Source organism: Janthinobacterium silvisoli (assembly GCF_014200725.1).
Taxonomy (GTDB): Bacteria; Pseudomonadota; Gammaproteobacteria; order Burkholderiales; family Burkholderiaceae_D; genus Janthinobacterium.
On sequence record NZ_JACHCL010000001.1, the window covers coordinates 57672 to 115342 of the forward strand.

Genomic DNA, 57671 nt, shown 5'->3' on the forward strand with positions numbered 1-57671 from the left:
ATGGCCTGGAACCTGGCGCGCGACCGTTTCCTGGGCGGCGGCTTCGAAGTGTCCGATCCGGGTATCTTTGCCCGTTATGCACCGAACCCGATGGATGTGCACGCGGCGCACAGCATTTATTTCCAGGTATTGGGCGAACACGGTTTTGTGGGCCTTGCAATTTACCTGGCGCTGGGCATCGCCACCTGGCGCGCAGCAAGCCGCATCATCAAGCTCACGCGCAACGCCGCCGAGCTGCGCTGGGCGCTGGGCCTGGCGACGATGATACAGGCAAGCATGATCGGCTTTGCCGTGGGCGGCGCCTTCCTCAGCCTGCTGTATTTCGACATGCCCTATTATTTGATGGCCGTGCTGATCGCCACGCGCATCGTGGTCGAGCGCCAGTTGCTGACCGGGCAAATCCAGTCATGAACACCGCCAGCCTCTCGATCCTGATCTATCACCGCGTGCTGGCCCGGCCCGACCCGCTGTTTCCCGGCGAAGTCGACGCCCGCCTGTTCGAACGGCAATTAAGACTGCTCAAATATTTTTTCACGCCGCTGCCCCTGCCGCAAGCCTTGCAGCGCCTGCAGGATGGCAGCTTGCCGCCACGCGCGGCCTGCATCACCTTCGACGACGGTTACGCGGACAATGCGCAAATAGCCTTGCCGCTGCTGCAAAAACACGGCTTGCACGCAACTTTCTTTATTGCCAGCGGCTATCTGGATGGCGGACGGATGTGGAATGACTGCCTGATCGACGCCGTACGGCGTGCTCCCGCCCCCCGCCTGGACTTGCGCGAGCTGGGCCTCGATTGCTGGCCTATCGGCACGCTGGCACAGCGCTCTGCCGCCATCGCGGCCCTGCTGGCCAAACTCAAATACCTGCCGTGCAGGCAGCGCCAGGCGCTGTCGGAACAGGTCAGCCTGCGGGCGGGCGGCTGGCCCGGCAGGGAAACGGAACCCATGCTGACAGTGGCACAATTGCGGGCGCTACATCAGGCCGGCATGCAGATCGGCGCGCACACGGTGCGCCACCCCATCCTGTCGGCACTGCCGGAGCGGCAGGCATGCCAGGAAATCGTCGATGGCAAGACCCAGCTGGAACAGTGGCTGCAAACTCCGGTGGATCTGTTTGCGTATCCGAACGGCAAGCGGGACCGCGATTACGGTGCGCGCCATGTCGCCATGGTCAGGGAACTGGGCTTTACGGCGGCCGTGGCCACGGACTGGGGCGCCAGCCGGCCAGGTCCGCAGCTGGACCTGTACCAGCTGCCCCGCTTTACGCCGTGGGATCGAGGACGGTTGATGTTTCTGTGGCGGTTGCGGCAGAACCTGCGGCAAACGCCGCCGGATGCAAGCTGAGCCATTGCTCCAGCATCATCAGGATCCACACCATGGTACCGTGATACGCCGGGTGTTCCTGCAGCAAACGTCCTTGCAAGTCGGAAATGAAGGCGGGCCGCACGATGCCGCGCCGGCGCAGCTGGCTCAGATTATCGAAGGCGAAGTCGCGCAAGCCCGCATGACTGTGCAGCCACAGGCCGAACGGCAAGCCGAAACCGTGCTTTTTCTTGTGCAGGATCGCATTTGGCAAGGTGCCGGCCAGCGCGCGCTTGAAAAACGGCCGCAGCTGCCTGCCGTGCAACTTGTCGGCAGGCGCCAGGCTAGCCGCAAAGGCCACCATTTCATCGTCCAGGAAGGGAAAAGCCGCTTCCACGCCGGCCAGCTCACAAGCCTTGCGCACCTTGGGCAAGTCATTGTCAGCCAGGGTAAAACGCATGTCCAGCGCCAGCAATTGATTAATCTGGCTCAACTTCAAGTCTTGCCGTTGCCAATAGGCGCCGTTCAGGCAGGCAGGCGCCACGCCGGGGTCGATGGTCTCGATAAAGCCGTCTTCCAGCACCGTGCGGTAGCCATAGCGCTGCAACAGATTATAGCTTTCCATACGGGCCGGCAAAGGCTGGCTGGCTTGCTCGATATAGCTGCGCAGCTTGTCGGCCAGCTTCCACGGCCTGCTATTGTGCTGGCGGAACAGCAATGGCTCGATGACAGCCTGGCGCAGCATCGCAGGCAAGTTTTCATAGCGCGACAGCAAGGCCTGGTGCGCATAACGCTCATTTCCGCCAAACAGTTCATCGCCGCCATCGCCGCCCAGCAGGCGCGTCACGCCATCCTGGTGCGCCATCTGTGCACAATAAAAGGCGGGAATCGCCGAGGCGTTGCCGAATGGCTGGTCGAATACGGCGGCCAGTTGCGGGATTGCCTCCAGCACGTCTTCGGCCGTGACATAGCGTTCATGGTGGCTGCTGCCCGTATGGCGGGCGGCCAGGCGCGCATACGCCATTTCATCATAGCCGGGCGCATCAAAGCCGATCGAATAGGTGCGCGCGCTCTGGCCCGTCACTTGCGCCATCAGCGCGGCGATGCTGGAACTGTCGGTGCCGCCGCTCAAAAAGGCGCCCGTGGTTTCCGCATCGCCGCCCAGGCAACGTTCCACCGCCTGCCGCAGGATGCGCAGGAATGCCCGTTCCTGCGCCGCGCCGCCGGCATGGGCCGCCTCCTTGAACAGCATATCCCAGTACTTGCCCTTGCACAGCTTGCCCTGCTGTACATGCAGATATTCGCCAGGCAATAATCGCTGCTGGCCCAGGTAAGCCGTGGCCGGGCCCGGCACCATATGAAAGTACAAATAGTTATACAGCGCCTGCGGATCGAGCGCGGTCCGCACGGCAGGATGGGCCAGCATGGCATCGTGCGAAGAAGCAAAAAACAGCCCCTGCGCATGGCTGGCATAGCTGAGCGGGTGCTGGCCCGTGCGGTCCACGGCCAGCAAGGCGGTACCTGAAAATTCATCGAGGATGGCCAGCGCAAATGGCCCGGACAGGGAAATACAGGCGGCCACCCCCTTGCCCAGCCACAACGGCGCCAGACGGCGCGCCACGTCCAGGCTGGAGCCGTCCAGTTCGGGCCGACCCCAGATAGCCACCAGTAAACCTTCTTTTTGATACACGTGGCTGGCGCCTGCACAAGCAGCCACGGCCACGGCGCTGCCATGCCCCGTGCGCAGTTGCACGGGCACCCGGTCGTAGCGGGCCAGCGGTTCCGCCATGGCGGCCAGCACCAGCTCATGCTCTGGCGTACCGTCCCCGCTCAGGGTCAACCAGCCGCACAGGCCGCTCATACCAGCACCTCGGCCGGCAAGGGATGGCTGAGGAAGGCCGTGGGACTGGCCGTCAAACCATACGCGCCCGACTGGAACACCACCACCAGGTCGCCCGCGTCGGCCCGTGCCATCTCCATCTGGTCGGCCAGCAAGTCCAGCGGCGTACACAGGGGTCCGACCACGGATGCCCGCTCGCGTTCGCCGCCATATAAACGGTTGCCGATGGCGACCGGATAATTCTTGCGTATCAGCTGGCCAAAGTTGCCGGACGCGGCCAGATGATGGTGCAGTCCGCCATCGGTAATAAGAAACACTTGCCCATGCGACAGCTTGCGTTCGATCACCTTGCACACATAAATACCCGCTTCGGCCACCAGATAGCGGCCCAGCTCGATATTCAGGCGCGTATCGGGCGAGACCGCCTGTAAGCGGTCCAGCTGCCGCTGCAAGCCGTCGGCCAGCGGCGTCAGGTCCAGCGCCTGGTCGCCAGGAAAATACGGCACGCCAAAGCCGCCGCCAATATTGAGCACGCGCATCGGGCCAGGCGCATGATCGGCCAGGCGCAAGGCCAGTTCCACGCTTTGTCCCTGCGCTTCGGCCAGGGCCGTGGCCCACAGGTTTTGCGAGCCCGAATAAATATGAAAGCCTTCAAATACCAGTCCCATCTCCGGAATGCGCGCCAGCAAGGCCGGCACCAGCTCCACATCGACACCAAACGGCTGCGCGCCGCCGCCCATGCGCATGCCGGCGCGGCGCAGGGAAAAATCGGGATTCACGCGTACTGCCACCCTGCCAGCCAGACCCAGCCGTTCACTGGCCAGCGCCACTCTTTCCAGTTGAGCCATCGACTCAATATTGATCAGCACGCCGGCAGCCACCGCGCAAGCGAGCTCGCCATCGCCCTTGCCCGGCCCTGCAAAGCTGATGCGCTGCGGTGGCATGGTGGTATCGAGGGCGATGGCCAGTTCACCGCCCGAAGCCACATCGATGCCATCGACCAGGCCCGCCAGGCATTGCACCACGGCCGGCATGGGATTGGCCTTCATCGCATAGTGCAGGTGCACAGCAGCCGGCAGCGTGGCCCGCAGAGCGGCCACGCGGCGCGCGATATGCTGGCGTTCATACGCATAAAACGGCGTGCGGCCCACCCGCTGGGCCAAACGCGTCAGCGCCATGCCGCCCAGCTCCAGCATGTCGGCATCCACCGCGAACTGCGCCTGCCGTGCATGCGCGATCATGGGTGGTCTCCATAGGCGGCCGCCAGTTCGGCCGCCAGCAGCGGCCGGTCGATCTTGCCGTTCGGGTTGCGCGGCAAGCAATCGCCGCGGATCACGATGTAGACGGGCACCATGTAGGCAGGCAAGCGCAGGCGGCAGGCAGCCAGCAGCGCATCGCGGCTCAGTTCTACGCCGGGCGCGGCGGTCACCAGCAAGGCGATGGCCGAGCCCAGCACCGGGTGCGGCACACCGAGCGCCGCCGCTTCGCCCACCAGGCCGCTGGCATACGCTACCTCTTCAACCTCGGCCGGGCTGACGCGATAGCCCGACGTTTTGATCATGTCGTCGCTACGGCCGACAAAATATAGGTAGCCGTCCGCATCGCGGCGCACCGTGTCGCCCGACCACACGGCCAGTTCCGGCACCACCAGGCCCGTGGCTTGCGGCGGCAAGGGCTTGAAACGCTCTGCCGTACGGACCGCATCGTTCCAGTAACCAAGCGCTACCAGCGCGCCGCGATGCACCAGTTCACCGGGTTCGTCCGCCTCGCACTCGCTGCCGTCGGGGCGCAGCACCAGTACTTCAGCGTTCGGGATGGCCTTGCCGATGGAATCGGGCCGCCGTTCCAGCTGTTCCGGCGCCAGGTACGTCGAACGGAACGCTTCGGTCAAGCCATACATCAGGAAAATCTGCGTGCGCGGCAGGGATAAACGCAAACGCTCGACGCTAGAGCGCTGCATCACGCCACCCGAATTGGTGATGTAGCGCAGCGGTGAAGACAATGGCCAGCTCAGCTGCGACAACTGTATCCACAAGGGCGGCACGGCGGCCAGGCCCGTGATCGCTTCCTGTTCCACCGTTTCAATGATGTCGCGCAGCAGCAGGTAATTCATCAACACGGCGCAGGCGCCGCTGGCAAAAGCTGTCGTCAGCTGGCTCAAGCCATAGTCAAAACTGAGTGGCAAGACGCACAGGATGCGGTCTTGCGGCGTGTTGCGCAGATAACTGGCAACGCTGAGCGCGCCGGCCACCATATTACGGTGCGACAAGACCACGCCCTTGGGCCGGCCCGTGCTGCCCGAGGTGTACAAAATGGCCGCCATGTCGGTGTCGACCACGGCGTGCGGCGCCATCGGGATATCGGCGCCGGCCGCCAGCAAGGATTGCCAGGCCATCATGGGCAGCGCACTGGCGGGATGCTCATCAAGCTGATTACCCGTGACCACAATGGTGCGCAAGTCCGGACAGGCCGCCAGCGCCGGCGCCAGCTGGGCCAGCCGTTCGCGCGAGGTGACCAGGATGCTGACGTTGCAATCGGCAAGTATATAAGCGACCTGCTGCGCCTTGAGCAAGGGATTGACGGGCACGAACACCCCGCCGGCGGCCGCCGTACCAAACATGGCCGTCACATTTTCAGGGCATTTTTCCAGGTAAACGGCGACTCTTTCCGCGCGTCGCAGGTCCAGGCTCAGCAAGGCGGAAGCGCAGTCGCGCACGCGGCGCGCCAGTGCTGCATAACTGAGCAGCGTTTCCTGGGCCGGGTAGGCAGCGGGATAAGACAAGGCCGGTGTGCCAGGTGCACGCTGCGCCGCCTCGAAGATAAAGTCATGTACGAATGTCGCCATTGTTTCGCCCCTGTATTTCAACCCTGTTATGGAGCCCCGGCAAACGGCTGCGCTCCCCGATGCACAGGCAGACCAGCCCACGCATCCCGCTATGATTGAGAAAAATGACAACACGGACATTGATTTTTATCAACTAATGCAACAAGCGCGACAGCTTGAGACAGCGCAACACTGACCCGCTCCCCCCACGCTCTAATGGACAGCGTAGACCAACCCGCCGCAGCGAGCACACTGTCCATGTCAATCAGCACCACAGGCCGCATCCGCAACAGCATCGCCGAATTGGGCTGGCGCGATGCCGTCTGGCACGCGCTGGCGCGCCTGCTGCAGCGCGTGCCGGGCAAACGCTGCGCCTTGCACCGCTATCAGTTCGTGGCGCAAGGCGTGGCGCCCGGCAGCCTGTGCGGGGGACGCGGCAAATCTATCGTGGTCGCGCCATGCCTGGGTATGGAAACGCTGCCGCCAGCCAGCCAGCGCCCGCCACGTCCGCCAGCGACGCTGACAGCACGTTTTCGCCAGGGCGCGCGCTGCCTGCTGGCAAGCGCCCCGCCAACCTCGCAAACTCTGCTGGCGGGCTGGCTGTGGATGGTGCACGGCGCTTGCCAGGAAGACGAGGTACGCGCCCGCTACGTGCTGCCATCGCTGCAATCGTCGTGGGATCTCGACATATGGGTCCATCCCGAACTACGCGGCGGCCTGGTCTTCGCCCGCCTGTGGGAAGAAGCCAATACCTTGCTGCATGAGCAAGGCGTGCGCTGGTCGTGCAGCCGCATTTCGCGCTTCAACCGGACCTCGATGGCCGCCCATGCGCGCCTGGGCACCCTGGACCTGGGCACGGCCACCTTTTTACGCTGCGGACACTGGCAATGGATGCTGGCCAGCCTGCCGCCATACCTGCACCTGTCGCGGCGGGCAGACAGCTTCCCCAGCTTCATTTTCGACACCAGCGGCTTGCCGCACATTCCTTCCCTGGAGCTGACATGCCGCATTCTGAAACAGTAAACGAGGCCCTGGAGACATCGGTCAGGCAGATCCTGCGTGCCACGCTGGGACTGGGCCAGCGGCCGCTGACGGCGGCAACACCGCTGCTGGGCAGCTTGCCGGAACTCGATTCCATGGCCGTCATCAGCGTGATCAACGCGCTGGAAGACCATTTCGGCATCACCGTAACCGACGACGACATCCATGCGCGCCACTTTGCCACGGTCGGTAGCCTGGTCGATTTCATCCACGCCATCACCAGGCCGGACCGATGACACGTTCGTCTACCAGCCTGCTACCGTTCTTCCTGCCGGCCAGCGGCGGCCAGCGCTATTGTTTGCTGCACCTGCCGGCGCCTGAATCGGGGCAAAAGCGGCCGCCGCGCGGCGGCATCGTGTATCTGCATCCATTTGCCGAAGAACTCAATAAAAGCCGGCGGGTGGCGGCGCTGCAGGCGCGCGCTTTCGCTGACGCCGGCTACAGCGTGCTGCAGATCGACCTGCATGGCTGCGGCGACAGCAGCGGCGATTTTGCCGATGCGCGCTGGGCCATCTGGCGCAACGACGTGCACCTGGCCTGCGCCTGGTTGCAGCAAAGGGTGAGCGGCCCATTGACACTGTGGGGCCTGCGCCTGGGCGCCCTGCTGGCGCTCGACATCGCCCGCCATCCGCCTGTGCCGCTGGCCCGTTTGCTGCTATGGCAACCCGAGCTGTCGGGCCGGCGCAGCATGGACCAGTTCCTGCGCCTGCGGCTGGCTGCGCGCATGCTGGCCGATAACGGCCAGAAAGAAGCGCCGGTCCACACGCATGCCCAGCTGGCGGCCGGCCAGAACATCGAAGTAGCTGGCTATACCCTGGCTCCCGAGCTGGTACACGCCATCGACGACATCGATGCGGCCAGGCTGGCGCCCACGGCGCCAGCGGTTCCTGTCTATTGGCTTGAATACAGTGCCAGCACGGCGACACTACCGGCGCCGGCAGCGCGCCTGGTCCAGCAATGGCGCAGTGAAGGAGCGCAGCTGCACATCGCGGCATTCGACGATGGCGCCTTCTGGTCCAGCGCGGAAATCATGGAATGCCCGCAGCTGCTGCAGGCTACGCGCCAGCTGTGCGGCGACTGGCTCACTGAACCGGGGAGCATGCAGCATGGCCGATGACCATCAAGCGCTGCAGCACCGCGAGCTGGCCCTGCGTTTCAGCTGTGGCGAGGAAAAACTGATCGGCATCCTCAACCTGCCGTGCAGGCCCGGACCACGCGGCGTACTGATGATCACGGGCGGGCCGCAATACCGGGCTGGCAGCCACAGACAATTTACCTTGCTGGCGCGGGTGCTGGCCGAGCAAGGTTTTCCCGTGCTGCGCTTCGATTACCGAGGCATGGGCGACTCCGAAGGTGCAGCGCGTGACTACCTGACCATCGCCGACGACATCGACAGCGCACTGGCGCAGTTCTTCCATGGCGTGCCGGCGCTGCGCGAAGTGGTGCTGTGGGGGCTGTGCGATGGCGCCACGGCTGCCGCCCGCCACGCAGCCAGCGACGCGCGTATCAAGGGACTGGTCTTGCTCAATCCGTGGGTGCGCAGTCCGGCCAGCCTGGCCAGGACCACCTTGCGCCATTATTATCTGCGCCGGCTGGTTCAGCGCGACTTTTGGCGCAAGCTGGCTGGCGGCGGCCTCCAGCTGGCGGCCAGCCTGGCCAGCCTGCGGACCACGGCGGCGCATGCCGCGGCGGCCGGCGCCGAACTGCCGCAGGCGGACCTGTACCACGCGCTATGCCAGTTTCACGGCAAGGTGTTACTCATACTGAGCGGCGAAGACCTGGGCGCCCGCGAATGGGACGAGCTAATTAAAACATCGAGTGACTGGCGCACGCTGGCCAGCTGCGCGCCATGGACAACAGTCCACATCGCTGGCGCCAACCATACCTTTGCCAGCGCCGCCTGGCGCGCCCAGGTCGAACAGCATTGCCTGGAATGGATAGCCTCATGGTAAGGCGCGTACTGATGATCGCCTATCACTATCCGCCGCTGCAGGGCGGCAGCGGCATCTTGCGCACCCAGGGTTTTGTCCGCCATTTGCCCGAACATGGCTGGCAGCCGCTGCTGCTGTGCCCCACTCCCGGCGCGTATGGGCAAACAGGAGTACTGGATCAGGACACATCAAACACCGTACACCGCAGCCTGGCGCTTGATGCGGGCCGCCACCTGGCGATCAGGGGCCATTATCCGCGCTGGCTGGCCCTGCCCGACCGCTGGAGTTCGTGGTGGCTCAGCGCCGTGCCGGCAGGCCTGCGCATGATTAAAAAATATAAACCCGACGCGATCTGGTCCACCTACCCGATCGCCACCGCCCACCTGGTTGCCCTCACCCTGCAAAAACTCAGCGGCCTGCCATGGATCGCCGACCAGCGCGACCCCATGCTCGATGACAGCGATAGCGATGCACCTTACCCGGCCAACCGCCGCTTGTACCGCGTGCACCACTGGATCGAGCAGCGCATCGCGGCCCGCAGCGCGGCCATCGTCTGCACCACGCCGGGGGCCGTCAGCATGCACCGCCGGCGCCTGGCCCATGAGCGCTGCGTGCTGATTGAAAATGGCCATGACGAAGAAGATTACAGCGGCGCGTCCACGCTTGGGAGCAGACCTGGCCAACGCTTCCTGCTGCTGCACAGCGGCGTGATCTACCCTTCCGAACGCGATCCGCAGCCGCTGTTCGAAGCGCTGGCCAATCTGCGCCAGCAGGGTGTACTGGCGCCGCATAATTTTCAGCTGCTGCTGCGCGCCACCGGCCACGATGCGTGGCTGGCCACCCTGCTGGTCAAATACGGCGTCAGCGATCTGGTCACCCTGGCGCCCTTGCAGACGCACGCGGCGGCGCTGGCCGAAATGCAGGCGGCGGATGGCTTGCTGCTGTTGCAGGCAGCCAACTGCAATAGCCAGATACCTGCCAAGCTATATGAATACCTGCGCTGCCGGCGGCCCGTGCTGGCGCTGACCGACCTGGCCGGCGACAGCGCGGCCAAGCTGCGCCAGTGCGGCATCGACACCATCGGCCAGCTGGCCAGCGCCAGCGACTGCGCGCGCGCACTGATGCATTTTATGACGCTGGTGCGCCAGGGCCAGGCGCCGCTGGCCAGCCTTGAGTCCATCGCCCTGCAATCGCGCTCAGCCCGGGCCGGCGCCCTGGCCGAGCTGCTGCTAACGGTCAGCCACCGGAGTTCGCCATGAAAATCCTGTCCATCGTTTGCCTGCTGGCGCTGCCAGCGCACGCCGCAGCTTCCGCAACTTGCCCGCCCTACGTCAAGCACGATCCGGGCGGCGATTACACGAATCCACAAGACCGTAGCGGCCTGGCGGTGGTCGAACAATTCCATTTCAATGGGAGCGTGGATAAACTGGTGAAAGGCATGACGGGCAGCCTGGGCGCCGATATCAGCTACACGCTGGAGCATTTCCCCAACCACCACCGCGCCTTGTCAGCCATGGCCAGGCTGGGCCTGCGCGAAAAAAACGTGCAGCCGCTGGGCGCACGCTACACCATCAATTGCTATTTTGAGCGGGCCATCGGCTACGTGCCCACCGACGCCACGGCGCGCTCCGTGTTCGGCAGCTATCTGCTGGCGACAGGCCAGGCGGAAGCGGCGCTGGATCAATTGCGCGAGGCGGGCCAATTGGCGCCGGAACAAGCCAGCACCCAGTACAACCTGGGCTTGATGTACGTGAAGAAAAAAGACTACACACAGGCGCTGGCCTATGCACACAAGGCTTATGCGCTGGGTTTTCCGCTGCCGGGGCTAAAGAACCAGCTGAAAAAGGCGGGAAAGTGGCAAGAGCCACCACCACCGCATGCTACCGAAGCAGTTGTGGAAACGCCTAGCGGGGAATAAGGGCTGGACGGTTGGCCAGGCTCAAATGCCGGGCCGGGCCGGCTTGCAGGGTTTCCAATAACGTCAACCGCGCTAACGCCTTGTCTTCGGCATCGCTGATAAAGTCCAGCTCCGCTGGCTGCAGCACGGTGGCTGTCAGCAGCATGATGTCGCCATAGGGCGTGGCGAACGATGGCGGCAGCGCCGTCTTTTGGCTCAGCAGCACACCCACCTGTTCATTCTCGTTTTCGAGGCCGGCTGGCGGATGCTGCAAGTCCAGCAGCATGGAGACGCTGCCATGGCGCTCGACCAGCAAATCGATGGAGCCGTGGTCGGCCACGTTCTGGCTGATCTGGAAAAGCAGCTCGAACAGCCACGAGTCAGATACTTGCTTGCCTTCGAACGCCGCCAGCGGCGCTTCCAGGCACACTTCCAGCAAATGCCCGCGCGGCACGAAAATGTCATCATCATCCTCGAACGGATCGCTCAAGCCATCACTGGCGATGATGATGGAGTCTGGCTTGTGGATCACGCGCCAGGCCTGGCGCAACGATGGCCAGCGCGGGCCACCGTCGAAGGCTGGATTGATCAACGGCGTCAGCACGTCGCTATCCATGCTACCCAGGCTGGCATAAAAAGCATCGCGTGCGGCACACGCCGTGGCCAGCATTTGCGCGCCCGCCTGCTTGCCGACGACGGCGTCATCGGCTTGCGGCAACTGGGGCATGTCCTGATCGTGGTTGTCCATGGTTGTCCTATGCCTGCTTAGCGTGCGACTGGCTTGACCTTCGATGCCGCCAGCACGGCACGTTCACGCGCCGTATCGATATCGTCGGCGGTGGCCAGCGCCACGCCCATGCGGCGGCGGGCAAACGATTCGGGTTTGCCGAACAGGCGCAAGTCGGCGCCGGGCACATTCAAGGCATCGGCCACGCCTTCGAAGGCGATGCCCTTGGCTTCCACCTGGCCGTAGATGACGGCCGAGGCGGCAGGCGAGCGCAGCGCCACGTTCACAGGCAGGCCCAAAATCGCCTTGGCGTGCAGCTCGAATTCGCTTTGCAGCTGGCTGGCCATGGTGACCATGCCCGTGTCGTGCGGACGGGGGCTCACTTCCGAGAACCACACCATATCGCCCTTGACGAACAGCTCCACGCCGAACAGACCCAAGCCACCCAGGTTATCCGTCACCTTGCGCGCGATCTCGCGCGAGCGCTCCAGCGCCAGCGGCGCCATGCGCGCCGGCTGCCACGATTCCACGTAATCGCCCTGCACCTGGCGATGGCCGATCGGCTCGCAAAACTGCGTTTCAACCTGGCCGTTAGCACCGACGGCACGCACCGTCAGCAAGGTGATTTCATAATCAAAATCGATAAAGCCCTCGACGATCACGCGGCCCGAATCGACGCGACCGCCGCTGGCCGCATAGTTCCACGCGGTTTCCACGTCTTGTGCACCATCGAGCCTGGACTGGCCCTTGCCCGACGAAGACATGACGGGTTTTACCACGCAGGGAAAACCGATTTCCTGGCAAGCGAGCTGCAATTCCTGCAAGCTGCTGGCGAAGCGGTATGGCGAGGTGGCCACTCCCAGTTCTTCGGCAGCCAGGCAGCGTATGCCTTCGCGGTTCATCGTCAGCACGGCGGCGCGCGCGTTCGGGATGCAGGTGATCTGGCCCGCCGCTTCCAGAGCGGCCAGCGTGTCGGTGGCGATGGCTTCGATTTCCGGCACGATCAGGTCCGGCTTTTCCAGGTCGATCAGCGCGGCCAGCGCCACGCCGTCGCTCATGTCGATCACATGCGAACGGTGCGCCACCGGATGGCCGGGCGCGTTCGGATAACGGTCGACGGCAATCACTTCCACGCCCAGGCGCTGCAGCGAAATGATCACTTCCTTGCCCAGTTCACCGGAACCGAGCAGCATGACTTTGATGGCGGTGGAAGACAAGGGAGTACCGAAGGTGCGGGGAATCTGGATAGCGTTGGTCATGTAGAGGATCACGGTAAACGAAGGATGGCCCGGACTATAACAAATGCAGACCGCTTTGGGCAGGGAGCGGCCGCTATCGTGCAAGCCTGCCGCCGTGGCGCGAAGCCGACGCCAGCCATGAACAGGCCTGGCAGCGTATCGCCGCCATCGGCGCGCACTTATCGAACTTGCCAGCCGCAGCCCCCTGGAAACAATGTGCACTGACTTGACGGGCCAGCTTCCAGGCTGCTGGATTAACCGGCATACGCCCGCTTGAGCACCTCGATATCAAGCTTCTTCATGCCCATCATGGCTTTCATCACGCGCTGGGCCTTGACGGGATCGGGGTCGCTCAGCAATTTCGGCAAGATCACGGGCACGATTTGCCACGAAACGCCGAACTGGTCCTTGAGCCAGCCGCATTGCTGCGCCTCTTTCGGCCCGCTCTCGGATAATTGCTCCCAGTAATGGTCGACCTCATCCTGGGTTTCGCAATTGACCTGGAACGAGATCGCTTCGGTAAACTGAAACAGCGGGCCGCCATTCAAGCCCGTGAACGTCTGGCCGTCCAGCTCAAATGCGACGGTCAAGACGCTGCCCGGCTGCTGGCCGTGGATTTCCTGGCCCTCCTCGCTGTAATAGCTGAGCTGGCCGATCTTGGAATTGGGGAAAATGCCCGTATAAAAACGGGCCGCCGCCTCGGCGTGGCCGTCAAACCATAGACAGGGGGTGATTTTCTGGATGCGCTGCATGATGTCTCCTTTCGTCCGGTACAACGTAGAAGTCCATCCAATATAGGCATTTCGCGCGCCGCATGGCGCACCAATCACTGCACACGCACCACGTACTCACCGCAGACTCACGGCACCCCGAAAACGCGTTCCTGGAAGTGTTCCACCAGGAAATCAATGAACACGCGCAGCCGTGGCGGCATATGGCGGCTGGCTGGCCACAGCAGCCAGAAGCTCGCTTGCTGCGGCGTGTCATCGTCCAATACGGTCTGTAGCTGGCCCGCCGCCAGCTCGCGCTGCACCGTAAAGGCGGGCAGATAAGCGATACCCTGCCCCTGTACGGCCAGGAACACGCGCATTTCCACGCTGTTGCAGACCATGCCCGGCGCCAGTAACGCTCCTTCGTCGGCCATCGGCCAGGTTTCCAGCCGCCCGGTAGCAGGAAAGCGGTATTGCAAGCGCGCATGCTGCGCCAGGTCCAGAAGACTGGCTGGCCGCCCGTGTTGCGCCAGGTAGGCGGGCGAAGCCACCAGCAAGCGACGAAACGTGCACAAACGCCGCCGCGTCAAGCCGGAATCATCGAGCTCCCCGCTGCGCAAGACCGCGTCATAACCGTCGCCCACCACATTGACCAGCTCGTCGGAGAAATCGAGGTCCAGTTCGATGGCTGGGTAAGCTTGCATGAACGCCAGGATGGCAGGCTCGAACAGGCCGCTATAGCGTGGCAGGCTGATGCGCAAGCGTCCGCTGGGTGCACTGTTCGACTCGCTCAGCTCCTGCTCGGCCGCTTCCACTTCGGCCAGTATGCGCTTGCAGCGGTCGAGGAATTTGGCGCCTTCCGCCGTCAGCGCCAGGTGGCGCGTGCTGCGCTGGAACAGGCGCACGCCCAGCCGCGCCTCCATGCGGGCGATACTTTTTCCCACGGCCGACGACGACAAGCCCAACTGGCGGCCGGTGGCCGAAAAACTGCCGCTGTCGGCCACCTGCACAAACATGGCCATGCCATGCAAACCTTCCATATCACTCCACGATTCAAGACAAATTTGTCCGATATGTTGATCAGTTTAGCCCATTTTTCTTTAATCATGGCGCGACCATACTCTGCGCTCTATCTTTACGTATGAGTCCGCCATGCCTGTTTCGCCCGCTTCCCGACTATCCTTATTGCTGCAAGTACTGGCCGCCTGCCTGACGGGCTTGCTGATCCCCCTGTGTTTTACAGGCCCGGCCGTAGTGCTGCCCGCCCTCAGCGCTGAGCTGGGCGGCAGCGCCTCCACCCTGAACTGGGTCATCAATGCCTACATCCTCAGTTATGGCAGCGCCATGATGGTGGCTGGGAGCCTGACCGATTTGCTGGGCCGGCGCCGCGTATGGCTGGCCGGCATGCTGGTGTTTTGCGGGGCCACCGTGGCGATTGCCGCAGCACCCAGCGTATGGATGATTTCTGTGCTGCGCTTCATACAGGGACTCGGTGGCGCCGCTGCGTTCGCCGCCGCCATGTCCTCGCTGGCGCCGTTGTTCCACGGTGCGGCGCGCAACCGCATCATGAGTTTGCTGGGCACCACCTTCGGCCTGGGCCTGGCTTTCGGTCCACTGGCGGCCGGCGCCATGCTGGAATGGGCCGACTGGCCAGCCGTCTTTTACGCCACCGCCGTGCTGGGACTGCTGGGCTTGTTGCTGGTGGCGGTCAGCGTGCCGGCCGATAGTGCGCAAACGGCAGGCCGGCTGGACTGGCCCGGCGCCGTCGGTTTCAGCGCGGCGCTGGGGCTGCTGACTTTTGCCATGCTGCAAGCGCCCGAACATGGCTGGTCCAGCGCCAGCGTATGGCTGCCGCTGGCCGCAGCGCTGCTGTTGTTCGGCCTGTTCATCAGGACCGAACGCAAGACGCTCCAGCCGATGCTGGACTTGTCGCTGTTTCGCCAGCGCCACTTCGTCGGCGTGCAAGTACTGGCCGCCTCGCCCGCCTTTTTGTTTATCGTGCTGATCGTGATGCTGCCCGGCCGCTTTATCGGCGTCGATGGCCATACGCCGCTGGCCGCGGGCCGCTTGATGATCGCCCTGGCCGCGCCGCTATTGTGCGTGCCCATGCTGGCCGCTTGGCTATTGCGCTGGTGCAGCGCGGCCACCCTGTGCGCAGCAGGCTTGCTGTTGACCGCTGCCGGCCTGGCCTGGCTGGCCCTGGTCATGGGACATGGCAGTGACGCCATCCTGATATTACCCTTGCTGCTGATAGGCGTGGGCATAGGCTTGCCTTGGGGCTTGATGGATGGCATGGCGCTCAGCGTGGTGGAGCCAGAGCGGGCCGGCATGGCGACGGGCATCTTCAATACCGTGCGCGTCAGCGCCGATGGCGTTGCGCTGGCGGTGGCTGGCGCCGTGCTGGCCGGCTTGATCGCGATGCGCCTGGGCCAGCTGCTGCCGCCTGAGCTGCCCCTGCTGGCAGCGGCCAGCCGCGCCGCCCTGGGCAACCTGCAGCAGGCGGCGATATTATTGCCGGGTCAACAAGAGGTGCTGCGCACAGCTTATGACGGCGCCTTCCGCGCAATGCTGGCCTGCCTGTCCGGCCTGGCGGTACTGCTGGCGGTACTGGTGAGGTATTTACTGGTCAAGCGTCCAGGCCAAACGAAATAGCAATCAGGATGGCCGTGTTATTGCAGGCGCGCGAAAAAGCCGTGGTGGTGTAGGCAGCAGCGACGCCCTGGTCGCGGTAGCGCAGGTAGACAAAGCTGAACATGGCGCCGGAACCGAGGGCGACGATGGCGTGCAGCAAGCCGCCGCTCAGGTAATGGACGATGCCCCAGAAGATGGCGCCGATAAAAATGCTCCACTGCCGGTTGATCCGCATGCGCTTGAGTATTTCGAGCGGCAGTAGCTGGCCGAGGAAGGTTTCCAGTATCGGCGAATAAATGATGACCCAGAATACCAGCAGCGGCAGCGACATTTCGCGCTTGAATTTGGCCAGCCCCGTATGCGCGCCCCAGTACTGGGGTGGCAGCAGCCATTTGGTCAGTGTCAGAATGACAAAACACAGCAGACAGGTAAGCACACCCCAGCCGAGTCCGGCCAGGGCCAGTTTCAATACGGGCGGCGACGGCTTGTGAACCAGCTCGACACCTTCCGGATTGACAACGTCATCGCTACTGCGCGCTTGCATGGTATTTCCTGGCAATGATCCAGCTTTCATTGTAGCGCGGAATAGCAAATCTGCGCGCTACAAGCAGCCCGCTTACCTGGTGGCCAGGCGCAACGAACGCTGAACGCTTTGAGCATGCGCGGCACGTTGCGGGCGTTGAACGCGGCCAGGCGCGTGCGCCAGCTTGAAGATGCCCACTTCCTGCTCGAGTTGCGCCGCCTGCTGCTGCAATTCTTGGGCGGCAGCGGCAGCCTGTTCCACCAGCGCCGCATTTTGCTGCGTAACGCGGTCCATGTCGACGATTGCGTGGTTCACTTGCTCGATGCCGGAGCCTTGTTCCTGCGTGGCGTGGCTGATCTCGGCCATGATGCCCGTCACCCGGGCGATGCCGGCCACCACTTCATGCATGGTGGCGCCCGCCTGTTCGACCAGCACCGTGCCCGTGCCGACCTTGCTGACGGAATCATCGATCAGCACCTTGATTTCACGCGCGGCGGCGCTTGACCTCTGCGCCAGGCTGCGCACTTCCGTGGCAACCACGGCAAAGCCGCGCCCCTGCTCGCCAGCGCGGGCCGCTTCCACGGCCGCGTTCAAGGCCAGGATATTGGTCTGGAAGGCAATGCTGTCGATCACGCCAATGATATCGACGATCTTGTTCGACGAGGCATGGATCAAGCCCATCGTCTGCACCACTTCGGCCACCGCCTTGCCGCCCTGCTCCGATACGTTAGACGCCTCGCGCGCCAGCAAGTTCGCCTGCTGGGCATTATCGGCATTCTGGCGCACGGCCGTAATCAGTTGCTCCATCGAGGAAGCCACTTCTTCCAGCGAGCCGGCCTGCTGCTCGGTACGCTGCGACAAATCGCGGTTGCCCGAGGCAATCTCGGTCGACGCCGTGGCAATGCTTTCCGTTCCCAGCCGCACCTTGCCGACGATGGCGGCCAGCTTGTCGCGCATGGTCTTGATGGCAAACAGCAAGCTGCTGTCGTCGCCGCTACGCGTTTCCACTTCAATATCGAGTTCGCCTTGGGCGATGCGGCCCGCGATGGCGGCAGCATACGCCGGTTCGCCACCGAGCTGACGCAGCAAGCCGCGCGTAATTACGGTGGCAATCACGATGCAGACCAGCACGCTAACGACCGCCAGCAAGGCGATCCAGCGCAAGGAATGGCTATAAATCGCGCGCGCCGCCTCGCTGGCCAGGTTCGATTCACCCTGCACCGATTTGAGCATGGTGTCTATATCGCTGACGATCTGGCGCCGCAAGGGGCTGCATTCATTGACCAGGAAACTGCCATATTGCTCCATCTGCCCCGTTTCGCGGAACTTGCGCGGGCGCTGCAATTCCTTCGCCATCGCCTGCAAGCCCGTGCTGACCTTGTCGAACTGGGGATCGCCCGCGAAACGCGGCGCCAGCTGGGCCAGCGCCTGCATATAGCGTTCCCGTTGCCGGTCGAGAATATCGAGTTCCTTGTCGGCCGCCTCGCGCTCATGGAAAATATAGGCGTTGCGGGCAGCCAGGCCCGTCTGGTCCAGCGCTTCGCGCGCCACGTACAGCGGTTCCAGTTTTTCCTGGCGAACTTGTTCCTGTGCGCTGACGGCGTCTGCGATGGCGCCGATGCGCAGCAGCGCAAACGCCGCCAGTAGCAGCATCAGCACGATCAGTGCGCCAAAGCCAGCGGAAAGGCGAGCGCCTATCGTCAGACTATTCAGTGTCTTCATTGGGTATCCTATGTCCAGCTTGTCTATCATTGAAATGGTTTCCGCTGCTCCATGTACCAGGGACGGGGAGCTTGCGGATAGTGCGTCTCAGTCGCTGTGCCATGCCGTGTAACAGGAATGGTCAGACATCGTCGCTTCTGGCCGGCATTTTTTAGGCAGTCAGATTTGTAACTTCTAGTGATGGCGCTTTTTTGGCATTGTTGTCAATGCGGCGTCACGCGCATACGCGTGAGCAGCCGGAATTATATCCCAGCAGCAATATGTCATGTTCTCCTGAATCCACGTTTTATGTCTTGACGTGCATCAAACAAGGGGACAAATGTTACCAAAAGACAATTTCTCAACTTGTTAAGCAGCCATCCGCTATCTGCACTTACGCACCTGGCGCAAGCAGGTATGGAAAGTGTGCAATAAAAACAGGCAAGACACGCTCGCCATAAATATGACTTCAGTATTCCTTCACCTGCGTCAGGGGTAAGGGGGCGATTAACTGTATATAATCACCCCATTCTTTACAATCGGGGTGTGGTATGAAGTGGGCCTTGTTGGGCATTTTTGTAATTTCTGTTTTACATATTCATTTCCGTGGCAAGGTGCGCCTGCCGTTCCGCCGCCAGCTGTTCGACCATTCGTCGTTCATGGCGCCGCTGAACCTGTTCATGCATGTCTTTTCGAAAGTCCCGGCCACGCCTTACCTGGCCGTTGCCGACTTCCCGGAGCTGGCGCCGCTGCAGCAGAACTGGCACATCATCCGCGATGAAGCGCTGCGCATGCAGGAGCTGAAAAAGATCAAGGCGGCTGAAAAGAATGATGACGTGGGTTTCAATTCCTTCTTCAAGTATGGCTGGAAGCGTTTTTACCTGAAATGGTATGACGCGAACCACCCATCGGCACAGCAGATGTGCCCGCAAACCTATGCGCTGCTGCAATCGATTCCGTCGATCAAGGCCGCCATGTTTGCCGAGCTGCCCAAAGGCGGCAAGCTGAACCCGCACCGCGATCCGTTCGCCGGCTCCCTGCGCTATCACCTGGGCCTGCAAACGCCGAACGATGACCGCTGCTATATCGATGTCGATGGCGAGCGCCACAGCTGGCGCGATGGCCTGGCCGTGATGTTCGATGAAACGTATATCCACTCGGCCCGCAACGACGCCGACAGCGACCGCATCATCCTGTTCTGCGATATCGAGCGCCCCATGCGCTACCGCTGGGCGCAAGGCTTGAACCGCTGGCTGGGCCGCACGTTGATGACGGCTGCCGCTTCGCCAAATGAGCTGGGCGACCAGGTTGGTGGCGTCAGCAAGCTGTTCCGCATTTCCTGGGCCATGGGCCAGTACCGCCGCCAGTTCAAGGCGTGGAACAAGACGGCATATCAGTTGTCCAAGGTAGCATTGGTCGTGGCCATCGTCGCCTTGATCTACTTTATCTGATCTGCTTTATCTGATACTGCCAGCTCCAAATGCAACAAGCCGCCCTCGGGCGGCTTGTTTCGTTTACAGAACTTGTGCTTACTTCGCCGGCTCCACCGTCACCACCAGCCCATCGCTGGTGGTCTTGATCTGTGTGGGCATGAATTGCACGCCAGCGTAGCGCAGCTCGTCGGGCTTGAAAGTGTAGATCGGGGTTTCATGCAGCAACTGGTCGGCCACCAGGCTGGCGATCTTGGCGAACTGGCGCTGCTGGCCTTCATCCATGCCATCGATGCCTACCTTGTCCACGCTGGCGTCGTTCAGATAGACGGCGTTGCGCTGCGGATTAAAAGTCAGACGGCCCGAGATGGCCAGGCTGCCATGCCAGGACTTGCGGATAAATGGCGGCGCCACATCGGCGTCCAGCGACAGGGCAACGCGGTCGCGTTCCGGCTGCATCGCCAATTGCGGATGCGACAGTTTCACATCGATCACGGACAAGACGCGCTTGTCGATAGGAAAGCGGCGATCGAGGCCTTGCTGCATCTTGCCCAGCGACAGATTCACATCGCGCGGCCCGATCAGGGTCGAGCAGGAAGCGAGCAAAGTACAGGCGACGGCGGCAAAAGCCAGGGTTTTCAAGATAGGTCGTGCAGCGGTGGCAGTCATGGCGGATTTTTTAACATCATCAACAAAGTGCGTGTATCTTACACACCGGCCGGCAGCAACACAAACGGCGCGCACTTTGACATGGGCGCCGTTTTTATTTCCTTATCTATTCCCTATCTATTCCTTATTAACGCACAAATAAGGCGATCAGAATCACGATGGGCAGTGGAATACCGAGCAGCAATAAAAGAATCGAACGCATGATTATCTCCTAATTAATTAAGTTTAAACACTCACCTGGCGCAACACACGTTCGTGGTCGCGCTGGCGGCCACCCCAGGTCGCTGCCAGGCTGGCGACAAAGGCGCCCAGCAACAGGGCCACGAACATCCACAGGGCAGTATGGGCGCCGGCCTTGCGGGCCGTATCGGCAGCTTGCTGGGCAGCTGCCTTGGCGTCGGCGGCGGCTTTCGCGGCACGGTTGTAGACGGCGTCAACACGCGCTTCGGCATCGGCCTGGCTCAAGCCGGTACGCTTGGCCACCAGCTGGCCCAGGTAGGCGCGGTCGTCAGGCGCCAGGTTGCCCGTGCTGAGACTAGTGGCGAAGATCTTGCCGATTTCGCCGCGCTGGTCGGCCGTATTGGCACCGGTATCGGCGGCAGGGGCAGGTGCAACGCCGCCGGCAGGAGCTGGAGCAGCGCGCAGCAACATATCAGAGAAATAATCAAGTGGATTGCCAGCGTGGCTGGCGCCACCCTCGCCTGCTTTCGAAGCAGCCACCGCGCCGGCTGGTCCGATGGCCTGCCCCGCGGCTTGCGCCGCCCCGCTACCTGCTTCGATAGCGCCACTGAGCACGGCCCGCGTGCCGCTAGCTAGCACGGCCACGGTGATCAGGGTCGCCACGGCCCAGGCCAGCAAGCCATGCGCCGTATCGCGGAAATGGACTTCATCGGCATGTACGCTACTCCATTTCACGCGCAGACGACCCGCCAGATAGCCGCCGATGCCGGACGCAGCCAGTTGCATGAAGGCGAGCCAGACGATGGTCGACACGCCGATGGCCGTGGCATTGAAGGACCATGGCGACATGGACGACAGTCCCAGGCCGACGCCGAGTATCAACAGGATGAAGGATAGCGCTGCGGCAGCGGCGGCGCCCGCGATGACGGCCCCCCAGGACACACCCGATTGGTTCAGGTCCGTTGCGGATAGTTGTGTAGCTTGCATAAATTTCTCCCCAAGAGCGTGGTTGTATATCGGCGTAAACAGCAGCGCCAAGGCGGCGCACCAAGCTGGTGCGCCAAGGTGATGATGTATAGGGAGGATGGCCTGCTACTGTTTTCGCGTATGTGCGGCGTCGTACACAATCTTGATATTCATGCCATGATCGAAAGACCGTATGATCTACTTCACGCCGTGGTGATTCATCAGGTCATACAGGGTAGGCCTGCTCACGCCCAGCAGCTCGGCCGCCTTGACGATATTGCCGTCGGCGCGGGCCAGCGCGCGCACCATGACTTTGTATTCCGCCGCCTCGCGCGCCTGGCGCAGGTTGATCGTGTCGTCTAGCGATGGCGATTGCGGGTTGTCGGGCAAACCCAGATCATCGAGGGTGATGTGAGGGCCGTCGCACATGATCACGGCGCGCTTGATGCAGTTTTCCACCTCGCGCACATTGCCGGGCCAGCCATAGCTTTCGATGCGCAGCAAGGCCTCGGCAGTGAAATGCAGCGAGGATCGGCCTTCGCCCGCGCAAAACTTGTTCTTGAAATGGTGGGCCAGCAAGGCAGGATCGCCAGCCCGCTCGCGCAGCGGCGGTATGCGCAGCACGATTTCGCCGAGCCGGTAATACAAGTCTTCCCGAAAGCGCCCCTGCCCGGCCAGCGCCTTCAAATCCTGGTGCGTGGCGCACACGATGCGCACGTCGACGGCGATTTCACCGCGCCCGCCCACGCGCTCGATCACCCTCTCCTGCAAAAAGCGCAGCAGCTTGGCTTGCAGCGCCAGCGGCATGTCGCCGATTTCGTCGAGAAAGAAGGTGCCGCCGTGCGCCAGCTCGATCTTGCCCAGGGTTTGCCGCGCCGCGCCCGTAAAAGCGCCCCGCTCATAGCCAAACAGCTCGCTTTCGAGCAGGTTTTCAGGAATCGCCGCGCAATTGATGGCGACAAAACGCTGTGTGCTGCGGCTGCTCAAGGTATGCAGACCGCGTGCGATCAATTCCTTGCCGCTACCCGAATCGCCGAGCAGCATCACGCTGGCCGACGAGGGCGCCACCTTTTCAACGCTGCGGCACAGTTTGAGCATGCCGGGATCGCGGCTGACGATACCGGCCAGCGGCGAGTCGGCCTGGGTTTGCAGCATGCGCCGGTTTTCCTGCTGCATTGCATGCAGATAAAAAGCGCGCGCAATGACCAGGCCCAGCATGTCGGCGTCGAACGGTTTCTGGTGAAAATCGTAGGCGCCCAGGGCGATGGCCCGCAAGGCGTGGGCCCGTTCCTGGTTACCCGACAGGATGATCACCTTGGTGTCGGGCGCCAGCGCCAGGATTTGCTGCAAGGTGGCCAGCCCTTCCGTCGCGCCATCGGGATCTGGCGGCAAGCCCAGGTCCATCGTCACCACGGCCGGCTGATGGCGCCGCACCTGGGCCAGTGCCGCTTCGCGCTCGGACGCTACCAGCACCTCGTAGGCAGCCAGACTCCAGCGCAACTGTTTTTGCAGGCCGGGGTCGTCTTCGATCACCAGCAGTTTTTGCTTAGCCATGCTATTCCTCGACTGTTACGCCGCGTGCAGCGGCAAAATCACGCGAAAGGTCGTGCCCACGGCCGGCACGCTGGACACTTCCAGCCGGCCACCCACTTCCTCGATATATTCGCGGCTCTCGAATACGCCGATGCCCATGCCGGCCGTCTTGGTGGTGTCGAAGGGCTTGAAGAGGCGCTCGCGGATGAATTGCTCGCTCATGCCCTGGCCCGTATCGGCCAGCTCGACGACGGCCGTGCCGCTTTCCTGCCGCAGCCGCACGGCAACCTTGCCATCGCTGGCCGTGGCCTCGATGGCGTTCTGTATCAGGTGGCCCAGCACCCGTTCCAGGCGGGCCCGGTTGGCCAGCACCGTCAATTGTCCATCGATAATTTCCAGCCGCGGTACGGGCGCGAGACTCGCCTTGGCCGCTACCGCCTGGCGCAGCAAGGCATCGAGCTGCAAGGGCGACGCCGCCGGCGCGTCCAGCGTTTCGCCGCGCGCCAGTTTTTGCAGCAGGGTTTTCATCTTTTGCACGGAATGGTCGAGCGTGACGAGCATGTCTTGCTGGAATTCGGGATTGGCGCGGTGCTTTTCTGCATTACTGAGCAGCAGCGATAGCTGAAACACCAGGTTTTTCAAGTCATGCACGATAAAGGTCGACATGCGGTTGAAAGACTCGAACTGGCGCGATACGCTGAGGGTATCGAGCGATTCGCGGTAAGCCAGGTAGCTGGCCGCCTGGCTGCCGGCAATTTTCAGCACGTCGCGGATTTCCCAGTTCAAGCCGATGCGCGTGCGGGGGCGGGCCAGCGCCACCACGCCGAACAGCCGGCCGTGCAGCATCAATGGCACCAGCAGCCAGACTTGATGCAGCGCCAAGGGCAGTTGCAGGTCGTCATACAAATCGGGATGACACGCGCAATCGGACACATCAATCACCCATTGCCGCTCTTCCAGGAAACGGCCTAGCGGGCTGGAAACCGGCTCGCTCCACGCTTGCGGCGGCCAGTTCCAGCTGGCGGCCGGCGTCAACAGGCCAGGCTCGCGGGCTATCCACAGCGCGCCGGCCGGGCTTTCCACCAGTTGCGCCACGGCTTGTATGCTGCGTTCGCCCAGCGCCGGGCCATCTTCGGACAGCGCACGCGTAAAACGCAGCCATTCCTCGCGGTAATCAAAGATCGCCTTATAGAAATGTTTATTGATAAACACCTTGAGCTTGGCCCGCAGCGCGCCGGAAAACAGCACGCCGGCCAGCAGCAGGCCAGCGCCGCCCAGGTAAGCCATCTGCATCAACGCGCCCCAGGTGCCGCTGACATAACGCAAGTAATAGGCGCTGGCCGCCATCGCCAGCAGGTAGATGGCCGAGCCCAGCAAGGCAGCCGAGCGGAACAGCATCTGCCGCGACACGGACAAGCCTGGCGCCCAGCCCGGATTGCGCGCGGCCGAGACGGCCAGCAGCGGCGCGCACAGAGCGTTAACAACGCCGCGCGCGGCCCAGATGTCGTCATTGATGGTCCGAAACAGCAAGGCGTCGCTATACAGGTAAAAGTCGTAGGCAAACAAGCCGCCCACGCCCAGGCAGGCAAACTTGATGCCCCAGCGCTGGGGCGCCGGTGTGTTGCGATACCATTGCTCCACCAGCAACATGCCCAACACGGCCAGCAGCACGTGGCAGACGATGGTCGTGGTACGGGCCGGCATGGCCAGCGGTGATAAGGGATCGGCCAGGCCGCACAGCCATTGCAGGCTGGCAATGGCAACGATGACGGCCATGGGCGCTTGCCAGCGCGGGCGCGACGGTTCGATCAGCAATAGCAAAAACAGCAGCCAGGCGACCGTGCGCACGGTTTCCAATGCCGTTTCCAACACGATACCGATCAACCAGACGCGCTGCCCCAGCAGCACCAGGATCACGCTTGCCGTGGCCCAGATACCCGTGGCCAGGCAGGCGGCCAGCAAGGCGCGGACATTCTGGCGGGCACGCCAGTTACTGATCAATAACAGGGCCAGCGCAAAAAAGGCCAGCGACGCCAGGCCGTGGCTGAGCGCCGCCACATCGCTGCTCGCCAGCAAGTCTGGCGGTGTCCTCACCGGCTCCCCTTGCCGAACAGGACCACCTGCACCGTATCGAGCAAGATCAGCAGATCGAGGAACAGGCTATTGTTTTTCACATAATAGAGATCGTATTGCAGTTTTCTTACGGCGTCGTCGACCGACGCGCCATAGTGATAGCGTACCTGGGCCAGGCCCGTGATACCCGGCTTGATGCTGTGGCGAATATTGTAATAAGGCACTTCCTGTTTGAGCTGCTCGACAAAATAAGCGCGCTCGGGGCGCGGCCCCACGAAGCTCATCTCGCCGCGAAACACATTGAGCATCTGCGGCAACTCGTCGATGCGCAGCTTGCGTATCCAGTGGCCCACGCGCGTGACGCGGCTATCGTTGGCTGCTGCCCAGGTCGGCTTGCCATCGCCCTCGGCATCGCAGCGCATGCTGCGGAACTTGAGCACATTGAAGGGCAAGCCATCGCGCCCTACCCGCTCTTGCTGATAAAACACGGGGCCGCCATCTTCCAGGCGGATGCAGATCATGGTGGCGAGCATTACCGGCAGCGCGGCAACGCAAATGGCGGCGCTGGCGGCCAGGTCGAACAGGCGCTTGGACGCGGCCCGCACGAAACTCTGGTCAAAGCCGCCGCCGTAAATCAGATAGCTGGGCTGCAAGGAATCGATGCGGATCTGGCACGCTTCGCGCTCAAAAAACGTGGCGGCATCGATCACGCGCACGCCGCCCAGCGCGCATTCGAGCAATTGCTTGACGGGAAACGCGCCATTGCGCCTGTCACCGACCGAGACGACGATTTCCTGCGCATCATAGCGCTGCGCCATGGCCAGCAGCGAAGGCTCGGCTGGCAGCAGCGCCGAGGCCGGCACGCAGCACGTTTCGCCAGGCACGTGGATGCAGCCCACCACCGTAAATTGGTGGAAACCGATCTTGCTGGCCGCCAAGTCCATGCATTCACGGGCCAGGACGCCATCGCCCACCAAAATCAGGCGTCCTTCCATCAGCGTCGATTCCGACGATTTGAATACGGCCAGCCGCGCCAGCAGCACACCGATCGCCCCCAGCGCAAAAATAGCCAGGCTGGCGCGGCCGAAATGCAGGGAGGGAATCACGCGGATCAGCAGGCTCAGCAAGGCGAAGCCCAGCGCAAACGACGGCATGATGCGCAGCAAGGTATTGCGGATATCTTCGCGCGAGCGGTGCTGGTACATGCCCAGGGTGCTCATGCTGAACACGATCACCAGCGCAAACGCCAGCGAGGAAAGGTAGATTTCGCCCGCCCGCACAATGCGGCTGGTATCGACCAGCCAGATCAGCGACGTCAGGGTGGCGGACAGCAGCAGGATCATTATTTCCAGCAACAGCAAGATAAACGCTGTTTTGGAGACGTAATGGCTGAATATGCGGATCATGTGTGCCTCCTGCAGCAAGAACAGTTCGACCGGAAACATGGCGGCCAGGAACTGGTCTCACCATCATGGCGAACTGTTCCGCACAAGCATTGACACGCCACAAGCCACGGCCTCAGCTATCACGCGCAGGCAGAATTTAGCTCAACACATTACCGAATGATGTGAAATGGAATATAGTATGCTTCCCTTAAAAAAGATCAATGTCATGAAATTTGATGTCGCGATTGTCGGCAGTGGCCTGGCGGGTTTATCGGTTGCACTGCATTTAGCTGAAACGCGCACCGTCGCGATCATTTCCAAACGCGCGCTGCTCGATGGCGCCAGTAACTGGGCGCAAGGCGGCATCGCGGCCGTGCTGGACTCGGGCGACAGCCACCAGGAACATATACAAGACACCCTGATCGCCGGCGGCGGCCTGTGCGACGAAGCGGCCACCCGCTACATCGTCGAACACGGCCGCGAAGCGATCGAATGGCTGATCGAACAAGGCGTGCCCTTTACGCGCGACGCCAGCGCCGAGCTGGGTTTCCATCTGACCCGCGAAGGCGGACACAGCCAGCGCCGCATCATCCATGCAGCCGACGCCACCGGCCACGCCGTGCAAGTGACCCTGGAAGAAAAGGTACGCGCCCATCCGAACATCACCTTGTTTGAACACCACTGCGCGATCGACCTGATCACCTCCGACAAGCTGGGCATGAAACCGGTCCAGCGCAATTCCCAGCCCCATTGCCACGGCCTGTATGTGCAGGATGAGCAAACCGGCAAGGTGCTGACGTTTGCCGCCGAGCACACCGTGCTGGCCACGGGTGGCGCCGGTAAAGTCTATCTGTACACCACCAATCCCGACACGGCCAGCGGCGACGGCATCGCGATGGCCTGGCGCGCCGGTTGCCGCGTGTCCAATATGGAATTCATCCAGTTCCACCCGACCTGCTTGTACCACCCCTACGCCAAGTCTTTCCTGATTACCGAAGCCATCCGCGGCGAAGGCGGCTTGCTGAAGCTGCCGCCTGAAGCGGGCGCAGCAGCTGGCACGCGCTTCATGCTGGCCCACGACGAGCGGGCCGAACTGGCGCCGCGCGACGTGGTGGCGCGCGCCATCGACTTCGAGATCAAGAAACGCGGCCTCGATTATGTGCACCTGGATATCAGCCACAAGCCGCCTGAATTCTTGATCGAACACTTCCCCACGATCTATGCGCGCTGCCTGGAACTGGGCATCGACATTACCAAGGAACCGATTCCCATCGTACCCGCCGCCCACTACACCTGCGGCGGCGTGGTGACGGACCTGGCTGGCCGCGCCGACTTGCCGGGCTTGTATGCCGTCGGCGAGACCGCCTGCACAGGCTTGCATGGCGCCAACCGCCTGGCCAGCAATTCCCTGCTGGAATGCATCGTGATCGGCCGCGCCTGCGCACAAGATATTGAAAGCAAGGAAAAGCTGGGCACGCCTTACTTGCCCGATTGGGATGAAAGCCGGGTCACGGACGCCGATGAAGAAGTGGTGATTTCCCACAACTGGGACGAATTGCGCCGCTTCATGTGGAATTACGTGGGCATCGTACGTACGACAAAACGCCTGGAACGGGCGCAGCACCGCATTGCGCTGCTGAAAGAGGAAATCGACGAGTACTACCGCAACTTCCGCATCACGCATGACTTACTGGAATTGCGCAACCTGGTCGACGTGGCCTCGATGATCGTCAACAGCGCCCTGTCGCGCCGCGAAAGCCGTGGTTTGCACTTCAGCCGCGATTATCCCGAGACCTTGCCGAAGGCGATTGCCAGCGTGCTGACGCCGCCGCGGCGCTAAGTTCAACCCAACGGCAAATGCCGCAAAAACTGGGGTCAGACCCGCCGGGTCTGACCCCGGCTCTTTGCCGCTGAGTTAAACAACTTGACCTCCACTCCAAGTCAAGGCACAACCCGCCCACCCCGCATCCTGGTGCGCGCAATCAATTTACCGTTTTCATCAAAGCTTTCCACCTCGCCATCCCCGCCCATGGTCACGGGACCGCTGCCACCCTGCCTGCCATTGCGCCAGTTACCGCGCATCAATAACTTGCCATCCTGCCGATAACGGCTAAAACGGCCGCTGCCCGGTGCATCTTGCTCTACCTGCATTTCCAGCCCGCCATACGGGTAATACACGGCGTAGCTGCCCACCAGCTTGCCCTGCAGATAATCGGGGGTATCGACCTGGCCCGACAGGCGGCGCGGTTCATTTTCTTTCACGTGGAAAATCTCCACTTGCCAGGTGCCAGCCTGCTTGCCTGGTGGCAGCGGCACAACCACGGCGTAGCGGGCCTGGGCCTTGCTCTCGGCCTGCGACAGGTTGTGGTTCAGATACAGGCGCGCCTTGCCGTCAGAACAGGTTTGCGGCTCGCAGCGCTCCAGCTTGCTGACCTGTGGAATAACATCTTTTTCGGCTGGGCAAGCGTCTAGCGTCAACAAGATGGGTGCGCCCAACAGGCCAGCCAGTTCTACCTTCATGGCCGCGTACGATGCGGGCGCCAGGCCCAGCGAAGCAGCATCCATGCGGACTTGCCGCCCGCCACAGCCACTGTCTGCAACCAGGGTCAGCACGTCATTTTCGGCTACGCTGCTTATCGCCGTGACCACCTGGCGCTGCACGATCTCTGCCTGCGCCGGGAAGAACAGCAAGACGCCCAGGCCAGCCAGCAGCGTCTGCGCTACAGTGCGCGCCATGCCTGTTCCCTTTGCAATAACTCCGTGGACTGCGGCTCAGCTGCGCAAGCTCCCTGCGCCTCTCCAGCTACATAGCGGCACTCGCTGATCACACTGCCATCGTCACCCCAGCTGCGGCTCCAGCCTTCGCGCCTGTCGTTCACATACTCGATGGCATGTTCAGGCTTGCCACTTGCATACCAGGAACGCGAGGTACCCTGCTCGCGCAATTTTTCATCCCAATCACGCTGCAGCACCAGCACGCCCTGCGGGCTGTAGCGGCGTATGCTGCGCAGCGCGCCTTGCTCGCCATATTGCTGCCGGGTCTGGACCTTGCCATCAGGATAAAACTCCAGCGCCTCGCCCACCGGCAAATCATTGCTTTGCATCATGGTGCTCCGCACGGCGCCGTCATCATCATAATCAGTGCTCAAGCCATTGAACTTGCCCTTGCTCATCTGCGCGCGGCTCGCAACTTTGCCATTCGGAAAATAGCTGAGCAGCTCGCCTTCCATCTTGCCATCGCGCAGCACATAACTGGTGCTCAGCTTGCCGTTCTCATCAAACGTCTGGCCGGGTCCATCGATGCGCTTGCCATCGCGGTAAACGACTTCCTCGCGCAGCTTGCCGGTGCCGTGATAGTGCTGATGTGGGCCTTCAGGCAAGCCATGGCGCCAGTCGCCGCGCGACTCCAGCGTGCCATCGGGATAATAAGTGCTGCTGACACCATCCTGCCGGCCCTGCATATCCTGGGCTACCTGCTTTTCGATCTTGCCATCGGTGTAATACATGACATAACCGCCTACCAGCTTGCCGGAGACATAATCGGCCGCATCGACCTGGCCCGACAGGCGTATTTTTCCCGGACCGCTGGTGACGACAATCTCCACCTTCCAGGTACCGGCCAGCCTGGCTGGCGGCAAAGGCAATACCAGCATGTAAGGCGAACGGCGCTTCTCTTGCGGAAACAGCTTTTCGGACAGATACAGCCGCGCCTTGCCATCAGCGCACGCGGCCGGATTGCAGCCGACCAGCTTGCGCACGACGGGAACGGCGACCTCGCCCACCTCGCCGACAGGGCATGCGCCTATCGTAAGCAGCAATGGCGTTTTGGCGTGGATACGCCCGGCCAGCTCAATCTTCATGGCGGCATACGGCTGCGTATCCATGCCCAGCGAATGCGCATCCATGCGCACCTGCCTGCCGCCACAGCCGCCATCACCAGCCAGGGTCAGCACGTCGGCGCCTTCGCTGTCTTGCTCAGGATTTATGCCGGTAATCTGTACGCGCTGCACGATGTCGGCTTGCGATATCGGCGGCAATAGCAATAAGGCCGCCAGGATCAGGACTGTCTTCTTGTTCATCTTTATGGATTTTCCTTGTTTTCAGGCGCCGCTACAAAGCTGACCCGTCCATTACGGTAGCGCAGCAATATATCGACCTTGCTATCCTTCAATTGTCCATGCTGCACCGCAGGCTGCAGGGTCCAGGACTTCACGGCCAGCAATACCACTTGATTAAGAAAAGGCTCCATCACCTGTTCAGCCTGAACGGCGGTCAGCGCACCGCTGGCGCCGATGGAAACGGTAAGCCGGTTCTGGCCTTCGGCCATCGCTGGCTCGGGCGGGCCGTAGTCCACGGTCTGCATGGAGTCGCGTACGACGCTAGCGGGCTGGTCTGGCAGCGGCGGCAAGGCTTGCAGCTTTTTCGCCAGAACCACGCCTTCGGCCAGGGCCTGGTCCCAGCGTTTGGGATACGCGCCTGACTGGGCCATGCGCAAGACCGCACCTGCCCTATCCATGCGGCGCTGCGTCCGTTCGAGACCATTATCGGGCGCCTCGCCATCCTCGGCTGGCATGGCGTTCTGTATGGCATAACGTTGCGCCGTCAGATAGCCCAGCGCCGCCAGGTGGGTGGCGTCGTCTTTATTGCCACGCAACAGCGCGCTGGCTGCCAGGCCCAGCCAGGCCACGCCATCGGTGGGACGCGCCCAGACCGCTTGCTCGAAATACTGGCGCGCCGCCTGCGGTTCGTTCAGGCTCAGGTGCATGCGCCCCAGGGCAGCGGCTGCCAGATAATCGCGCGGATCGCTTTGCAACTGGTCCCTATACGTATTGGCCAGGTCAGGCTGGTAGCCGGGCAGCGCACCCAAGCCTTCCATCAGGGTGGTGCGCAATTGCTGGCGCACCTGGTCGCCCTGGTAGCCAGAGTTATTGTGCGTGGCTGTGCGATACAGCAACTGCAAGTCGCGCGTGAGGGCTATCTCATCGCCACGACTCATATCTTGCGACAAGGTATGCAGCAGCTTGCTGGCATCGGACTGTAAAAAACCTGCCGGCTTCGGTGTCTGCCACCGCAGCCGTTCGCGGCCAGCCTCCTGGGCTATCTTTTGCTGTTGTTCTTTTTCCTCTTCGGACGAAGCCCATATGGACAGGCCCAGCAGGATAAACAGAGACAACAAGACCAGCACCACGGCCACCGTCCAGCGCCTGCCCGAAATCGTACCGGGATGGGCGCTGACGGGTACCGCAGCTTGTCCCGGCGCATGCTGTCGCGCGGCGGGCGGCTGAATGCGCTGAAGCTGCGCCTGCGATGACGCGTTGGCCGCAGCAGCGATCACCGTGTCGCGCGCGCAGGCGGCGCAGGCCATACCGGTGAAATGCTGGTGTTCCGGCTTGAGTTTGCAGACCGTCAGCTTGCCGCCGCTGCGCTGCGCATAGGTTCGCAGCAGCTGCGCCCAGTCGGACGCCGATGGGCGCACCGCCTTGGGCGACTTGCCAAAAGCACGGTCAAACATGGCCCGCAGCTCGGGTGGCATCAAAGCGTGGCCGCTGGTGGCGTTCGGCGCCATCAGCTTTTGGCGCTTCACGCCGTAAGCGTAATAACCGTCGCGTATGCGTCCCGGTATATCGGTAGGCACCTGCGCATTGGCGGGCCGGCCGCTATACGGATGGATGCCGAAGTTGAGCAACTGAAAGATCACCACTGCCAGCGCAAAACGGTCTTGCGCCGGTTCCGCGCCAGCCGGCATCCCTTTTCGTTGGAACTCGGGCGCCAGATAATCGACGGTGAATTGTTCTGCAGGAAAACGCTCGGCATGGCCCTGGATGCTGAAGCCGTCGCAATCGAGCATGGCGATATACAGCGAATCGCGGTAAAAGCGCAGATTCACCGGTTTCAGATCGACCACATAATGCTGCTGCTGATGCAGGGCGTCGATCACGGCCGCCAGATTGGCAGCCAAGGTCAGCTTTGGGCCCAGGCCCGTCGGCAAACCGGCCGCGCGCGCCTGGCGCTCCTGCAGGATATGTTCCAGCTCGGCCGTTTGCGCCATGTCCAGCAAGGGCATGACAAAGCCGGCAAAACCGCCCTCGCCATCAAACACTGCCGCTTGCGGCCAGGCGATCTGCACATAGCGCCGGCCGTTTTCCAGCTGATCGGGCAATTCAGGCGACAATTCCAGCATCGCTTCGAGCTTGCGCCGGTTTTGTACCCGGTCCAGATGCGGGTGATACAGCTTGGCTACTTGCGTCGGCGCACCAGGCAACAGATACACGCTGCCCGCGCCACCGCTCTTGATCAGCTTGCCCAGCACCAGCCCGCCTACCTTATCGAGCCAGATTTTTCCGCCCGCACTCGATCCTGGCGCCACACCCTGCTTTTGACTCATGGACGCATGGCCAGCAACAAGGTCTTGTCATCCCCGGTGATCTGATGCGTGCGCGGGTCTGCCAGGGTCGAGGCCAGCGCCTGATTGCCCACCAACACACTATCAACCGTGCGCAGATAGCCTTGCACGGCATCCATGAACGGTGCATACAGGCTCGCGTTATGCTTGCTCATGGCAAAGGGCATGCAGCCATCGGACATCAGCACCACACCGCGCGCAGCTTGAGGTATCGTTAGCAGGCGCAGCTGTTCACGCCAGCGCTCGCCGCTGATAAAGTAAGTTTCGTTCGCATACTCGCCGTTGGCAGGCAATGAAATCAACTCATTGCCATCGGCCAGCTGCACCACGCCCAGGCCATCGCCAAGGTGAAAAAAGAAGCCGTCATCTGGCCCCATGACTACGCCGACCACGGTGGTAGCGTAATCTTCGAGGGTGGCGCAGGCAACGCGGGCAATATCGTCCAGCGCGGCACGGATTTGGACCAAAGTAGCCATCAATGCGCCAGCCTGCAAATCCTGCAGGGATGCCCCCAGACGCAGCCTTTCGGCCAATGCCAGCACAGTCTGGGTTGCCACAAACTGCGCGCCCTGCTCGCTATGCCGCGCTGAACCGGCGCCGTCGCAGACGATGGCCACCAAAATATCGTCCACCACGGCTTGCGCGTGGGCATCCTGGCAAGGCAAGCCATTGTCCAGGTGCGACTTGCCCGTGACGGACGCGCCAAACACGCGCCAATGATTCTGAGGTGCCGCCATGGATCAGGTATGCATCAAGTATTGACTACCGACCAGCCGTCCGTCGACGCCAGTTGCGCCTGCGCACCGGGGCGCGATTGCGACACCACCTGCATGCTGGCGCTCAGCCACAAGAACAGCTCACGGAACTGCAAACCTTTCAGCTGCTTGACGCCACGCTCGCCACGGCTGGAAAACTGCCCCAGGGTGTCGATATTGGCGTGTTCACCCACGGCAATCGGGAAAATCGCCACCTTGTTGCCTTGCTCGCCAGCCCTCGCCTGCTCGGCGCCCTGCTGCCAGCGGTCAGTCGGTTCGCCGTCCGACATCAAGAACAGCCAAGGCCGCGTGTACGCCACGCCCGCCTGGCGGAAGCGCTGCTTTTCCTGCTCGATCTCGGCCAGCGCCAGTTCCACCGCCGCACCGGTCGGCGTAGTGCCATTTGCTAGCAGCCGTGGCGCCGTGAAATCCATGGCGTCGCACCAGTTGCTGGCCACCACGGCTTCATCGTAAGCGCCATACTGTATCACCAGGATCCGCACGCGCTTGGCGGCGATCAGGTCAGACTTGAGTTCCTGTTCCAGCAAGGCCAGGCCTTCATTGAGCAGTGCGATAGGTTCACCGTCCATGCTGCCGGAACAGTCCAGCACCAGCACCAGCGGCGTGCGTTGTTCGGTATTGTCGACCAGCGCGACGTCGGGAATCATTATTGAACTCATGGCTAAACAGTAAAATGTAAAATCGGACAAGATGCGAATCTTACATCACGGTTCCCAATTGCTGCCACGAGATTGTTTTTGAGCAACCATCTGTCTAGTGTGCTGAGCAAACTTGGCAACGTGCTATCATCGCCGCCGATTCTTTCAAGCAAGTATTACAACGTGTGAACTTACAACGTGTGAAGCGCAATGCATACACCTGACAATAATCCCCTCTGGGCAACGCTGCGCCGTGGTCTGCGCCTGCTGGCCTGGCCTCTGCTGGCTATGGCCAGTGCCGCCTGCAGCACGACTACGCGCCACCCCACAAGCGAGGCCACCGAAGTCATACTGCGTTTCACCTATGACGACGGCAAGCCCATGCGGCATGACAACTATATTGCAACGGCCCGGCAGCAGCTATGGACCAAACAATGCAGCAATCTTGGTGGCACCCGCAACTGCGATATCGGTCTCGATATCCTCTTCATGAGCGGCGAACAGCCGCTCGATGCGCAAGGCGAGTACGCGTTACCATACGCTCCACCGGCCCCATCGGCGATTATCCGAGCCAGTACTGCATCAACGGCAAGGCTTACGTCTTCGACTCTGGTAACTGGACACGCGGTCCTTTCGTCGCCGGCCAGGTGATACAGATCAATTACAAGATCAGGGAAATACAGACCGCCTGTACCTTTTCATCGAGTACCCCTGCCTGGTGGCGCTAATAAACCATCACTGATGCATGGCGCTCAATGATCGGTCGTCACACTGAGCGCTTCCCAGGCATCGATTTCGCTCGATAACTGCGCCAGTTTCGCCCGCACGATGGCCAGCGCATCGCTGCCCAGCAGCAAGTGCGCGGGTGGTGCGGCGCTGTCGAGCATGCTCAAGATGGCGCGCGCGCCCTTGGCCGGGTCGCCCAGCTGCTTGCCGTTCTTTTCCTCGCGCGCCTGGCGAATCGGGTCGAACGCGGCATCGTAATCGGCAATGCTGCGCGGACTGCGCTGCATCGAGCGGCCGGCCCAGTCCGTGCGGAACGAACCTGGCGCCACCGCCGTTACATGGATGCCGAACGGCGCCAGCTCCTTGCCCAGCGCTTCCGAGATGCCTTCCAGCGCAAACTTGCTGCCGCAGTAATAAGCAACCCCAGCCATGCCCACATGGCCGCCCATCGACGTGATATTGACGATATGACCACGGCGGCGCTGGCGCATGGCCGGCAAGAAAGCCCTCGTGACGGCCACCGCGCCAAACACATTCACGTCAAACTGGCGCCGCAATTCGTCCAGCGGCGACTCTTCCAGCACGCCTTCATGGCCATAGCCGGCGTTATTGACCAGCACGTCGACGGGGCCTACCGCTCTTTCCACTTCCGCCGCCACACCTTCGGCCGCGCCAAAGTCGCTGACATCGAGGATGCGGCCAAACGAGCGGCCCGGCTGCAAGGCCTCGAACTCCAGCCGCGCTTGTTGATTGCGCACGGTGCCAACGACGGTATGGCCGGCCGCCAAAGCTTCCTTGGCAAGCGCCAGGCCGAAACCGCTGCTCACGCCCGTGATGACGATGATTTTTGAGGTTGTAATCGAGTTCATGGTGATCTTCCTGTAATGGGTTGTTCCGCAAGGCATGGATAGCATGATAGGTCGCACCATCACAACGGTCGATGGCCTGCAGTCTGTATTTATTGCCTAATCCTATTGACAGCCAGATATTCAGGTATGCTTATGCCACCATTGCTACTTCACTTTAGCGGGATACCTCCATGCCAGATTACCCCATCCACTATGCGCCCCAAGAGCGCGAACAGCAAAGGCAGCGCATGGCCAGCCTGCTGGAACAGCTGGCGCCGAACGAGGGCTATAACCTGACGTCCTTGCCCGGCGTGCGCTTCTTGCGTTCCAACCGCGCATTAAAACTGGTACCGGTGCTGTACGACCCCGGCATCGTGATCGTGTGCCAGGGCCGGAAACGGGGATTTTTCGGTGGCCAGACTTATGTCTACGATGAAAACCATTGCCTGGTAGTCTCCGTGCCCGTGCCATTCACGATGGAAACGGACGCCAGCCTCGAGGAACCGCTGCTGGCCATCTATATGCACCTGGACTTCAAGCTGGCCGCCGACCTGATGCTGCAGCTGGACCAGCTCGGTGCGGCAGCGCCCGGCAAACCGCAAGGCATGTTGTCGACCGCCATGGACCAGCGGCTCAACGGCTCCGTGCTGCGCTTCCTGGCCGCCATGATCGAGCCGACCGAAGCTGCCATCCTCGGCCCTGCGCTGGTGCGTGAAATCTACTTTCACATATTAAATAGCGAACAAGGCCCGTCCATGCGCGCCGCGCTGGCGATGCAGGGCCAATTCGGCAAGGTCGCCAGGGCCTTGCGCCAGCTGCATGCGCGCTACAGCGAAAACCTGACGGTGGAACAATTGGCCAGCGAGGCCGGCATGAGCGTGCCCGCCTTCCACGTACACTTCAAGAGCGTCACCAACACCTCGCCCATGCAATACCTGAAATCGACGCGCTTGCACCAGGCGCGGCTGCTGATGGTACGCAACAGCATCACGGCAGCGGCCGCCAGCAGCGAGGTCGGCTACGACAGCCCGTCCCAGTTCAGCCGCGAATTCAAGCGATTGTTCGGCAACAGCCCGGTCGAAGAAGTCAAGCGCATGCGTGCAGACTTTGCCGTGCCGCCGGCGCATGCGGCGTCGGTATTTGTGTCATCGCATTGACAACGCTGCTGCCAGATATCAGCGCAGCGAGCGCGCCACCACGGCTTGCAGCGTTTGCGGCTGGCGTCCGCCCAGCACAGCGATATCGCCGCTGACCACATCGAAAGCGCCTTCGATAAAGGTCTGCTGCATATGCACGAAGGATGCCAGCAAGAACTCCGGCAAGCCAGCCTGTGCCAGACTGGCCAGCAGCTCCTGTTCAGACACAAGCTGGTAAGCCATGGGCCGCCCCGTCACCTCGGCAATAATAGCGGCACGCTCTGCACCCGACACACTGGCCGGCCCCGTCAATTCATACGTCCGGCCTTCATGCCCCTGCGTCAGCAGCACGCCGGCCAGGGCTGCCGCCACATCGCTGCGCGACACGAAGGCGACGCGGTTTTCCGCCAGGCCCGGCATGGCGCCTGATGGCAGGGCCATGGCAGTCAACTCGACAAAGGTCTCGGCAAAAAAGTTCATGCGCAAGACGGTTTGCCCGGCGATGCCGCTATCGGCCAGGGCCTGTTCCGCCAGCCGGTACGATTTACCCAGATCAGAAGCATTCGTGGCACGGACATGGGCCGCCGACAGCAGATACACATGCGCCACGCCAGCCTGCTTGGCCGCCGCGATCGTCGCCACCAGCTGGTGGCCGATCACGCCGGGGCGCAAGTCCGGGCTGGGAATGATCAGCAAGCGCTCCAGGCCGCTGAAAGCGCTGATCAATGTTTCCGGCGCATCGTAATCGCCATGGCGCTGCACCGCACCCAAAGCCGACGGCTGTGGATTGCGTGAAATCGCCACGATATCGGCCGGCGCCATGCTGCCCAGCAATCCCTCGATGACCGCCAGACCCAATTGGCCGGTGGCCCCTGTCATGCCTGTTTTCATTTCTATTCTCCAATACGCCTGCACACCCTTGTACAGCCACGTTGCGGCCGATGATAGGTCTGCCCCTGGCTGCCAGCAAGAACGCACAATCTTGTGCGTGGTAACAGAAATGTGCGTGCAGGTGTATAAAGACAGGCTGAGCTTCCAGGAAAAACCATGCCCACGAATTCCCATTCCGTCCTGCATTGCCAGGGCGAACACGACCATGCAGCCCAGACTTCCTGTTCGCTCGGCAAGGTGATCGACCGCCTGGCAGACAAATGGGCAATCATGGCCATCGCGCAACTGTCTGACGGCAGCCTGCGCTTCAACGAACTGATGCGCCGCCTGCCCGGCGTCTCCCACCGCATGCTGACCTTGACCGTGCGCGCCCTGGAACGCGACGGCATCGTGCTGCGCACCGCATCGCACAGCGGGCCGGCCAAGGTTGATTACACACTGACGGAACTGGGCATCTCGCTGCTAGGTCCCCTGGGCCACCTGGCCCGCTGGGCCGATGCGCGGCAAGACGATATAGTTGCGGCCCGTGCAAGCTACGATCAGGCGGAGACAGCAAGGAAAGAAACACAAGCCAGGCAACATCGTCTGTAACCCCCGGCAGCGGAAATATCAGCAAGCTCACGAACAACGGCAGCGTTAATGCAGTGAACGCCCTGCCTGCTCCGTTTGCAATACCCCAGGGACTGTCGCCGACGGCGGTGCGCCGCTGCATTCGCCCTGCGCATTTTCCTGTGCTTCGCCCGCCACATACCGGCATTCGCTCGCCAGGCTGCCATCTTCACGCCAGCTGCGGCTCCAGCCATGGCGTCTGTCGTCCACATACGCGATGGCATGTTCAAGCTGGCCATTGTCATACCAGGAACGCGATATGCCCTGCTCGCGCTGCTCCCCGTCCCAGCGGCGTTCCAATACCAGCAGACCTTGCGCGCTGTAGCGCCGGGTGTTGCGCAGCCTGCCCTTGCTGTCATATTGATGCTGGGTTTGCACACTGCCGGACGGATAAAACTCCAGCGCCTCGCCCATCGGCAAGTCATCCACCATCGGCATGCTGCCGCGCACGGCGCCATCGCTGAAATAATCGATACTGACGCCATTGAACTTGCCCTTGCTGACCTGCCTGCGGCTGGCGATTTTTCCATCAGGATAATAAATGAGCAATTCGCCTTCCATTTTTCCACCACGCAGCTCGTAACTGGTGTTCAAGCTGCCATACTCGTCGAAGCTTTGTACCGGGCCATCGACGCTCTTGCCGTTGCGATATTCCAGGGCGACTCTCCGCTTGCCCGTACTGTGGAATTCCCTATGCAAGCCTTCCGGCAAACCGGCGCGCCAGCTACCCTGGGTTTCCAGCTTGCCATCGGGATAATACGTGCTGCTGATGCCGTCCTGCCTGCCCAACGCATCTTGCGCCACCTTTTTTTCAACTTTGCCGTCGGGGTAATACACGGTATAGCCGCGCACCAGCTTGCCTTGCGCATAATCGCTGGCATCGACCAGGCCTTTCATGCGCACATGCTGTTCGGACACATCGAGCACCTCGACTCGCCAGGTACCCTCGGCCTGACCTTTTGGCAGCGGCAGCAAGAGTACATTTTCCGCATCCGCTTGTGCCACAGGAAAAAAATCCGCATGCAGATACAGGCGCGCGCGCGCATCGGCACAGGCCCCGGTAACGGTCCCGGTAACGGCGCCGGCACCAGCTTCGGCGCCATCGCGGCGACAAGCGGCCAGCTTGCGCACGATGGGCACTGCCATGTCCGCCGTTTCGCCCACCGGACAGCTGGCCAGGGTCAGCAGCATGGGCACGCCGTCTTTCACCTGGCCCGCCAGCGTCGTTTTCAAGGTGGCATACGCCGCTTCGTCCAGGCCCACCGAGCGCGCATCCATGCGCACCTGCCGGCCACCGCAAGCCGTATCAGCCGCCACGGTCAGTACATCGGCGCCCTGGCTATCGGGCGCAAGTCCCATGCCCGTCATCACTAGGCGCTGCACGATTTCCGCCTGCCCCATGTTTGGCAGCAGCAAGGCCGCCACCAGGATGGCGCACATGGTCCTGATTTTCATGTGGTTCCTCTACTCAAACACTCAAGCCGGCATCAAAGGCGATGCGTGGACGAGGCTATTCTCGAAGGCAACATCAAACAAGATATATTAAACAAGATATTAAGCTTACATCACCAGTGGAGGCACACCACACGCGTTTTTTTGAGGAAATTTTTACTGATGAGGTTTACTGATGATCAGTTATTGCTTGAAAAATAAACATTGCCATGTCAGCATGGAATGATTTTTCTACACGGCAAGGTCTAGATGGACAAGCAACTGCTTTTGATATGCGCATTGACGTTTATCATCCATATTATCGGCACCCTCACCTATTCCGTCCGCATCGCCGGCATCCGCACGCGGCGCATTGCCGTGTCGCTGGCCTTGTTCAGCATCCTGGTGCTGGTATCGCGCACCTCAAACTCCTTCCTCGGCCCCTTCCTCGCCAAGCGCGTGGAAACCGGTATCGACCAGCATATCGCTGCCAGCGCTTTATTAATCGACTTCCGCTGGCTGCTGGTCTCGGCCAGCTTGGCCACCATCCTCGGCGCCATCCTGATCCCCACCTTCCAGCGCGTGTTTTGCCGCGCCGTCGACCACTTCCAGATACACAGATCAGTGCCCAAACTCATCCTGCACGGTTTTTTCAAAGGCGGCCTTTCCTACCTCAAAACCTCCGCCAGCCTGCCCAAACCCGCCAACGTCATCGGCCTGCGCGAAAAGTCGGGCGTCTCGCTTTCCATGACAGCCATGAACGTCATCGCCACCGCCCTCTGGACTGTCGGCGTCTTCGCCGCCCTGTACGCCGGAGTGCTGGACCCCAGCGTGCGCGTCACCTCCAGCGCCCTTTCATCGATCATCAACGGCGGCGCCACCGTCATGATGGCCGTCTTTATCGACCCGCATATGTCGGGCATGACAGATGACGTCATCGAAGGCAAGATCGAAGAATCGCAATTCAGGCGCGCCGTGGTGTGGCTGGTGGGAAGTAGATTAGCCGGAACGGTGATTGCGCAGTTTTTGCTGGTGCCGTCGGCGGTGGTGATTGTGGGGGTGGCTAAAGGGTTATGATATTCCGATACTAGGACACTCGTAATCTACAACACATGAAACTTGCAGTAATAAGATACAACATATTTACACAAGAAAGGATGTTTTCTTGCAACAGCCTTGCCACTTACCATAAATGTATCATATAGTCTTAAAAAATTTTCATAAAAATTTCGACTCAACTTACTATCCGAAAACATAAATTCTCTATGTAGATAAAATAAAAAAATGATGTTATCATTAAAGGAATATTTTATGATATCTAAAATTCAGAAAAAATGGAGAGTTAAATTTGAAAACTATAAGCGTGATCAATATGAAGGGTGGAGTTGCAAAAACTACTTTAGCAATAAACTTGGCCGATTGCTTGGTTAGACGTCATAGCTCAAAGGTGCTCATAGTCGATGTAGACCCTCAATTTAATGCAACTCAATGTCTAATGAAACCGGAAGTTTATGTTGACCATCTGAAATCAGGTGGAGATACGATTGTAAGTGTTTTCGATAGAAATAAGCGAGCAGTTTCGAGCACTGTTAATGCAGCAACAACAAAATCAGCAAAAAAAGCTGAAGAGATAACTGTAGTGTCTGTTAAACCGAAGTTAGATCTTCTACCTGGGAATCTAGAATTATATCGTCTTGAAATGGCTCCCGGCGAAGGACGAGAGAATAGATTAAATACGTATTTAAGTAAGTTATCAAAAGAAAATACATATGATTTCGTAATAATCGATACACCACCAACTCCATCAGTTTGGATGACAAGTGCATTGATCGCCTCAGATTATTATCTAATTCCAGTAAAAGCAGATCCATTATCGCTTACTGGAATAGATCTTCTTCGAAGTATAATAGAAGAAAAAATAGAAAATTTTAATTTAAATATTAAATGTGCGGGACTTGTATTAACAATCACAGAATCATCTACAAATGTTTACAATGAAGCAAAAGGAACATTAACTAGAGATATTCATTGGAAAAAATTTCTTTATAAAGCAACTCTTCCAAAACGCACAAGAATTGCAAGCCGGCAGATCAAACAGATGCACATTCTCGATGGAGACTGTATAGATTCAAAAACTGCAATCGCCAATATAACGACTGAATTTTTTAATTGCGTGGCGGAACATGAATAACCCAAAGAAAAACTCTTATCCAAGAACTCCATCGGAAGAAATTCAAATAAAATATGCCATAGACTTCATAGAAGAATTGTCATGGTTATTTGAGTCAAAGAAAAAATTAAATTTCCCCATAGTTTCAGAATTATTGCGGAAACGTCTATTGCCCACTCCAAGAGTAGCAGATAGCTCCGCAGCTTATGTATCACCAAATCCAAACATACACTATTTAATCGGAATACTACCTAGGCTATTTCAAGACGAAAATCTTTTTTTAAAAAATGAAGAAATTGCTGAATTTGCAAAGGAAGTATTGGGAATTGAAATTAGCAGAGTTGAAAAAAGATCAAAATATGAACTAATAGGTTTAATTGTATGTCAAACAAATGAACTAAACGACGAAAAACTTGATGAAATGGTGCGCTCTCTTTCGCATATTGCCGGAAATAATGACAAATTAAATCTGATGGCTAACGAGAAAGCATCTACAGGTTTTTCTTGGAACGAAGCCATTCGGAAATTGGCGGTTGAAAATGACTCGTGAAAGATTGGAAGATTTTTCGCTACTAAAGGACTATTTAAAAAAATATAACATCCAAGACAACATAAAAAATAAATTATTTCTAGAAAATCTAAAAGCAATACACAAAAGTTATTTTTCGCTACTTACTTGGTCGGGGGAAATTAAATTTTCCGAAGGCTTATTTAAATATAAATCCATTGAAATATCAAAAGAAATCAACGAATTAATTCTTGAATCTTTCTCAGACATCGGTTCATCCATATTCAATTGGACATATGGAGGATATAAGACATCCCGAGTTATGTTGAGGTCAGCAATTGAAAATTTCATTCGCGCCATATCCGGAATTGAAAAGAAAGAGCAGCTTCAAGAAAAAAATATATATTCACTTTTTGACGGCGCGGCGACTTTAATAATTTTCAAATCATCGGAGGAAGTTAAAGCTTCGTTCAAGCAATTGCATTCTGACTACAAAGAACTTTGCCGCGATGTGCATAGTGCCCTCCCAGAAAATATGGAAAAAATTTCTACTTTATCAGATTTACCTAAATTTGATGCTGAGAAATCCAAGAAATGTTGCGAAATAATATGCAGAGTTACAAAAAATATTTTAATATTATTATGCCTTATATTTTTTAATTTTTTTCACAGTATGCATCATAGAAATAAAGAAAATATTTTAATTTCATTACCAAAAAAAATAAAACCTTTCATTAATGGAATGAATGAAATATAAATAATTAAACATCCGCAACAGAATGAAAAAAAGCCGCTATCCCCCGATAGCGGCTTTCTCACTCCTACCCCAGCAACAGCGCCTCAAACCCATCTCAAGGCGCCGTTGAAGAGTAAAAAATCACCCCACAAACTTCCGCGCATTCCTGAACATACGCATCCAGGGCGAATCCTCACCCCAAGCTTCAGGATGATACGACTGTTGCACCGAACGGAACACGCGCTCCGCATGCGGCATCAGCACCGTGAAGCGGCCATCCGACGTGGTGACCGAGGTGATGCCTTCCGGCGAGCCGTTCGGGTTGTATGGGTAGGCTTCGGTGGCGGCGCCCTTGTTGTCGACAAAGCGCATGGCTTTGGTGACTTGGGTGATGTCGCCCGTTTGCGAGAAGTCGGCGTAGCCTTCGCCGTGGGCGATGGCGATGCCGGCCTGGGTGCCGGCCATGCCGTTGAAGAAGATCGATGGGGAATCCATCACTTCGACCATGGCAAAGCGGCCTTCGAATTTTTCCGACTTGTTGCGCGTGAATTTAGGCCAGGCGTGGGCGCCGGGGATGATGGATTTCAAATTGCTCATCATCTGGCAGCCGTTGCAGATACCGAGGCCGAAGCTGTCGGTACGGGCAAAGAAGCGCGCGAACTGGTCGGCCAGGCTGGCGTTGAACAAAATGGTCTTGGCCCAGCCTTCGCCTGCGCCCAGCACGTCGCCGTACGAGAAACCGCCCACGGCGATCACGCCCTGGAAGTCGTCCAGCTTGACGCGGCCGGCAATCAGGTCGCTCATGTGCACGTCGACGGCCGTAAAGCCTGCCTGGTGCATCACGTAAGCCGTTTCGATATGCGAGTTGACGCCCTGCTCGCGCAGGATGGCAACGCGCGGACGCACGCCGGTGGCGATAAATGGCGCGGCGATGTTGTCGTTCTGGTCGAAGGTGACGATAGGCGACATGCCTGGGTCTTGCAGGTCCAGCAGGCGGTCGTATTCGGCGTCGGCGCAGGCCGGGTTGTCGCGCAGGCGGGCGATGCGCCAGCTGGTTTCGCTCCACAGACGGTGCAGGTCGGCACGCGGCTGGGTGTAGATCAGCTTGGCGTCGCGCGTGAATTCGATCACGTCGCGGTCGTTCAGTTTACCGATGATATGGCTGCAGGCGCCCAGGTTGAAGGTACGCAGCACGTCCATGACCAGGGACTTTTCTTCGGCGCGTACCTGGATCACGGCGCCCAGCTCTTCGCTGAACAGGGCGCGCAGGGTCAGTTCATTACGGCGTTCCGCCACCTGGCCGGCCCAGTTCTTGGCGTCGCCCCAGTCGCTGGAATGTTCGCCTTCCATGGTCAGCATGTCCAGGTTGACGGACATGCCGGTGTGGCCGGCAAAAGCCATTTCCGTCAGGGTGGCGTACAGGCCGCCGTCCGAACGGTCATGGTAGGCCAGCAGTTTGCCGTCGCTATTCAATTGCTGGATGGCGGTGAAGAAGCCTTTCAGGTCTTCAGCGCTGTCGACGTCTGGCGTTTCATTACCCAGCTGCTGCAACACTTGCGCCAAGGCTGATGCGCCCAGGCGGTTTTTGCCGCGGCCCAGGTCGATCAAGATCAATGAGGTGTCGCCTGCATCTTTTTTCAGTTGCGGCGTCAGCGAACGGCGTACGTCGGTGACTGGCGCGAACGAGGAAACGATCAGCGACACTGGCGAAGTGACCGATTTGGCCGCGCCCGTGCTGTCGTCTTTCCAGGTGGTGCGCATGGACAGCGAATCCTTGCCGACCGGGATGCTGATGCCCAGCGCCGGGCACAGTTCCATGCCCACTGCTTTCACCGTGTCGTACAGGGCGGCGTCCTGGCCAGGCTGGCCGCAGGCAGCCATCCAGTTGGCGGACAGTTTGATGTCGGAGATGTCGGCAATCGCGGCAGCGGCGATGTTGGTGACGGCTTCGCCCACGGCCATGCGGCCCGAGGCGGCGGCGTCGATCACGGCCAGCGGCGTGCGTTCGCCCATGGCCATCGCTTCGCCCAGATACCCCTCGAAGCTCATGGCGGTGACGGCGCAATCGGCCACCGGCACTTGCCATGGACCGACCATCTGGTCGCGCACGGTCATGCCGCCCACGCTGCGGTCGCCGATGGTGATCAAAAAGGATTTGTCAGCCACGGTTGGCAGCAGCAGCACTTTTTGCGCCACGTCCGTCAAGTCCATGCCCGTCAAATCAATCGCCGGGAAGTCGTTCGCCACGTGCACCACGTCGCGCTGCATCTTCGGCGGTTTGCCCAGCAAGACGTCCATCGGCATGTCGACCGGCTCATTACCCAGGTCGGTGTCGATCAGTTTCAACTGACGCTCTTCAGTCGCCACGCCCACGGCGGCGAACAGGCAGCGTTCGCGTTCGCACAAGGCCTTGAACAGCGGCAGACTGTCTGGAGAAATGGCCAGCACATAACGTTCCTGCGACTCATTGCTCCAGATTTCTTTCGGCGCCATGCCCGACTCTTCCAGCGGGATCTTGCGCAAGTCAAAAATCGCGCCGCGCTTGGCGTCGTTGGTGATTTCAGGGAAAGCGTTCGACAAGCCGCCTGCACCCACGTCGTGGATGGAGATGATCGGGTTGTCTGCGCCCATTTGCCAGCAGGCGTTGATGACTTCCTGGGCGCGGCGTTCCATTTCCGGGTTGCCGCGCTGGACCGAGTCAAAATCCAGGTCGGCCGTGTTGCTGCCGGTGGTCATCGACGAGGCAGCGCTGCCGCCCATGCCGATGCGCATGCCCGGGCCGCCCAGCTGCACCAGCAGGCTGCCGACCGGGATATCGTTTTTATGCGTGTGCTGCGCCGAGATATTGCCGATACCGCCGGCAATCATGATGGGCTTGTGGTAGCCGAACACCGCATCGCCATTGCTGCCGACGTTCTGTTCATAGGTACGGAAGTAGCCACCCAGTACCGGACGGCCAAATTCGTTCGAGAACGCGGCACCGCCCAGGGGGCCTTCGATCATGATTTGCAGCGGCGAAGCGATGCGCTCCGGTTTGCCGTATTGGTCAGCCTCAGTGCGGCCAGCCAGCGGCGCCGTCACGGAAGCAGCTGTTTCCCAGCTGCGCACGGCGTCTGGCAGGGACAAATTCGATACCGTAAAACCGGTCAGGCCAGCCTTCGGCTTGGCGCCGCGGCCGGTTGCGCCTTCGTCGCGGATCTCGCCGCCTGCGCCGGTGGAGGCGCCAGGGAATGGCGAAATGGCCGTCGGGTGGTTATGCGTTTCCACCTTCATCAGGGTGTGCGTCAATTCGGTCGATGCCGCGTATTCGTGGTTGTCGCCGCGCGGGTAGAAACGCGAGACAGTCGCGCCTTCCATGATCGAGGAATTGTCGCTGTAGGCGACCACGGTGCCCTTCGGCTGCAATTCGTGCGTGTTCTTGATCATGCCGAACAGCGACTTGGTTTGCGCCACGCCGTCGATGGTCCAGTCGGCATTGAATATCTTGTGGCGGCAATGTTCGCTGTTCGCCTGCGCGAACATCATCAGTTCCACGTCGGTCGGGTTGCGGCCAGCCTTGGTGAAAGCCACGTCCAGGTAGTCGATCTCGTCTTGCGACATCGCCAGGCCCAGTTCCGTGTTTGCTGTTTCCAGCGCGGCCTTGCCCTGGCCCAGCAAATCAATCGATTCCAAAGGGCGCGCTTCCAGGGTGCGGAACAGGTCTTGCGCCTGGTCGGCGCTGCGCAGCACGGATTCCGTCATGCGGTCGTGCAGCAGGTCGGCCACGGCGGCCACTTGCTCGTCCGTCAGCTTCCTGGCGGCGCCGATGGCGCTGCCCAGGATGCCCGATTTCAAATTGATGCGGAACGCCACGCCGCGCTCGACGCGCTTGATGTGGGCCATGCCGCAGTTGTGCGCGATATCGGTGGCTTTGGAAGCCCACGGCGAAATCGTGCCGAAACGGGGGATGACGAAGAATTCTTCGGCAGCGCCTTCCGTATTGTCAGCTTCAGCCGGCTCGCCATACGTCAGCAAGGCGCCCAGGCGCTTGCTGTCGTCGTCGCTCAAGGGCGCGCTGGCATCGATGAAATGGACATAGCGTGCTTGTACCGCAACGATCGCAGGCGATACGGCTTGCAGTTGGCTTAACAGGCGGTGGCTACGGAAAACGGACAGGGCATTGGAACCCGGCAGTATCAACATGGTTGGAAGGTGGTTGATGCAGCGTGGCTGCGGGTTAAAGGTAGGTATGACAATATCTTTCGTACGGCAAATTTCCTTTGCGCGCATTATACCCGTTTTACCCCTGCCTTATTAGCCGAAGTTGTGCGTTTACTGCCATTTTACGCCGCAAAACCGCACTTCCAGACCCGCATACAACAGTCGCTTCAGGCGATCACGTAGCGGTTCTTGCCCAGGTGTTTGGCCTGGTACAGCGATGCGTCGGCCCGCCGGTAGCTGTGGCCCAGGTCCTGGCTACGGTCCATTTCGGCAATGCCCACGCTGATCGACACAGCGCGCTCGGGGTGGAAACTGTGATAAACCGTATCGACCAATGCGGCGGCAAAGCGGCAGACGGCGTCGCGGTCGCCGGTAAACACCACGCCGAATTCCTCGCCGCCCAGGCGGCCGCACAAGTGGCCCTTGGCCTCGGTCGCGATAATGGCGGCGGTGCGCACCAGCACTTCGTCGCCGATATCGTGCCCCAGCAGGTCATTGATTTTCTTGAAATTATCGATATCGATCATCATGAAATGCAGGGGCGCGCCGCCCTGCCCCGCATGCAGCAGCTGCGCGCCCTGATTGAACATGCGGCGGTTGTTCAATCCCGTCAGGCTGTCCTGAAAGGCCAGCCGCGTCAGCTCCTGCTTGGCGTGGAAGTTACGCAGCCGCAGCAGGCTGAAACTGATATTTAAGGCCAGTCCGAACAGAATGCTGACGACGATCATCAGCGGCACCCAGGCCTGGTCGGGCAATCCTGCATGCACGGGATACAGGCCGTGGCCCACATTCCACCAGACGCCAGCCACCACGGCCAGGTAACTCAAGCCGCCATTGAAGATGGAGGCGATGGCCAGTGTCATGAAGACGCCTACGGGCAAGACCCAGAAACCGGCATCGCCCACCGCATCGGCCATGGTGCGCAAACCAAAAGTCAGCGACAGCACGGCGCAGGCGCCCGTGATCGTCAGCACCCGCAAGGTGGTGCAGCGCGAGCGCACGGCCAGGCTGGCAAGCATGCCCAGCAGCGCCAGCACGGCATGCGACAGGATGGGATGATAAGGGTCCGGCATCAGCAGCCAGGTCAGGCTGTAGGCGCAGATGCCCAGCGCCTGCGTGATCATGCCGACCCGGTGCAATTCAGCAAAATAGGTGTGCTGCTGCTGACTATTGCCGCCAAAGGCAAGAGGAACAGCGATACGCGCTGCGCTAAGCCGGAAATTGGTCAAGGAAGACATGAGGGCAGGCGGTGAGTGGTGCACAAGGGGAAACGCAAAAGTGCTGGAAAGGCGATGCAAAACAACTACTGACAGTTGCTACGAGAATACTAACATGCTAGCCGCACTGTTGCCAGCGTATATGCAAAGTTGCCGCCGCGCTCGCCGCCGCGCGCGATAGCCTGCATTTTGCTGGCAGTGTGGAAGCGCTTTGCAGTATGCTCACAAGAAATAATATGATTTGTACTATTCCATATTGGTACACAGATAACAGAGAGCTGAACGATGCCAGAAAATAGCGACTTGTCTGTCCTGATCGTCGACCCTAACCCCAGCATGCGGGGCAATCTGCATAATATGCTGAACCAGGCGGCCATCACCAAGGTGGAATATGCGGTCAATTCAGGCACGGCGATCCGTCTGCTGACGAAAAAGCCGTTCGACATCATCCTGTGCGAATACGATCTTGGTAGCGGCACGGATGGCCAGGACGGACAGCAATTGCTGGAAGATTTGCGCCACCATAAGCTGATCGGCCTGTGGACCATCTTCATCATGCTGACTTCCGAAGCCATCCACAGCAAGGTGATCAGTGCGGCCGAACTGACGCCCACCGACTATATCCTCAAACCGTTTACGGTCGATGTGCTGAGCGGGCGCATCGAGCGGGCCATCGAGCGGCGGGCCATCTTCCTGCCCACCTATCAGCTGATCGAAAAAGGAGATTTGCGCGAAGCGGTGAAACGCTGCCGCGACGCCGAATTGCAGCATCCGCGCCTGGCGGCCGACTTTGCGCGCCTGCGCGCAGAGCTGCACATCACTTTAGGCGAATGGGGCGAGGCGGAACAGATTTATCAAAACATGCTGGCCACGCGGCCGATGGACTGGGTGCACCTGGGCCTGGCCCGCAGCCTGTTCGAACAGCAGCGCTATGAAGAAACGCAGGAAACGCTTTTAACGCTGGTCGAACAAAACCCGCGCTACATGGCGGCCTACGACTTGCTGGCGCAAACCCATGAAGCGCTGGGCCAGCAGATACAGGCCAAGAAAATCCTCGAAGACGCCGTCGCGATCTCGCCGCACATGGTGCGCCGCCTGCGCCACCTGGGCGGCATCGCCTACGACACGGGCGATATCGGCGCCGCCGAGCGGGCTTACAAGCAGGTGGTCACGAAAGCCAAATATTCGGAATTTCGCGACCCCGAAGACCACGTCAACCTGGTCAAGACGCTGGTAAAAAAAGGCGATGGTCCGCAAGCGAGCGGCGTACTGCGCGACCTGGAACGCTCGATGCGCGGCAGCGCCAATGTGGAAGCGTGCCGCGCCATCTCGGCCGCCATGCTGCATGAATTGTCGGGCAACGATGAAGCCACGGCCAGCGAGCTGCAACTGGCGGCGGCCGCCATCGACACGGCGCGCGGCTTGTCCAAGCAGCTGAAAGTGGGCCTGGTACAAAGCTGCCTGAAAAACAACCTGGAACAGGCGGCGTCGGAAGTGATGCTCAAACTGGTCAACGAAGCCGATAGCGACGTGACGATGGAGCAAGCGGTGGCCGTATTCGAACAGGCAGGCCGCCACGATCTGGCGCAAGGCATGGGCCAGCAAATTACCAACCAGGTTCAGGAGCTGATGCAGGATGCGGCCAGCAAGTCGGAAAATGGCGAATTCAAAGGGGCCGTGTTCATGCTGCGCCAGGCCCTGCGCAAGACCCCCGGCAACCTGCCCGTGCTCTTCGCGTCGGTCGACGCGATTCTGCGCCAGCTCAATATACTGGGCTGGGAAGCACAGCTGGCCGAACAGGCCCAGCATCAGATGCAGGTGATACGCAAGATCGATCCCAAGCATCCGAAGCTGGAGTCGCTCAAGCAGCAGTATGCGGCGACCCAGCATAAATATGGTATTGCCACCTGACTCCTGCCAGCCCCTGAGTTGCCACGAGTCTGCCTGTCACGAGTCTGCCCACCACATTAGCCAGGGAGCCGCCATGAACAAACAGATCATCCTCAACCTGCCCGTGAAGGACCTGGAAAAATCCAGGGCCTTCTTTTCTGCGCTGGGCTTTACCTTCGATCCCCGGTTCAGCGGCGAGAAGGCGGCGTTCATGAACATCGTCGACGGCAGCATCCAGGCGATGCTGACGACCGAAGCCTTCTTCCAGTCGCTGATCAACAAGCCGGTCGTGAATGCGAAGCAAGCCAATGAAGTCGTCATTTGCCTCAGTTGCGAAAGCCGGCAAGAGGTGGACAGCCTGATCGCCAAGGCCGTTGCCGCTGGCGGCCGCATACCGCATCCGCCCGAGGACCATGGCTTCATGTATGACCAGGGTTTCGAGGATATCGATGGCCATCTGTGGAACCTGGTCTGGACGGCCCAAGAAGCCTGATTTTTTGTATCCCCGAGCTTGCTGAAACAGGCCGCTCAGTCAGTGCGTGGCCGGATTACGCTCCACCCTTGCCACCACCAGTTCAATCAATTCCGCGATCAAAGGCCTGAACGTGGCCGCGTCGCCGCCCTGGCCCAGCATCACGGTGCGGGTGGTCAGGTGCGAGAAGACGGCGTCGAAGAGGATTTGCGGCAGGTTGGAAAATGAGGTCTCGGCGGCGATGCGGCCCTGGGTGCGCTGCTGTTCCAGCAGGCGAAGAATTAATGCGTGCCAGACTTGCGGGCCGTGCTCGTACCAGGTCTGACCCACGGCCGGGACGGCGGCGGCGCCAGTGACGACGAGGCGGTAAAAATCGACGTGGCGGGGGCTGGTGATGACGGAGACCAGTTCATCGAGGATCAGCTGCAAGCCCTGCTCCAGTCCTGCCTGGGAGGTATCGAGCTGGCGCAGACGGATGATAAAGTCGGCGCACAGGTATTCCACCACCGCCACCAGCAAATCTTGCTTGCTGCCGAAATAGCGGTAGGCGGTGGCTTTGGAGCCGCCCGCCTCGGCCACGATGGCGTCCATGCTGACGCCATCGTAACCCGATGCCAGGAACAGCCGGCCGGCAGCTTCCAGCAATTTGCGCCGCCGCTCACTGCTTCGGTTACTGGAAGTAGCGGGAGCGGTAGGCGGCTGGGACATGAAGCAAACTCTTACTGTTTCTTGGGAAGCGCGTATGCTATCACGTAATCGCCACGATCCGGACTCTGGCGGGCGCCACCGGCAACCACCACCACATACTGGCGGCCAGACGCCGGCGACATGTACGTCATCGGCGTGGCCTGGCCACCGACAGGCAAACGTCCCTTCCACACTTCACGGCCGGTTGCGATATCCATCGCACGCAAATAGTAGTCCTGCGTGCCTGCATAAAACACCAGGCCGGACGCCGTGCTCACGCCACCGCCCAGGGTCGGCATGCCCAGCGGGATAGGCAGTTTGGCGCGCACGCCATTGATGACGGCGTCCTCCACCGTGCCGGCCGGACGTTCCCAGACTTTTTTCCGGGTTTTCAAGTCGATGGCGGCAAACACGCCCCATGGCGGACTTTGGCATGGAATGCCCAGCGGCGAATTGAAGGCTTTGTGATCGATGACGAAGGGCGTGCCATCCATCGGATAGGTGCTGCCCACGCCATGGCCCGAGGTCAGCTTGGCCACGTCGACCGTCTCGCGCGGCACCAGCTTGACCACTTGCGGCATGCGGATATCGTTGACGAACATATAGCCATTGCTTTCATCGACGGCCGCGCCACCCCAGTTGAAGCCACCGTAGTAGCCTGGGTAAATCAGGGTGTCCTGCGTGCTCGGCGCCGTGAATTCGCCCTTGTAATTGAGCTTGCGGAAGCTGATGCGGCAGGCCAGCTGGTCGAAGAAGGTGGCGCCCCACATATCCTGCTCCGTCAGCGGCGCGGCGCCCAGGGCCGGCATGCCGGTCGAATAGGGCTGCGTCCTGGCGACCCAGTCGCCTGCTGCATGATCTTGCGGCACCGGTTTTTCCACCACTTCGGCGATCGGCTTGCCCGTGCGGCGGTCCAGCATGAAGATCTGGCCACGCTTGGTCAGCTGCACCAGCGCAGGGATCTTGCCGCCCTTGCCGTCCGGGACGTCATACAGCGCTGGCTGCGCGGCCACGTCGTAGTCCCAGATATCGTGATGCACGGTTTGATAGGTCCAGCGCTCGCGGCCCGTGGCCATGTCGAGGGCGACGATGGCCGACGAGAATTTCTCCGTCAGCGGCGGACGCTTGCCACCCCAGAAATCGGGCTGCTCGTTCCCCAGCGGCAGATACACCAGTCCCAGCGCGTCATCGACGGCGGGCGTGGACCACATGTTCGGCGTGCTGCGCGTGTAGCTTTGGCCTTCCGGCGGCAGCTTGGTGATGTCTGGATTGCCCAGGTCCCAGGCCCAGACCAGCTCGCCCGTATCGGCACTGTAGGCGCGGATGACGCCGGACGGCTCGTCGATCGAGCGGCCATCGAACACCCAGCCACCGAGGATGATCAGGTTACGGGCCACGGTCGGCGCCGAGGTATAGGCGTAATACGGCACGTTCATGCGCACCTTGCCCAGGCCGACCATCAGGTCGACGGCGCCCTTGTCGCCAAAACCCTCGCACAGCTTGCCCGTTTGCGCATCGATCTCGATCAGGCGCGCATCCATGGTCACTTGCACGATGCGCTTGGCGCACACACCCGCTTCAGGGGCCCTGGGCTCCTGCATGCCGGCAAACTGGAAAGGCTTCGTCACCTTGGCCGGCTCGTAGTAGCCAACGCCGCGGCAACGGTTCCAGGTCTTGGTGTTGCTCGGCCTGGAGTCGTAAGTCCAGCGCTCCTTGCCCGTATCGGCATCAAGCGCGATGACCTTGCTGGTGGGCGTGCACGTATAAACGGTGTCGCCGATTTGCAGCGGCGTATTTTGCGATTCCGACGCGCCCACGGCCAGTTCGCCCGTGCGGTAAGTCCAGGCCACTTGCAACTGGCCGACGTTCTGCTTGTCGATCTGCGTGTATGGCGCAAAGCGCGTGCCTTGCGGGCCATTCGAATAATGCGCCCAGTTGGCGCTGCCATCGTTGACGGCGGCCACCGCATCCTGCTGCGGCTTTACGGTCGCTTCCTGCACGCCATGCGGACGGAACATGGAAGCAAAACCGGCTACCAGCAGCACGCCGAACAAGGCTGCGAAAGCGCGCGACTGCCCGGTCGGACGGCGCGCCGCCAGCCACGGGTGCACGATGGCGGCGGCAAAGCCGATCACGAGGAAAGGCGCCAGACGCGGCACCATGGGCCAGAAGGCAAAACCGATTTCCCAGACCGCCCATATCAGGGTCGCCACCACCAGCACAGCCACGATGGCGCTGGCCAGCGGTTTGCGGCGGATATACAGCACACCGGCCAGCATCAGGCCGAGGCCAGCCAGCAGGTAATACCCGGAGCCGCCAAGCAAGATGAGTTCGACGCCACCTAAGCCCAGGGCCAGGCCGGAGAGCAGCAGGAAAATACCGAAGAAAACCAGGGCAAGCCGCTTGCCCCTGGAGACAGGCTGGCTCGCAGCTGCCCCGTTTTTGATTGAAGTGTCCATTTTTTATCCATGACGCCTCCCCTGCCCAGGCCAATACGCTGGGGATGGCTGATTTTTCAAACTACGTAGTTAAAACTTTTATGAAACTGTACTGTACGGTTTCATTTTAAGCCGATTTGAAAAGCAAGGAAAGAAAAATTGACAAAGGAGCTTGATTTTTGGTGGGGATGAGGGATGCGCGTAGTACTGAGCTACATTGATAAAACGTTACCCCAAAAAAACTGCCGGGGTCGGACCCTGAGGGTCCGGCCCCAGTCCTTGGCTGGGGTTACTACTTAAAACGCCAATAAAGCCAAGGCTCAGGCGTGGAGAAGCGGTGTTCGGCCCGGCGCTGGAATTTGCCCCAATCGCACAAATTCCAATGCCGAAAGGCCTCCCCGCTGCGCTTTACTCAGCCAACGAAGCCATATCGATGACGAAGCGGTAGCGCACATCGCTCTTCACGACGCGCTCAAACGCTGCATTGATATCCTGGATGCGGATGATTTCGATGTCCGAGACGATATTGTGCTTGCCGCAGAAGTCCAGCATTTCCTGGGTTTCCTTGATCGAACCGATCATGGAACCGGACAGGCTGCGGCGCGCGCCGACCAGACCGAAGGCGCTGATCGGTGGCACGGCGCCGTCGGGGATGCCAACGATGACCATGCTGCCGTCAACTTTCAGCAGGTTGATGTAGTCGTTCCAGTCGATGGACGCGCCCACGGTGCAGATCAGCAGGTCGAAGGTACCGGCCAGCTTGCTGAAGGTTTCTGCGTCCCTGGTAGCATAGTAGTGGTCGGCGCCCAGGCGCAGGCCGTCTTCGCGCTTGGACAACGTCTGGCTCAGTACCGTCACTTCGGCGCCCATGGCGTGGGCGATTTTCACGCCCATGTGGCCCAGGCCGCCCATGCCCAGGATGGCGACTTGCTTGCCAGGGCCGGCTTTCCAATGGTTCAGCGGCGAGTACAGGGTGATGCCGGCGCACAGCAGCGGCGCGGCGGCGTCCAGTGGCAGGTTGTCGGGAATCGACAGCACATAACCTTCCTTGACGACGATGCTGTCCGAGTAGCCGCCTTGCGTTGCCGTCTTGCCGTCCGCTTCCAGGCCGTTGTAGGTCTGGATCAGGCCTGGCATATACTGTTCCAGGTCCACATTGCGCGTTTTGCAGGTGGTGCAGGAATCGACGAAGCAGCCCACGCCCACATGGTCGCCCACCTTGAACTTGGTAACGTCGGCGCCCACGGCGGTGACGACGCCGGCGATTTCATGGCCAGGCACCATGGGGAAAGCAGAATTGCCCCATTCGTCGCGCGCCTGGTGGATGTCGGAATGGCAAACGCCACAGTATTTGATCGAGATGGCAACGTCGTCTGCGCGCGGGGCGCGGCGTTCGAACGAGAATGGCTGCAATGCGGAAGTCGGGCCCAGGGCGGCGTAGCCTTTGACGGTGGTGGTCATGAAAACTCCTCGTGTAGATAAATAGGTCACGCAAGCTGTGCAAGCGATCATACAAGTTTGCCGCAGATGGCTGGCGCGCGTTACTGTGATCCTGCAAGACCTTTGCACGATCCTCCAGACTTGCCCATCTTTACCAAGCGCCCGCCCCAGCTTTCCTGACGATTCATGCATAATAATAGCCATGCATACATTGACCCTTCCGCAAGACGAACTCGCCGCCATGATCAGCCGCCACGCGCCCGGCGACGGCGATTACAGCACGGTAGTCGGCAACCTGAGCCTGCACCGCCAGTCGGCGCCCACCGAATCGCTGTTTCACGCGGTGCGCCCCAGCGTGGCGCTGATCGTGCAAGGCGCGAAAAAAGTCACCCTGGGCAGCGCCACCTTTCATTACAGCCGCATGCAGTATCTGCTGACCTCTGTCGATTTGCCAGTGCAAGTGCGGGTGGTGGAGGCGAGCGCCGAAGCACCTCATTTATGCGTGGTGCTAGCCATCGACAGCGCCGACGTGGCAGCCCTGGTGACAGGCGAAAACGCGGCGCAGCCCATGCCGATTCCGGCCGCGCGCGGCATTTCCGTCAGCGACGTGTCGCCGGAACTGCTGGACGCCATGCTGCGCCTGGTGCGCCTGCTCGACAAGCCCGATGAAGTGGCCGCGCTGGCGCCCTTGATACGCCGCGAACTGACTTTCCGCCTGTTGAATGGTCCCGTCGGCGGGCGGCTGCGCCATATGGCGCTGGCCAGCAGCCAGTCGCACCAGGTGGGGCAAGCGATCGACTGGATCAAGCACAATTACGCGCAGCCGCTGCGCATCGAACACCTGGCGGGCATGGCGAACATGAGCATGTCTTCCCTGCACCACCACTTCAAGACCATCACCGCGATGACGCCGATGCAGTACCAGAAGCTGCTGCGCCTGCAGGAAGCGCGGCGCTTGATGCTGGTCGAACGGATCGACGCAGGCACGGCCGGTTACCGTGTGGGTTATGCCAGCGAATCGCAATTCAGCCGCGAATACAGCCGCCAGTTCGGCCAGGCGCCGATGCGCGACGTGGGCCAGGTGCGGGCGCAGATGGGTGCCGTGCCAACTGCCTATTCAACCCCAACCTGACCAAAACCGCCGCCACCAGGCGTCTCGATCACGAACACGTCGCCCGGCTGCATCTGCGTCTTGCCGATATGCGGCAGGCGCTCCACGGTGCCGTCGACGCGTTCCACGGTATTGCGCCCCAGCGCGCCCGGTTCGCCCCCGTCCATGCCGAACGGCGGAATCATGCGGTTGTTCGACAGGATGGCGGCCGTCATCGCTTGCAGGAAGCGCACCCTGCGCACGCCGCCATTGCCGCCGCACCAAAGCCCCGCGCCTCCCGATCCGGCGCGAATCGCGTAGCTATCGAGTCGCACGGGAAAGCGCCATTCGAGGATTTCGGGGTCCGTCAGCCGAGAGTTGGTCATGTTTGTCTGCACCACGTCCGTACCATTGAAGCCAGGACCGGCGCCGGAACCGCCCGAGATGGTTTCGTAATACTGGTATTGCGCATTGCCGAATGTGAAATTGTTCATCGTGCCCTGCGACGCGGCCATCGCCCCCAGCGCGCCATACAGGGCGTTGGTGATGCAGGTCGAGGTTTCCACATTGCCCGATACGACCGACGCGGGATACTGCGGATTGAGCATGGAGCCAGGCGGAATGATCACCGTCAAAGGCTTCAGGCAGCCCGCGTTAAGGGGAATATCGTCATCGACCAGCGTGCGGAATACATACAGCACGGCCGCCATGCAGACGGCAGACGGCGCATTGAAATTGTTCGGCAGCTGGCAGGACGTGCCCGTG

The 57671-nt window shown here is 60.5% G+C and carries 49 protein-coding genes and 1 pseudogene (2 of these 50 cut by a window edge); 21 read left to right on the forward strand and 29 right to left on the reverse strand.

Going from position 1 to position 57671, the window contains the following annotated elements:
• Both HDE75_RS00215 and HDE75_RS00220 read left to right on the forward strand, forming a co-directional pair.
• Window positions 1-411, forward strand: the 3' end of a protein-coding gene (locus tag HDE75_RS00215) for a putative O-glycosylation ligase, exosortase A system-associated (protein WP_183678880.1). 843 nt of this gene lie to the left of the window's left edge; only the last 411 of its 1254 coding nucleotides appear in the window; the start codon falls outside the window, past its left edge; it ends in the stop codon at window positions 409-411.
• Complete coding sequence (locus HDE75_RS00220) at window positions 408-1343, forward strand: polysaccharide deacetylase family protein (RefSeq protein ID WP_183678882.1); 936 nt, start codon at window positions 408-410, stop codon at window positions 1341-1343. Before HDE75_RS00215 ends, HDE75_RS00220 begins: the two co-directional genes overlap by 4 nt.
• On the opposite strand, the gene HDE75_RS00225 is transcribed toward HDE75_RS00220, so the two are convergent.
• The 3 genes from HDE75_RS00225 to HDE75_RS00235 are packed head-to-tail and all read right to left on the reverse strand — an operon-like array spanning window position 1261 to window position 5986.
• Window positions 1261-3162: an asparagine synthetase B family protein gene (locus HDE75_RS00225; RefSeq protein WP_183678884.1), complete on the reverse strand. Its 1902-nt coding sequence runs from the start codon at window positions 3160-3162 to the stop codon at window positions 1261-1263. The genes HDE75_RS00220 and HDE75_RS00225 overlap by 83 nt on opposite strands.
• Window positions 3159-4382 (reverse strand): pyridoxal-dependent decarboxylase, exosortase A system-associated, encoded by a 1224-nt coding sequence (locus HDE75_RS00230; protein WP_183678885.1) that lies wholly within the window; start codon window positions 4380-4382, stop codon window positions 3159-3161. Before HDE75_RS00230 ends, HDE75_RS00225 begins: the two co-directional genes overlap by 4 nt.
• Window positions 4379-5986: an acyl-CoA ligase (AMP-forming), exosortase A system-associated gene (locus HDE75_RS00235; RefSeq protein ID WP_183678887.1), complete on the reverse strand. Its 1608-nt coding sequence runs from the start codon at window positions 5984-5986 to the stop codon at window positions 4379-4381. The genes HDE75_RS00230 and HDE75_RS00235 overlap by 4 nt, the downstream gene beginning before the upstream one ends.
• 237 nt (window positions 5987-6223) lie before the next feature.
• Between HDE75_RS00235 and HDE75_RS00240 the strand changes: the two genes are divergently transcribed.
• Genes HDE75_RS00240 through HDE75_RS00265 form a run of 6 tightly spaced genes read left to right on the forward strand, consistent with a single transcriptional unit; the run spans window position 6224 to window position 10855 of the window.
• Complete coding sequence (locus tag HDE75_RS00240) at window positions 6224-6988, forward strand: hypothetical protein (RefSeq protein ID WP_183678889.1); 765 nt, start codon at window positions 6224-6226, stop codon at window positions 6986-6988.
• Window positions 6967-7242, forward strand: a complete 276-nt coding sequence (locus tag HDE75_RS00245; protein ID WP_183678891.1) for an acyl carrier protein — start codon at window positions 6967-6969, stop codon at window positions 7240-7242. Before HDE75_RS00240 ends, HDE75_RS00245 begins: the two co-directional genes overlap by 22 nt.
• Window positions 7239-8123 carry a hydrolase 2, exosortase A system-associated gene (locus HDE75_RS00250; protein ID WP_183678893.1) on the forward strand — a complete coding sequence of 295 codons (885 nt, stop codon included), beginning with the start codon at window positions 7239-7241 and terminating at the stop codon, window positions 8121-8123. Before HDE75_RS00245 ends, HDE75_RS00250 begins: the two co-directional genes overlap by 4 nt.
• Entirely contained in the window at window positions 8113-8958 is an 846-nt protein-coding gene (locus HDE75_RS00255; RefSeq protein WP_183678895.1) for a hydrolase 1, exosortase A system-associated, read from the forward strand. The genes HDE75_RS00250 and HDE75_RS00255 overlap by 11 nt, the downstream gene beginning before the upstream one ends.
• Entirely contained in the window at window positions 8952-10196 is a 1245-nt protein-coding gene (locus HDE75_RS00260; protein ID WP_260174197.1) for a glycosyltransferase, read from the forward strand. The genes HDE75_RS00255 and HDE75_RS00260 overlap by 7 nt, the downstream gene beginning before the upstream one ends.
• Window positions 10193-10855: an ABC transporter permease gene (locus tag HDE75_RS00265; protein ID WP_183678899.1), complete on the forward strand. Its 663-nt coding sequence runs from the start codon at window positions 10193-10195 to the stop codon at window positions 10853-10855. The genes HDE75_RS00260 and HDE75_RS00265 overlap by 4 nt, the downstream gene beginning before the upstream one ends.
• On the opposite strand, the gene HDE75_RS00270 is transcribed toward HDE75_RS00265, so the two are convergent.
• The 4 genes from HDE75_RS00270 to HDE75_RS00285 all read right to left on the reverse strand — a co-directional run bounded on the left by HDE75_RS00270 (window position 10842) and on the right by HDE75_RS00285 (window position 14549).
• Window positions 10842-11582 carry a hypothetical protein gene (locus HDE75_RS00270; protein ID WP_183678901.1) on the reverse strand — a complete coding sequence of 247 codons (741 nt, stop codon included), beginning with the start codon at window positions 11580-11582 and terminating at the stop codon, window positions 10842-10844. The genes HDE75_RS00265 and HDE75_RS00270 overlap by 14 nt on opposite strands.
• Before the next feature lie 17 nt (window positions 11583-11599).
• Window positions 11600-12820: a formate-dependent phosphoribosylglycinamide formyltransferase gene (gene purT, locus HDE75_RS00275; protein ID WP_183678903.1), complete on the reverse strand. Its 1221-nt coding sequence runs from the start codon at window positions 12818-12820 to the stop codon at window positions 11600-11602.
• Window positions 12821-13053: 233 nt separating this feature from the next.
• Window positions 13054-13554, reverse strand: coding sequence for a VOC family protein (locus HDE75_RS00280; protein WP_311735144.1), 501 nt, complete (start codon window positions 13552-13554; stop codon window positions 13054-13056).
• 104 nt (window positions 13555-13658) lie between these two features.
• Entirely contained in the window at window positions 13659-14549 is an 891-nt protein-coding gene (locus tag HDE75_RS00285) for a LysR family transcriptional regulator (protein WP_183678908.1), read from the reverse strand.
• Window positions 14550-14661: 112 nt separating this feature from the next.
• Here HDE75_RS00285 and HDE75_RS00290 point away from each other — a divergent pair, with 112 nt between their 5' ends.
• Window positions 14662-16161 (forward strand): MFS transporter, encoded by a 1500-nt coding sequence (locus HDE75_RS00290; protein WP_183678910.1) that lies wholly within the window; start codon window positions 14662-14664, stop codon window positions 16159-16161.
• Here the strand turns inward: HDE75_RS00290 and HDE75_RS00295 are convergent.
• Both HDE75_RS00295 and HDE75_RS00300 read right to left on the reverse strand, forming a co-directional pair.
• Window positions 16136-16684, reverse strand: a complete 549-nt coding sequence (locus tag HDE75_RS00295) for a CPBP family glutamic-type intramembrane protease (protein WP_183678912.1) — start codon at window positions 16682-16684, stop codon at window positions 16136-16138. The two genes, HDE75_RS00290 and HDE75_RS00295, sit on opposite strands and share 26 nt — an antisense overlap.
• A gap of 72 nt (window positions 16685-16756) precedes the next feature.
• Window positions 16757-18385, reverse strand: a complete 1629-nt coding sequence (locus HDE75_RS00300; protein ID WP_183678914.1) for a methyl-accepting chemotaxis protein — start codon at window positions 18383-18385, stop codon at window positions 16757-16759.
• 530 nt (window positions 18386-18915) lie between these two features.
• On the opposite strand from HDE75_RS00300, the gene lpxO reads away from it, so the two are divergent.
• Entirely contained in the window at window positions 18916-19815 is a 900-nt protein-coding gene (lpxO, locus tag HDE75_RS00305) for a lipid A hydroxylase LpxO (RefSeq protein WP_183678916.1), read from the forward strand.
• A gap of 78 nt (window positions 19816-19893) precedes the next feature.
• On the opposite strand, the gene HDE75_RS00310 is transcribed toward lpxO, so the two are convergent.
• The 6 genes and pseudogenes from HDE75_RS00310 to HDE75_RS00330 all read right to left on the reverse strand — a co-directional run bounded on the left by HDE75_RS00310 (window position 19894) and on the right by HDE75_RS00330 (window position 26621).
• Window positions 19894-20463 carry a DUF1439 domain-containing protein gene (locus tag HDE75_RS00310; protein ID WP_183678918.1) on the reverse strand — a complete coding sequence of 190 codons (570 nt, stop codon included), beginning with the start codon at window positions 20461-20463 and terminating at the stop codon, window positions 19894-19896.
• Window positions 20464-20688: 225 nt separating this feature from the next.
• Entirely contained in the window at window positions 20689-21585 is an 897-nt protein-coding gene (locus HDE75_RS00315) for a hypothetical protein (RefSeq protein WP_409254924.1), read from the reverse strand.
• Window positions 21509-21691 (reverse strand): annotated as a pseudogene (locus HDE75_RS27005) (hypothetical protein); the annotation flags it as partial. The pseudogene HDE75_RS27005 and the gene HDE75_RS00315, both read right to left, overlap by 77 nt.
• 116 nt (window positions 21692-21807) lie before the next feature.
• On the reverse strand, window positions 21808-23163 hold the full coding sequence (prsR, locus tag HDE75_RS00320) for a PEP-CTERM-box response regulator transcription factor (protein ID WP_183678922.1): 1356 nt from the start codon (window positions 23161-23163) through the stop codon (window positions 21808-21810).
• Window positions 23164-23178: 15 nt separating this feature from the next.
• Window positions 23179-25236 carry an XrtA/PEP-CTERM system histidine kinase PrsK gene (gene prsK, locus HDE75_RS00325; protein ID WP_311735135.1) on the reverse strand — a complete coding sequence of 686 codons (2058 nt, stop codon included), beginning with the start codon at window positions 25234-25236 and terminating at the stop codon, window positions 23179-23181.
• Window positions 25233-26621 carry a TIGR03013 family XrtA/PEP-CTERM system glycosyltransferase gene (locus HDE75_RS00330; protein WP_183678924.1) on the reverse strand — a complete coding sequence of 463 codons (1389 nt, stop codon included), beginning with the start codon at window positions 26619-26621 and terminating at the stop codon, window positions 25233-25235. Before HDE75_RS00330 ends, prsK begins: the two co-directional genes overlap by 4 nt.
• Before the next feature lie 205 nt (window positions 26622-26826).
• On the opposite strand from HDE75_RS00330, the gene nadB reads away from it, so the two are divergent.
• Entirely contained in the window at window positions 26827-28440 is a 1614-nt protein-coding gene (gene nadB, locus HDE75_RS00335) for an L-aspartate oxidase (RefSeq protein ID WP_183678925.1), read from the forward strand.
• Between the two features lie 101 nt (window positions 28441-28541).
• On the opposite strand, the gene HDE75_RS00340 is transcribed toward nadB, so the two are convergent.
• The 5 genes from HDE75_RS00340 to HDE75_RS00360 are packed head-to-tail and all read right to left on the reverse strand — an operon-like array spanning window position 28542 to window position 34426.
• Window positions 28542-29336, reverse strand: a complete 795-nt coding sequence (locus HDE75_RS00340; RefSeq protein WP_183678927.1) for a toxin-antitoxin system YwqK family antitoxin — start codon at window positions 29334-29336, stop codon at window positions 28542-28544.
• Window positions 29321-30679: a toxin-antitoxin system YwqK family antitoxin gene (locus tag HDE75_RS00345; protein ID WP_183678929.1), complete on the reverse strand. Its 1359-nt coding sequence runs from the start codon at window positions 30677-30679 to the stop codon at window positions 29321-29323. Before HDE75_RS00345 ends, HDE75_RS00340 begins: the two co-directional genes overlap by 16 nt.
• A gap of 2 nt (window positions 30680-30681) precedes the next feature.
• Window positions 30682-32985 (reverse strand): hypothetical protein, encoded by a 2304-nt coding sequence (locus HDE75_RS00350; protein ID WP_183678931.1) that lies wholly within the window; start codon window positions 32983-32985, stop codon window positions 30682-30684.
• Window positions 32982-33740: a PP2C family serine/threonine-protein phosphatase gene (locus HDE75_RS00355; protein WP_183678933.1), complete on the reverse strand. Its 759-nt coding sequence runs from the start codon at window positions 33738-33740 to the stop codon at window positions 32982-32984. Before HDE75_RS00355 ends, HDE75_RS00350 begins: the two co-directional genes overlap by 4 nt.
• Window positions 33741-33754: 14 nt before the next feature.
• On the reverse strand, window positions 33755-34426 hold the full coding sequence (locus tag HDE75_RS00360; RefSeq protein ID WP_221291722.1) for a vWA domain-containing protein: 672 nt from the start codon (window positions 34424-34426) through the stop codon (window positions 33755-33757).
• A 201-nt stretch (window positions 34427-34627) separates the two neighbouring features.
• Between HDE75_RS00360 and HDE75_RS00365 the strand changes: the two genes are divergently transcribed.
• Window positions 34628-35068 (forward strand): hypothetical protein, encoded by a 441-nt coding sequence (locus tag HDE75_RS00365; protein ID WP_183678937.1) that lies wholly within the window; start codon window positions 34628-34630, stop codon window positions 35066-35068.
• A 101-nt stretch (window positions 35069-35169) separates the two neighbouring features.
• On the opposite strand, the gene HDE75_RS00370 is transcribed toward HDE75_RS00365, so the two are convergent.
• Window positions 35170-36003, reverse strand: a complete 834-nt coding sequence (locus HDE75_RS00370; RefSeq protein ID WP_183679357.1) for an oxidoreductase — start codon at window positions 36001-36003, stop codon at window positions 35170-35172.
• Between the two features lie 179 nt (window positions 36004-36182).
• Here HDE75_RS00370 and HDE75_RS00375 point away from each other — a divergent pair, with 179 nt between their 5' ends.
• Window positions 36183-37148, forward strand: a complete 966-nt coding sequence (locus HDE75_RS00375; protein ID WP_183678939.1) for an AraC family transcriptional regulator — start codon at window positions 36183-36185, stop codon at window positions 37146-37148.
• An 18-nt stretch (window positions 37149-37166) separates the two neighbouring features.
• On the opposite strand, the gene HDE75_RS00380 is transcribed toward HDE75_RS00375, so the two are convergent.
• The gene (locus HDE75_RS00380; RefSeq protein ID WP_183678941.1) at window positions 37167-38018 is read right to left on the reverse strand and encodes an NAD(P)H-binding protein; all 852 of its coding nucleotides are present in this window, start codon (window positions 38016-38018) and stop codon (window positions 37167-37169) included.
• Between the two features lie 156 nt (window positions 38019-38174).
• On the opposite strand from HDE75_RS00380, the gene HDE75_RS00385 reads away from it, so the two are divergent.
• Entirely contained in the window at window positions 38175-38609 is a 435-nt protein-coding gene (locus HDE75_RS00385; RefSeq protein WP_183678943.1) for a winged helix-turn-helix transcriptional regulator, read from the forward strand.
• Between the two features lie 45 nt (window positions 38610-38654).
• On the opposite strand, the gene HDE75_RS00390 is transcribed toward HDE75_RS00385, so the two are convergent.
• Complete coding sequence (locus HDE75_RS00390) at window positions 38655-40082, reverse strand: toxin-antitoxin system YwqK family antitoxin (RefSeq protein ID WP_183678945.1); 1428 nt, start codon at window positions 40080-40082, stop codon at window positions 38655-38657.
• A 246-nt stretch (window positions 40083-40328) separates the two neighbouring features.
• Here HDE75_RS00390 and HDE75_RS00395 point away from each other — a divergent pair, with 246 nt between their 5' ends.
• The 4 genes from HDE75_RS00395 (at window position 40329) to HDE75_RS00410 (ending at window position 43493) form a co-directional block, all read left to right on the forward strand.
• The gene (locus HDE75_RS00395) at window positions 40329-41135 is read left to right on the forward strand and encodes a lipid II flippase Amj family protein (RefSeq protein WP_183678947.1); all 807 of its coding nucleotides are present in this window, start codon (window positions 40329-40331) and stop codon (window positions 41133-41135) included.
• Window positions 41136-41406: 271 nt separating this feature from the next.
• Window positions 41407-42249, forward strand: coding sequence for a ParA family protein (locus tag HDE75_RS00400; protein ID WP_183678949.1), 843 nt, complete (start codon window positions 41407-41409; stop codon window positions 42247-42249).
• A complete protein-coding gene (locus HDE75_RS00405) occupies window positions 42242-42778 on the forward strand; it encodes a hypothetical protein (RefSeq protein WP_183678951.1) in 537 nt (178 codons plus the stop codon). Before HDE75_RS00400 ends, HDE75_RS00405 begins: the two co-directional genes overlap by 8 nt.
• A complete protein-coding gene (locus tag HDE75_RS00410) occupies window positions 42768-43493 on the forward strand; it encodes a hypothetical protein (protein WP_183678953.1) in 726 nt (241 codons plus the stop codon). Before HDE75_RS00405 ends, HDE75_RS00410 begins: the two co-directional genes overlap by 11 nt.
• Before the next feature lie 120 nt (window positions 43494-43613).
• Here the strand turns inward: HDE75_RS00410 and purL are convergent, their stop codons facing one another.
• Together purL and HDE75_RS00420 are read right to left on the reverse strand one after the other, a co-directional pair.
• A complete protein-coding gene (gene purL, locus HDE75_RS00415) occupies window positions 43614-47654 on the reverse strand; it encodes a phosphoribosylformylglycinamidine synthase (RefSeq protein ID WP_183678955.1) in 4041 nt (1346 codons plus the stop codon).
• Between the two features lie 185 nt (window positions 47655-47839).
• Window positions 47840-48910 carry a GGDEF domain-containing protein gene (locus tag HDE75_RS00420; protein ID WP_183678957.1) on the reverse strand — a complete coding sequence of 357 codons (1071 nt, stop codon included), beginning with the start codon at window positions 48908-48910 and terminating at the stop codon, window positions 47840-47842.
• 264 nt (window positions 48911-49174) lie between these two features.
• On the opposite strand from HDE75_RS00420, the gene HDE75_RS00425 reads away from it, so the two are divergent.
• Together HDE75_RS00425 and HDE75_RS00430 are read left to right on the forward strand one after the other, a co-directional pair.
• Window positions 49175-50800 (forward strand): tetratricopeptide repeat-containing response regulator, encoded by a 1626-nt coding sequence (locus HDE75_RS00425; RefSeq protein WP_183678959.1) that lies wholly within the window; start codon window positions 49175-49177, stop codon window positions 50798-50800.
• Window positions 50801-50873: 73 nt separating this feature from the next.
• Window positions 50874-51272 carry a VOC family protein gene (locus tag HDE75_RS00430; RefSeq protein WP_183678961.1) on the forward strand — a complete coding sequence of 133 codons (399 nt, stop codon included), beginning with the start codon at window positions 50874-50876 and terminating at the stop codon, window positions 51270-51272.
• Window positions 51273-51311: 39 nt separating this feature from the next.
• Here the strand turns inward: HDE75_RS00430 and HDE75_RS00435 are convergent, their stop codons facing one another.
• From HDE75_RS00435 to HDE75_RS00445, 3 genes are all read right to left on the reverse strand, one after another.
• Window positions 51312-51959 (reverse strand): TetR/AcrR family transcriptional regulator, encoded by a 648-nt coding sequence (locus HDE75_RS00435; RefSeq protein WP_183678963.1) that lies wholly within the window; start codon window positions 51957-51959, stop codon window positions 51312-51314.
• 11 nt (window positions 51960-51970) lie between these two features.
• Window positions 51971-54397 carry a membrane-bound PQQ-dependent dehydrogenase, glucose/quinate/shikimate family gene (locus HDE75_RS00440; RefSeq protein ID WP_183678965.1) on the reverse strand — a complete coding sequence of 809 codons (2427 nt, stop codon included), beginning with the start codon at window positions 54395-54397 and terminating at the stop codon, window positions 51971-51973.
• Between the two features lie 387 nt (window positions 54398-54784).
• Window positions 54785-55837 carry an NAD(P)-dependent alcohol dehydrogenase gene (locus tag HDE75_RS00445; protein ID WP_183678967.1) on the reverse strand — a complete coding sequence of 351 codons (1053 nt, stop codon included), beginning with the start codon at window positions 55835-55837 and terminating at the stop codon, window positions 54785-54787.
• 181 nt (window positions 55838-56018) lie between these two features.
• Between HDE75_RS00445 and HDE75_RS00450 the strand changes: the two genes are divergently transcribed.
• Entirely contained in the window at window positions 56019-56948 is a 930-nt protein-coding gene (locus HDE75_RS00450) for an AraC family transcriptional regulator (protein ID WP_183678969.1), read from the forward strand.
• On the opposite strand, the gene HDE75_RS00455 is transcribed toward HDE75_RS00450, so the two are convergent.
• Window positions 56930-57671, reverse strand: partial view of a hydantoinase B/oxoprolinase family protein gene (locus HDE75_RS00455; protein WP_183678971.1) — the final stretch only. The gene runs 2837 nt beyond the window's last position; the window shows 742 of its 3579 coding nt (coding positions 2838-3579); its start codon lies beyond the right edge, outside the window — the gene reads right to left on this strand; it ends in the stop codon at window positions 56930-56932. The two genes, HDE75_RS00450 and HDE75_RS00455, sit on opposite strands and share 19 nt — an antisense overlap.

Coding starts and splice junctions, on each gene's coding strand:
- HDE75_RS00220 (WP_183678882.1), top strand. CDS start 408: ATGAACACCGCCAGCCTCTCGATCCTGATCTATCACCGCGTGCTGGCC.
- HDE75_RS00225 (WP_183678884.1), bottom strand. CDS start 3,162: ATGAGCGGCCTGTGCGGCTGGTTGACCCTGAGCGGGGACGGTACGCCA.
- HDE75_RS00230 (WP_183678885.1), bottom strand. CDS start 4,382: ATGATCGCGCATGCACGGCAGGCGCAGTTCGCGGTGGATGCCGACATG.
- HDE75_RS00235 (WP_183678887.1), bottom strand. CDS start 5,986: ATGGCGACATTCGTACATGACTTTATCTTCGAGGCGGCGCAGCGTGCA.
- HDE75_RS00240 (WP_183678889.1), top strand. CDS start 6,224: ATGTCAATCAGCACCACAGGCCGCATCCGCAACAGCATCGCCGAATTG.
- HDE75_RS00245 (WP_183678891.1), top strand. CDS start 6,967: ATGCCGCATTCTGAAACAGTAAACGAGGCCCTGGAGACATCGGTCAGG.
- HDE75_RS00250 (WP_183678893.1), top strand. CDS start 7,239: ATGACACGTTCGTCTACCAGCCTGCTACCGTTCTTCCTGCCGGCCAGC.
- HDE75_RS00255 (WP_183678895.1), top strand. CDS start 8,113: ATGGCCGATGACCATCAAGCGCTGCAGCACCGCGAGCTGGCCCTGCGT.
- HDE75_RS00260 (WP_260174197.1), top strand. CDS start 8,952: ATGGTAAGGCGCGTACTGATGATCGCCTATCACTATCCGCCGCTGCAG.
- HDE75_RS00265 (WP_183678899.1), top strand. CDS start 10,193: ATGAAAATCCTGTCCATCGTTTGCCTGCTGGCGCTGCCAGCGCACGCC.
- HDE75_RS00270 (WP_183678901.1), bottom strand. CDS start 11,582: ATGGACAACCACGATCAGGACATGCCCCAGTTGCCGCAAGCCGATGAC.
- purT (WP_183678903.1), bottom strand. CDS start 12,820: ATGACCAACGCTATCCAGATTCCCCGCACCTTCGGTACTCCCTTGTCT.
- HDE75_RS00285 (WP_183678908.1), bottom strand. CDS start 14,549: ATGGAAGGTTTGCATGGCATGGCCATGTTTGTGCAGGTGGCCGACAGC.
- HDE75_RS00290 (WP_183678910.1), top strand. CDS start 14,662: ATGCCTGTTTCGCCCGCTTCCCGACTATCCTTATTGCTGCAAGTACTG.
- HDE75_RS00295 (WP_183678912.1), bottom strand. CDS start 16,684: ATGCAAGCGCGCAGTAGCGATGACGTTGTCAATCCGGAAGGTGTCGAG.
- HDE75_RS00300 (WP_183678914.1), bottom strand. CDS start 18,385: ATGAAGACACTGAATAGTCTGACGATAGGCGCTCGCCTTTCCGCTGGC.
- lpxO (WP_183678916.1), top strand. CDS start 18,916: ATGAAGTGGGCCTTGTTGGGCATTTTTGTAATTTCTGTTTTACATATT.
- HDE75_RS00310 (WP_183678918.1), bottom strand. CDS start 20,463: ATGACTGCCACCGCTGCACGACCTATCTTGAAAACCCTGGCTTTTGCC.
- prsR (WP_183678922.1), bottom strand. CDS start 23,163: ATGGCTAAGCAAAAACTGCTGGTGATCGAAGACGACCCCGGCCTGCAA.
- HDE75_RS00330 (WP_183678924.1), bottom strand. CDS start 26,621: ATGATCCGCATATTCAGCCATTACGTCTCCAAAACAGCGTTTATCTTG.
- nadB (WP_183678925.1), top strand. CDS start 26,827: ATGAAATTTGATGTCGCGATTGTCGGCAGTGGCCTGGCGGGTTTATCG.
- HDE75_RS00340 (WP_183678927.1), bottom strand. CDS start 29,336: ATGGCGCGCACTGTAGCGCAGACGCTGCTGGCTGGCCTGGGCGTCTTG.
- HDE75_RS00345 (WP_183678929.1), bottom strand. CDS start 30,679: ATGAACAAGAAGACAGTCCTGATCCTGGCGGCCTTATTGCTATTGCCG.
- HDE75_RS00350 (WP_183678931.1), bottom strand. CDS start 32,985: ATGAGTCAAAAGCAGGGTGTGGCGCCAGGATCGAGTGCGGGCGGAAAA.
- HDE75_RS00355 (WP_183678933.1), bottom strand. CDS start 33,740: ATGGCGGCACCTCAGAATCATTGGCGCGTGTTTGGCGCGTCCGTCACG.
- HDE75_RS00360 (WP_221291722.1), bottom strand. CDS start 34,426: ATGATTCCCGACGTCGCGCTGGTCGACAATACCGAACAACGCACGCCG.
- HDE75_RS00365 (WP_183678937.1), top strand. CDS start 34,628: ATGCATACACCTGACAATAATCCCCTCTGGGCAACGCTGCGCCGTGGT.
- HDE75_RS00375 (WP_183678939.1), top strand. CDS start 36,183: ATGCCAGATTACCCCATCCACTATGCGCCCCAAGAGCGCGAACAGCAA.
- HDE75_RS00380 (WP_183678941.1), bottom strand. CDS start 38,018: ATGAAAACAGGCATGACAGGGGCCACCGGCCAATTGGGTCTGGCGGTC.
- HDE75_RS00385 (WP_183678943.1), top strand. CDS start 38,175: ATGCCCACGAATTCCCATTCCGTCCTGCATTGCCAGGGCGAACACGAC.
- HDE75_RS00390 (WP_183678945.1), bottom strand. CDS start 40,082: ATGAAAATCAGGACCATGTGCGCCATCCTGGTGGCGGCCTTGCTGCTG.
- HDE75_RS00395 (WP_183678947.1), top strand. CDS start 40,329: ATGGACAAGCAACTGCTTTTGATATGCGCATTGACGTTTATCATCCAT.
- HDE75_RS00405 (WP_183678951.1), top strand. CDS start 42,242: ATGAATAACCCAAAGAAAAACTCTTATCCAAGAACTCCATCGGAAGAA.
- HDE75_RS00410 (WP_183678953.1), top strand. CDS start 42,768: ATGACTCGTGAAAGATTGGAAGATTTTTCGCTACTAAAGGACTATTTA.
- purL (WP_183678955.1), bottom strand. CDS start 47,654: ATGTTGATACTGCCGGGTTCCAATGCCCTGTCCGTTTTCCGTAGCCAC.
- HDE75_RS00420 (WP_183678957.1), bottom strand. CDS start 48,910: ATGTCTTCCTTGACCAATTTCCGGCTTAGCGCAGCGCGTATCGCTGTT.
- HDE75_RS00425 (WP_183678959.1), top strand. CDS start 49,175: ATGCCAGAAAATAGCGACTTGTCTGTCCTGATCGTCGACCCTAACCCC.
- HDE75_RS00430 (WP_183678961.1), top strand. CDS start 50,874: ATGAACAAACAGATCATCCTCAACCTGCCCGTGAAGGACCTGGAAAAA.
- HDE75_RS00435 (WP_183678963.1), bottom strand. CDS start 51,959: ATGTCCCAGCCGCCTACCGCTCCCGCTACTTCCAGTAACCGAAGCAGT.
- HDE75_RS00440 (WP_183678965.1), bottom strand. CDS start 54,397: ATGGACACTTCAATCAAAAACGGGGCAGCTGCGAGCCAGCCTGTCTCC.
- HDE75_RS00445 (WP_183678967.1), bottom strand. CDS start 55,837: ATGACCACCACCGTCAAAGGCTACGCCGCCCTGGGCCCGACTTCCGCA.
- HDE75_RS00450 (WP_183678969.1), top strand. CDS start 56,019: ATGCATACATTGACCCTTCCGCAAGACGAACTCGCCGCCATGATCAGC.